This window comes from Psychroflexus sp. MES1-P1E (genome assembly GCF_002836055.1).
In the GTDB taxonomy this organism is placed as follows: domain Bacteria; phylum Bacteroidota; class Bacteroidia; order Flavobacteriales; family Flavobacteriaceae; genus Psychroflexus.
This window is the reverse complement of the sequence record NZ_PJBS01000160.1, coordinates 1-57,671: the sequence shown is the minus strand read 5'-3', so window position 1 is coordinate 57,671 and position 57,671 is coordinate 1. Positions and strand designations below refer to the sequence as shown.

The 57,671-nt window shown below is 36.0% G+C and carries 50 protein-coding genes (1 of these 50 running past the window's edge); 14 read left to right on the top strand and 36 right to left on the bottom strand.

Features of this window, described 5'->3' with window-relative positions:
* Nucleotides 1-693, bottom strand: the 5' portion of a protein-coding gene (locus tag CXF67_RS06985; protein WP_102088101.1) for an NAD(P)/FAD-dependent oxidoreductase. It extends 420 nt beyond the left edge of the window; only the first 693 of its 1,113 coding nucleotides appear in the window; it begins with the start codon at nt 691-693; its stop codon lies beyond the left edge, outside the window.
* A 72-nt stretch (nt 694-765) separates the two neighbouring features.
* Entirely contained in the window at nt 766-3,747 is a 2,982-nt protein-coding gene (locus CXF67_RS06980) for a zinc-dependent metalloprotease (protein ID WP_102088100.1), read from the bottom strand.
* A 69-nt stretch (nt 3,748-3,816) separates the two neighbouring features.
* Between CXF67_RS06980 and CXF67_RS06975 the strand changes: the two genes are divergently transcribed.
* Nucleotides 3,817-4,341 carry a hypothetical protein gene (locus CXF67_RS06975; RefSeq protein ID WP_102088099.1) on the top strand — a complete coding sequence of 175 codons (525 nt, stop codon included), beginning with the start codon at nt 3,817-3,819 and terminating at the stop codon, nt 4,339-4,341.
* Between the two features lie 207 nt (nt 4,342-4,548).
* Here the strand turns inward: CXF67_RS06975 and CXF67_RS06970 are convergent, their stop codons facing one another.
* From CXF67_RS06970 to CXF67_RS06955, 4 genes are all read right to left on the bottom strand, one after another.
* A complete protein-coding gene (locus CXF67_RS06970; RefSeq protein WP_102088098.1) occupies nt 4,549-7,203 on the bottom strand; it encodes a TonB-dependent receptor in 2,655 nt (884 codons plus the stop codon).
* Between the two features lie 8 nt (nt 7,204-7,211).
* Nucleotides 7,212-7,934, bottom strand: a complete 723-nt coding sequence (locus tag CXF67_RS06965) for a GLPGLI family protein (RefSeq protein WP_180957913.1) — start codon at nt 7,932-7,934, stop codon at nt 7,212-7,214.
* An 85-nt stretch (nt 7,935-8,019) separates the two neighbouring features.
* Nucleotides 8,020-8,223, bottom strand: a complete 204-nt coding sequence (locus tag CXF67_RS06960) for a hypothetical protein (RefSeq protein ID WP_102088096.1) — start codon at nt 8,221-8,223, stop codon at nt 8,020-8,022.
* A 288-nt stretch (nt 8,224-8,511) separates the two neighbouring features.
* A complete protein-coding gene (locus CXF67_RS06955) occupies nt 8,512-9,234 on the bottom strand; it encodes a GLPGLI family protein (RefSeq protein WP_102088095.1) in 723 nt (240 codons plus the stop codon).
* Nucleotides 9,235-9,547: 313 nt separating this feature from the next.
* On the opposite strand from CXF67_RS06955, the gene CXF67_RS06950 reads away from it, so the two are divergent.
* Nucleotides 9,548-10,147: a lipoprotein signal peptidase gene (locus tag CXF67_RS06950; protein ID WP_102088094.1), complete on the top strand. Its 600-nt coding sequence runs from the start codon at nt 9,548-9,550 to the stop codon at nt 10,145-10,147.
* A gap of 1 nt (nt 10,148) precedes the next feature.
* Here CXF67_RS06950 and CXF67_RS06945 read toward each other — a convergent pair whose 3' ends face one another.
* From CXF67_RS06945 to CXF67_RS06930, 4 genes are all read right to left on the bottom strand, one after another.
* Entirely contained in the window at nt 10,149-10,583 is a 435-nt protein-coding gene (locus CXF67_RS06945) for a hypothetical protein (RefSeq protein WP_102088093.1), read from the bottom strand.
* Nucleotides 10,584-10,631: 48 nt separating this feature from the next.
* Nucleotides 10,632-11,453: a ZIP family metal transporter gene (locus CXF67_RS06940; protein ID WP_102088092.1), complete on the bottom strand. Its 822-nt coding sequence runs from the start codon at nt 11,451-11,453 to the stop codon at nt 10,632-10,634.
* Between the two features lies 1 nt (nt 11,454).
* Complete coding sequence (locus CXF67_RS06935; RefSeq protein ID WP_102088091.1) at nt 11,455-12,108, bottom strand: metal-dependent transcriptional regulator; 654 nt, start codon at nt 12,106-12,108, stop codon at nt 11,455-11,457.
* 717 nt (nt 12,109-12,825) lie between these two features.
* Nucleotides 12,826-13,869: a ferredoxin--NADP reductase gene (locus tag CXF67_RS06930; RefSeq protein ID WP_102088090.1), complete on the bottom strand. Its 1,044-nt coding sequence runs from the start codon at nt 13,867-13,869 to the stop codon at nt 12,826-12,828.
* Between the two features lie 140 nt (nt 13,870-14,009).
* On the opposite strand from CXF67_RS06930, the gene CXF67_RS06925 reads away from it, so the two are divergent.
* The gene (locus tag CXF67_RS06925; protein WP_102088089.1) at nt 14,010-15,545 is read left to right on the top strand and encodes a lytic transglycosylase domain-containing protein; all 1,536 of its coding nucleotides are present in this window, start codon (nt 14,010-14,012) and stop codon (nt 15,543-15,545) included.
* Here CXF67_RS06925 and CXF67_RS06920 read toward each other — a convergent pair.
* The 4 genes from CXF67_RS06920 to trmB form a co-directional block, all read right to left on the bottom strand.
* Nucleotides 15,542-18,946: a hypothetical protein gene (locus CXF67_RS06920; protein WP_102088088.1), complete on the bottom strand. Its 3,405-nt coding sequence runs from the start codon at nt 18,944-18,946 to the stop codon at nt 15,542-15,544. The genes CXF67_RS06925 and CXF67_RS06920 overlap by 4 nt on opposite strands.
* A gap of 222 nt (nt 18,947-19,168) precedes the next feature.
* Nucleotides 19,169-19,510 carry an MGMT family protein gene (locus CXF67_RS06915; protein WP_102088087.1) on the bottom strand — a complete coding sequence of 114 codons (342 nt, stop codon included), beginning with the start codon at nt 19,508-19,510 and terminating at the stop codon, nt 19,169-19,171.
* On the bottom strand, nt 19,511-20,134 hold the full coding sequence (locus CXF67_RS06910) for a LysE family translocator (protein ID WP_102088086.1): 624 nt from the start codon (nt 20,132-20,134) through the stop codon (nt 19,511-19,513).
* 8 nt (nt 20,135-20,142) lie between these two features.
* On the bottom strand, nt 20,143-20,820 hold the full coding sequence (gene trmB / locus CXF67_RS06905; RefSeq protein ID WP_102088085.1) for a tRNA (guanosine(46)-N7)-methyltransferase TrmB: 678 nt from the start codon (nt 20,818-20,820) through the stop codon (nt 20,143-20,145).
* Between the two features lie 61 nt (nt 20,821-20,881).
* Between trmB and CXF67_RS06900 the strand changes: the two genes are divergently transcribed.
* Nucleotides 20,882-21,943, top strand: coding sequence for a glycosyltransferase (locus CXF67_RS06900; RefSeq protein ID WP_102088084.1), 1,062 nt, complete (start codon nt 20,882-20,884; stop codon nt 21,941-21,943).
* On the opposite strand, the gene CXF67_RS06895 is transcribed toward CXF67_RS06900, so the two are convergent.
* The 4 genes from CXF67_RS06895 to CXF67_RS06880 all read right to left on the bottom strand — a co-directional run bounded on the left by CXF67_RS06895 (nt 21,882) and on the right by CXF67_RS06880 (nt 28,156).
* The gene (locus CXF67_RS06895; protein ID WP_102088083.1) at nt 21,882-22,961 is read right to left on the bottom strand and encodes a sensor histidine kinase; all 1,080 of its coding nucleotides are present in this window, start codon (nt 22,959-22,961) and stop codon (nt 21,882-21,884) included. The two genes, CXF67_RS06900 and CXF67_RS06895, sit on opposite strands and share 62 nt — an antisense overlap.
* A complete protein-coding gene (locus CXF67_RS06890) occupies nt 22,958-23,644 on the bottom strand; it encodes a response regulator transcription factor (protein ID WP_102088082.1) in 687 nt (228 codons plus the stop codon). Before CXF67_RS06890 ends, CXF67_RS06895 begins: the two co-directional genes overlap by 4 nt.
* A 320-nt stretch (nt 23,645-23,964) precedes the next feature.
* The gene (locus CXF67_RS06885; protein WP_102088081.1) at nt 23,965-26,802 is read right to left on the bottom strand and encodes a TonB-dependent receptor; all 2,838 of its coding nucleotides are present in this window, start codon (nt 26,800-26,802) and stop codon (nt 23,965-23,967) included.
* An 85-nt stretch (nt 26,803-26,887) separates the two neighbouring features.
* Nucleotides 26,888-28,156 carry a hypothetical protein gene (locus CXF67_RS06880; protein WP_102088080.1) on the bottom strand — a complete coding sequence of 423 codons (1,269 nt, stop codon included), beginning with the start codon at nt 28,154-28,156 and terminating at the stop codon, nt 26,888-26,890.
* Between the two features lie 302 nt (nt 28,157-28,458).
* On the opposite strand from CXF67_RS06880, the gene CXF67_RS18735 reads away from it, so the two are divergent.
* From CXF67_RS18735 to CXF67_RS06850, 8 genes are all read left to right on the top strand, one after another.
* Nucleotides 28,459-28,743 (top strand): hypothetical protein, encoded by a 285-nt coding sequence (locus CXF67_RS18735; RefSeq protein ID WP_257984618.1) that lies wholly within the window; start codon nt 28,459-28,461, stop codon nt 28,741-28,743.
* Nucleotides 28,744-29,092: 349 nt separating this feature from the next.
* The gene (locus CXF67_RS18730) at nt 29,093-29,305 is read left to right on the top strand and encodes a hypothetical protein (protein ID WP_257984617.1); all 213 of its coding nucleotides are present in this window, start codon (nt 29,093-29,095) and stop codon (nt 29,303-29,305) included.
* A gap of 210 nt (nt 29,306-29,515) precedes the next feature.
* Nucleotides 29,516-29,698, top strand: coding sequence for a T9SS type A sorting domain-containing protein (locus tag CXF67_RS18725; protein ID WP_257984616.1), 183 nt, complete (start codon nt 29,516-29,518; stop codon nt 29,696-29,698).
* 75 nt (nt 29,699-29,773) lie between these two features.
* A complete protein-coding gene (locus CXF67_RS06870) occupies nt 29,774-30,751 on the top strand; it encodes an acyl transferase (protein ID WP_102088079.1) in 978 nt (325 codons plus the stop codon).
* 144 nt (nt 30,752-30,895) lie between these two features.
* Nucleotides 30,896-32,041: an Mrp/NBP35 family ATP-binding protein gene (locus CXF67_RS06865; RefSeq protein WP_102088078.1), complete on the top strand. Its 1,146-nt coding sequence runs from the start codon at nt 30,896-30,898 to the stop codon at nt 32,039-32,041.
* Entirely contained in the window at nt 32,041-32,301 is a 261-nt protein-coding gene (locus CXF67_RS06860; RefSeq protein WP_180957915.1) for a NifU family protein, read from the top strand. The genes CXF67_RS06865 and CXF67_RS06860 overlap by 1 nt, the downstream gene beginning before the upstream one ends.
* 42 nt (nt 32,302-32,343) lie before the next feature.
* Entirely contained in the window at nt 32,344-33,405 is a 1,062-nt protein-coding gene (locus tag CXF67_RS06855) for an NAD(P)/FAD-dependent oxidoreductase (RefSeq protein ID WP_102088076.1), read from the top strand.
* Nucleotides 33,406-33,546: 141 nt separating this feature from the next.
* Nucleotides 33,547-33,876: a 2Fe-2S iron-sulfur cluster-binding family protein gene (locus tag CXF67_RS06850; protein ID WP_102088075.1), complete on the top strand. Its 330-nt coding sequence runs from the start codon at nt 33,547-33,549 to the stop codon at nt 33,874-33,876.
* Between the two features lie 169 nt (nt 33,877-34,045).
* Here CXF67_RS06850 and CXF67_RS06845 read toward each other — a convergent pair whose 3' ends face one another.
* The 12 genes from CXF67_RS06845 to rplM form a co-directional block, all read right to left on the bottom strand.
* Nucleotides 34,046-34,831 (bottom strand): DUF3050 domain-containing protein, encoded by a 786-nt coding sequence (locus tag CXF67_RS06845; protein WP_102088074.1) that lies wholly within the window; start codon nt 34,829-34,831, stop codon nt 34,046-34,048.
* Between the two features lie 89 nt (nt 34,832-34,920).
* Nucleotides 34,921-36,099 (bottom strand): acyl-CoA dehydrogenase family protein, encoded by a 1,179-nt coding sequence (locus tag CXF67_RS06840; protein ID WP_102088073.1) that lies wholly within the window; start codon nt 36,097-36,099, stop codon nt 34,921-34,923.
* 91 nt (nt 36,100-36,190) lie between these two features.
* A complete protein-coding gene (locus CXF67_RS06835) occupies nt 36,191-36,907 on the bottom strand; it encodes a tRNA1(Val) (adenine(37)-N6)-methyltransferase (RefSeq protein WP_102088072.1) in 717 nt (238 codons plus the stop codon).
* A gap of 69 nt (nt 36,908-36,976) precedes the next feature.
* A complete protein-coding gene (locus CXF67_RS06830) occupies nt 36,977-40,222 on the bottom strand; it encodes a T9SS type A sorting domain-containing protein (RefSeq protein ID WP_102088071.1) in 3,246 nt (1,081 codons plus the stop codon).
* Between the two features lie 131 nt (nt 40,223-40,353).
* Nucleotides 40,354-42,768, bottom strand: coding sequence for an efflux RND transporter permease subunit (locus CXF67_RS06825; protein WP_102088070.1), 2,415 nt, complete (start codon nt 42,766-42,768; stop codon nt 40,354-40,356).
* 56 nt (nt 42,769-42,824) lie between these two features.
* Nucleotides 42,825-45,128 (bottom strand): DUF5686 family protein, encoded by a 2,304-nt coding sequence (locus tag CXF67_RS06820; protein WP_102088069.1) that lies wholly within the window; start codon nt 45,126-45,128, stop codon nt 42,825-42,827.
* Nucleotides 45,129-45,162: 34 nt separating this feature from the next.
* Nucleotides 45,163-45,717, bottom strand: a complete 555-nt coding sequence (gene frr / locus CXF67_RS06815; protein ID WP_102088068.1) for a ribosome recycling factor — start codon at nt 45,715-45,717, stop codon at nt 45,163-45,165.
* Nucleotides 45,718-45,728: 11 nt separating this feature from the next.
* On the bottom strand, nt 45,729-46,436 hold the full coding sequence (gene pyrH / locus CXF67_RS06810) for a UMP kinase (protein ID WP_102088067.1): 708 nt from the start codon (nt 46,434-46,436) through the stop codon (nt 45,729-45,731).
* 133 nt (nt 46,437-46,569) lie between these two features.
* Entirely contained in the window at nt 46,570-47,391 is an 822-nt protein-coding gene (gene tsf, locus CXF67_RS06805) for a translation elongation factor Ts (protein WP_102088103.1), read from the bottom strand.
* A gap of 74 nt (nt 47,392-47,465) precedes the next feature.
* Nucleotides 47,466-48,407 (bottom strand): 30S ribosomal protein S2, encoded by a 942-nt coding sequence (gene rpsB, locus CXF67_RS06800; RefSeq protein ID WP_102088066.1) that lies wholly within the window; start codon nt 48,405-48,407, stop codon nt 47,466-47,468.
* Between the two features lie 161 nt (nt 48,408-48,568).
* Nucleotides 48,569-48,955 (bottom strand): 30S ribosomal protein S9, encoded by a 387-nt coding sequence (gene rpsI / locus CXF67_RS06795; protein ID WP_102088065.1) that lies wholly within the window; start codon nt 48,953-48,955, stop codon nt 48,569-48,571.
* Nucleotides 48,956-49,411 (bottom strand): 50S ribosomal protein L13, encoded by a 456-nt coding sequence (rplM, locus tag CXF67_RS06790; protein ID WP_015024665.1) that lies wholly within the window; start codon nt 49,409-49,411, stop codon nt 48,956-48,958.
* Between the two features lie 169 nt (nt 49,412-49,580).
* Here rplM and CXF67_RS06785 point away from each other — a divergent pair, with 169 nt between their 5' ends.
* A complete protein-coding gene (locus CXF67_RS06785) occupies nt 49,581-50,102 on the top strand; it encodes a DUF5004 domain-containing protein (protein WP_102088064.1) in 522 nt (173 codons plus the stop codon).
* Nucleotides 50,103-50,165: 63 nt separating this feature from the next.
* Nucleotides 50,166-50,858, top strand: coding sequence for a zinc metallopeptidase (locus CXF67_RS06780; RefSeq protein WP_102088063.1), 693 nt, complete (start codon nt 50,166-50,168; stop codon nt 50,856-50,858).
* Nucleotides 50,859-50,910: 52 nt separating this feature from the next.
* Here CXF67_RS06780 and CXF67_RS06775 read toward each other — a convergent pair whose 3' ends face one another.
* From CXF67_RS06775 to CXF67_RS06750, 6 genes are all read right to left on the bottom strand, one after another.
* A complete protein-coding gene (locus tag CXF67_RS06775) occupies nt 50,911-51,837 on the bottom strand; it encodes a zinc metalloprotease (protein WP_102088062.1) in 927 nt (308 codons plus the stop codon).
* Nucleotides 51,838-51,938: 101 nt separating this feature from the next.
* Complete coding sequence (locus tag CXF67_RS06770) at nt 51,939-53,477, bottom strand: carbon-nitrogen hydrolase family protein (RefSeq protein ID WP_102088061.1); 1,539 nt, start codon at nt 53,475-53,477, stop codon at nt 51,939-51,941.
* Between the two features lie 239 nt (nt 53,478-53,716).
* Nucleotides 53,717-54,685, bottom strand: coding sequence for a deoxyhypusine synthase family protein (locus CXF67_RS06765; RefSeq protein WP_102088060.1), 969 nt, complete (start codon nt 54,683-54,685; stop codon nt 53,717-53,719).
* Nucleotides 54,686-54,859: 174 nt separating this feature from the next.
* Nucleotides 54,860-55,138 carry a four helix bundle protein gene (locus CXF67_RS06760; protein WP_308302176.1) on the bottom strand — a complete coding sequence of 93 codons (279 nt, stop codon included), beginning with the start codon at nt 55,136-55,138 and terminating at the stop codon, nt 54,860-54,862.
* Between the two features lie 252 nt (nt 55,139-55,390).
* A complete protein-coding gene (gene speB, locus CXF67_RS06755) occupies nt 55,391-56,266 on the bottom strand; it encodes an agmatinase (protein WP_102088059.1) in 876 nt (291 codons plus the stop codon).
* A complete protein-coding gene (locus tag CXF67_RS06750) occupies nt 56,256-57,656 on the bottom strand; it encodes an arginine decarboxylase (RefSeq protein ID WP_102088058.1) in 1,401 nt (466 codons plus the stop codon). The genes speB and CXF67_RS06750 overlap by 11 nt, the downstream gene beginning before the upstream one ends.
* Nucleotides 57,657-57,671 lie beyond the last annotated feature (15 nt).

Genomic DNA, 57,671 nt, shown 5'->3' with positions numbered 1-57,671 from the left:
AGCAGAAGCAAAACCGTTTGTAGCTATGAGTAAATTTGCTGACGTAAATGTAAAGGCATTAGTCTCAATTTTTACAGAATTTTGATCTTCAAAGTACCCTTTAACATCTACCTGATTCAAAATCTTAATGCCGAGTGTCTGAACTTTTTGAAGCAAAGCTTCCATCATCTTGCCCGTATCGATTTGCCCTTCAAACTGATTGAACCCACAAAGGTCTCGAACCTTTTGAAATCCAAAATCATGGGTTTTAAAACTAAACACGTCGGCCCCAAACATAGGCTTAAGCCATCTATTGATCTCAGGCATTTTCAACTGGCACTTCTCAAAGAGATTGCCTTCTTCAGGAAATAGCTCATAACCACCAAGAACTTGATAATCTAGACCAGAGTCTCCTATAGTACTTCTTAAGAGGCTAAGGCCATCTACGCGCTTTTTAACCAGATTAACCACTTCCTCTTCAGTATGAGAGTTTAAATCGGACAGGAGCTCACTAAGACTTCCAAAACAGGCAAAGCCAGCATTTTTGGTACTCGCTCCTTGAGGGAGCATTCCTTTTTCTAAAACAAGAATCTTAGCTTTAGGAAAACGTCGTTTGAGTTGCAGAGCGCAGTTCAATCCTACAATACCACTTCCTACAACGGTGAAGTCTACATTGGTAAGCCAAGATTTATATTCCCAATAAGATAAATTCATATAACAAATAAAACTCTTTTCAAGCAATCACTGCCTAAAAAGAGTTTTAATTGTAATGAAATAAAATTGTATTTACTCGATGATGATTTTTTTAGTCATAGATCTAGAGCCGTCACCCACCTCTAAGAGGTAAACTCCCGACGCTAAATTATGTAAATCTAAAGTTTGATTAAACTGCCCAGAAGTCTCATAGGTTTTCTGAACAAGAGTACGTCCTCGGATATCAAAAACCTTCAGCTGGACTGCTGTACTTGTTGCAGTGCCAAATTGAATAGTAAATTCTCCTTGACTTGGGTTTGGAAAAACAGAAAAGTCTTCTAGAGCAAAAGAGTTCTGGTTTAAAGTAGTTTTTACATTAATCGTGTAATCTTCTACTTCAGCATCGTGCCCATTTTCGCAAGAAAGCGGAAAGTTATTTGCTCCACTTGGGGTATATTTTGTCGTGACCCGCATAGTCGTATTTCCTAAGACAGCACTGGAAGGAACACTAAACAATAAAGGAGACCCTGAGGTAGGTTGATTAAACAAATTAGCTGAGGTACCCAAATCATATTGCTCACCTGCATCATCAAAACTACAGTTTTGATTCCAATCTATCCATACATAAGTAATAATCTGAAAGGCTCCATCACTATTGGCATTTACAGTAAATTCATAGTCAGAATTTATATTCAAATCTGTAATAATATCTGTATAATCGCTGTATCCAGATGGCTTGCCAGTATTCAGATTGCTTAAAATATCTGTATCCCCATCATTAATAATAACTCCCGTTGTACTGGTTTCGTATGTAGTATTGGCTACAGATGCACAACCTCCATTAAGGATGTTAAGATTTACACTCACAGAATTTGTAATAGAAGCAGATTCTCCTGTAACGTCAATTGTATAATTTCCTGGATTTAGTTCTAAAAGATTAGACACTTCTAACGTAAACACTCCATCCGCATCCAAACTGGCTGGGGTAAAATTATAGCTAGCTTGGTTAGGTCCGCTAGCACTAAACGTAGTTGTTTCTGAAAATCCATTGGAAGTAATAAACTCGAACTCGAAACTAGCAAAATCTGAATTACAAATAGTTTGATCACCGTTTAAAGCATTAATATTAAAATCTTGTGTGGTATTGACATCAAAAACATCCGATACAGAATAAAAAATATGGTCTGCAGCTTCTACTAATATTCTAGCCTCAGTTGTATTTTCAATATTTGGTAATGTGATTTCTGCAGATCCTGAGTTAGGAACCCCTTCAGCTAAAATAGTAGAGAAATCTATTCCATCTTCAGAAAAATAAATAGTAACAGCCTCGCAACTGATTGGAGCTATATCAGTTTCGCCAACCGTCCAATTAACAGTTTGGGTAGACCCAGGCGCCCATGTTGGTGGAGTCTGAACTTCGAATGGTGTCGTTTCTACCACACTAATAACCACTTGATCTGAACTTGAGTTCCCTCCTAGTATAGAATTATCTCTTACTGTTAGTAAGAAATCCATAGTCCTAGCTACAGATGGGACGACCTCCCAAGTAGAGGATAGGGAACCCGATAGCACTGTACTAAATTCTGGCATAAATCGATCTGGAGATGTCGTTGGGGATAAGGACCGGAAAGCAGGTCCTGCCGTTGACGTAGATTGAGGAGGCATAGGGGCTGGAGTAGCATCACTTTGTTCCCATGTATAAGTCAAAACATCGTCTGTATCTTCATCGGTAGCCGAGCCCTTCAAAATAAAAGCTGTAGATTTTGGAATAAAATAATTTGGACCAGCGTCAGCAACAGGAGCTACATTTCCTGAGGGAGTTTTTTCTCCACAATTACTTGAATTCCCTTGAGAAATATTAATCCACATTTCTTTAAGGTTATCACCATTAAAGTAGTCATCGCTATTGTTTTGAACATTAGGGGAGCAAATACCGGCATACCCCATAATGGTGGAGGCGCTACCTGGTTCTACAGAAACAGAGGATCGATTACAATTATTATTTTGAGTATGATTTCCACCATATTGATGCCCCATTTCATGGGCAACATAATCCACATCAAAAGTATCACCTACGGGCGACGATTGTCCTGTAACTCCACCAGCTTTAATATTTGTACATGGCGAATTAAGATAAGCAACTCCACCCCCTCCTGTACTAAACACATGACCAATATCATAATTTGCTGTTCCTATATTATCATCACAAACTTGTTGGTTTTGACTTAGCATAGCACCACCACTATTATTGGTGAAAGGATCAGAATTAGTGTCTGGACCAAGAAAAATAATACTTTCATTCCGAACCATCACCATCGTTAAACCTAAATCCCTTTCATAAATTCCGTTCACTCGAGTCATTGTTGTATTCATAGCTGCTATAACCTCTTGCAAAGTACCCCCATGAAATTGAGAATATTCTACCGTACACGCTAAAGCCAACCTATAGGTTCTTAATTGACCATCATCTGCATTCTTTAAAGTATTATACTCTTCATCAGAAATAGTAGACTCAGACATTAGAGATTCTGTATGACATTTGAAATCATCTTCCACTGGATCAGAAGCTGAATTGACATAACTGATGTAAGTCCCCGAATTTTTAATGTAAGGCTCTATGAACACAGTTTTTTTATCGGATAATACCATAGAACTTAACCCCTTTTCCTCAGATAAACTAAACCGAAGCATAGCCGAAGGATTATCAATTCCTTGGCCTACAAAAGATCTGGTCATAGGGAATTGAGATTGGAGCTCTGGCGTCATTACCGAAGCTTCCATGACTTTATATAATTCTATTTCCCCTTCAGCATTTGGAAATCCTAGTATGGTGGTCGACTTTTTTGTAAGGCCGCGTTTAGGTATATTTTCTAAACTTACTTTAAGACCTTGAAGGTCTAGTTTCAATAAACTACTTATCTCTGGAATTGCCTTTGTGAAAACAACCTCTTGAGAGTTATTTGTTTCTTTTTCAGAAGAACTCCAAAAGGACACACCTTCTTGAGAAAATCCAAAATTTGAAATTAATGCCGCAAAAACGACAAATAATATTTTTTTAAAGTTAAATTGTTTCATGATATGTAGCCTATTTTATTTATATTGTTAAATTAGATAGTAAACATAATAATTATTAAATTGGTATTAATGAATTTGAGATTTTTATTTTTAGTGGTTATTAGCACTGTATTACTTGCTTGTCAGTCACAAAAAGGTCTAAACGCTGAAGATGAAAAGGGAGAGACCTTTTCTACCTTCTGCCCCGAAGACGGAAACTGTACTTTCGAGGTTTTAACCAACTCAAGCTTAAGCCTACTTACAGATGGTATTGGTCAACTCTATCCACAGGTTAAAAAAGGAAACAAAACAGTACTAAAATTTGAATACAAGCGCAATGTAGATCCTCGCATTGCCGATGGTGGATATACTGAAATTGTATACGCCGAAATTGACCCTAAAACTGAAGACCTAAGTTTAAGCGATGAGCAACTTTCCTCAGCTAATGTTGTATTTGGACGTTTATGCTTTTGCAAAGGTCAAGCTGGTTATTTTCGAATTGACCAAGGAACTTTGGTGATTTCAACCGCTAAGGATCAATCCAAAACCTATGCGTTTACCTTTACAACAGATAAAGTCCCTCAACGCCTCACTCACTTTTCTGTGACACGATAGTTGATTTACGAAACTAAACTATAAAAATAGATGTACCCGCTTAATCAATTAAAATCAAAACCAGATCTTTATTTTTTGGGGTTGGATTTCAATTTTAGATATAACCTTCAGTTATCATCCCACTCCAGACGCCACATAAAACTAACTCAGACTTAAAGCTAGCCATCTCAAAAGCATCAAGGCTTTACGAGTTAAAATCAGAAGAAATTAAAGATTATATCCTATACTAAACAACACTATCCTTGGTAGAATAAAAGTTCTTAAGTCCGATATAATGTAAGAAGTAAAGGAATTCTGGTTTTTGAATTGGACATCAAAAACATTTTGAGCTTCAATCTTAAAGCTCCAAGCACTGCTTTTTTTTTGATACAGCAAAGAGGCGTTGGCAATTTCATAAGAATTGCTTTGGTCCAAAGTTTCATTTCTGTAGGTGTAAGAGGTAAAGTCGGCTGAAGCGATAAATCCATCTAAAAAATCATAATCAAAATTTATAAAAGCCTCGGTGGTGACAAAATTAGTCGTGTTATTCCCTAATGAGAAGTTTCCAAAATTTTGCCTCCAGCCTACTTCAATAATAGGCCAGTCATCATAAAGCGTTTTTGCTGAAAAGTTATAGGAAGTGTTGCTGTTTTGATTTTCAACCTCGAGATCGTTGACGAACTGTAAGTAAGTGGTATTGGTGTAACGCAGTCCAGTTTGGAGATTGATCTGACTTACCTTTTTGCTCACTCGACCACTCAAACCCCAAGTTTCTGAGGAGTTATCTACAAGAAAAGGAGTTACCACCAGATTGATGCCTTCGTAATTCACATTATCAACTATTCCTTCTACCTGTTTGGAATAATTGGCCGTAGCATAAATCCCAAAACCTCGATAACCTTTGGATTTGGTGAAGCGTAGATTCAAATCGTGCCTCAAGGTATTTTCCAAAGTTGTATTTCCACTAAACACACTGTTATAACTTTGTAAATAAAACCGATTGGCAAATTGAGAAGCATCCGAAAAGGAAGATTTCAATTCATAATTGAGCTGTAAGGTCTCGCTTCTAGTGATTTCTACTTTGGCTGTCAAATTAGGTAAAAGCACAAATTTATCTCGAACGGATGTGTTTTCTTGGTCTGGATTCCAGCGGTAATGGTGCACAAATGCCCCTTGATCGAAAGTAAAAATTCCTGTTCTAAATTTATAGAAAATCCCAGCAAAAGCATCATTCAACCTAAAATTAAAATCATTATTGAATCCTGCTTCTCCAAAATTATTTTGAGCAGCGTCATAAAGCTCTTGAGCATCATCGGTAAAAAACGTCTGATTCAAATTGACATTTCCGATGGTAGAATAGATATGATTATTACGATTAAGTACCCAATAGTGTTTAAAAATAGACTTGATCTGGTTTTTCTCAGTTTGTTTGAACTGATTGATGCTTATACTCGGCTCATCCACAATGGGAATAAGTCCTGCCAAAATATCGTCGTTGGTTTGCCAAAGCGTTCTTGGAGTTAATTTATCGTAGGTGTAATCAATTACTCCAGAAAAGGAATGTGTTCTGGATTCTTTTCTATGCCATTCTACGGTTTGATTGAAGAAAGTTTGGTCTCCAAATCGATTGTTTAGAAATAAATTTGAAACGGTATCGACTTCAGAAGAGATGGAGTTGCTGTACTGGTCATCTGCACTTTTGAATTGAGACCTTAAATGCCACTGGTCTTTATAATTTGGCGTAAAAATAGCATTGAAACTCCCCATGGCGAGTTGATTATTGGTAGCTGTGGCTATAGACCTGTCTTCCGTAAAGGTGTTGTATTCATTGGTTGATTCTACCAAAGTACTTTCTTTGGTTTTAGAAAAAATACCATAACCAGTAATGTTCAATTTATTATTCACTTCTTGAGTGAAATTGATAGCGCCAAATTTGCGATCACTCTCTATGACATCTTCTTTTTCCAAAAAATCTGAAAAATCATCGTAGGAATCGCCAAAGGAAGTACTCCCCTTATCAAAAATAGAGTTCATGCCTTCTTGAAAGCTAAAAAATTGGTCGTAAGTAAACACGCGGTTTCTTACATTATTGAGGTTACCTATGACATTAAGTGTTGTTTTGGGACTGTAGTAAAACAGGTTGCTTTGGGTATTATAAAACTCGTCGTTGCCCACTCCTGCTTCTACATCGCCAAAAACAAAATCTTTTTTATCGTCCTCAAGTTTAATATTCATCGCCATGTCCTCGCTTTCTTGGAAATCTTTGAGCATAGCAATTTCATTATAATTATCCAGGACTTCTACTTGTTTTACAGCATCGGCGGGAATATTATCTACCGCTAACTTGGTTCCACCGCCAAAGAATTTTTTATTCTCTACTAGCATGTGGGTTATCTTTTTCCCATTAACGGTAATGCCACCATTTCTATCTACCTCTACGCCCGGTAATTTTTTAAGAATATCTTTCAGTTTACGTTCTTCTCCTGTTGTTAGTTGATTAACATTGTAAGTAATGGTGTCTTTTTTGACCACCATAGGCATGTCCAGAATCACTTCCTTTAGATTTTCTGCACTTTGCTTTAAGACAATATCTTTGACCTGATCCTCATTAAGTTTTATCTCAAAACTTTGCTTAGCATAGCCTAGATAATTAGCCGTAACGGTATAAAGTATGCTCTTAAGATTTAGACGGTAACGCCCTTTATCATCTGTAATAGCAAACTTAATTTGTTGCAGAGAATCTTTGGGCTCGGCAAGAATAGTGACGTTGACCAAAGGTCGATTAAGACTGTCTTTAACTGTACCTTTTAATGAGTTTTGGGTATAAGAATTGTTAAATGGAAAAAGGACAAAACAGACAAGTAAATTGAAACATATTTTCATTTAAATATCTATCTCTTATTATAGTCTTTCATCTTCTCAGCAATTCTTTTTGTCATTTCTTCATGAGAAATTACTTTTTCATCCTTTCCAACCCTTTTAATTTTCAATTTATCTCCATCAGGATTTAAGTTGATTTTTGTCGCAGTAATTGTAAATTCTTTACGTTCTACTTGAAGCACAAGACCAGGTAAACCAACATAATTTTTGGGTCCATATTTATATGGAATATCAGGTGTAAACCAAGCGACAACCTCTCTATCATAATAATGACCCTGCCTACTATATAGAGTTTCAGTAGTAGTTGCCTTATAGCATTTAAAGTCACCTATCATTTTGGTTTCGTTAGCAATCTCCCAATCTAGCGGTTTGTGAGCAACATATCCAAAACTTCTGCTATCTTCAACAAGTTGTTTAGCTGTTAAATTGTAGTAATATGGCGCTAAGCCTGCTTTACTCCCTAAATTATACTGCTCATTTTCTAGAGACTTATCCTTAAAATAATAAGATTTATCTTCTGTAAAATGTAATTCATAATAGTCGGGTTCTGCGTTTTTATACATTTGAATAACACTCTGTTTGGTATTCATGTCAATATCTTTTTCCTTAATGTCTTCTATAAAGTCTTTTCTGTGTTTTATATTCATCTCAGCAGTGTACTTAATAATACCATTTTCTATTTGAGCTTGACTTGTTAATGAGAATGTTATAATAAAAATTATTAAAAATTTCATGGCTTTAAAATTTAAAGCTGTCATTAATACATGACAGCTTGTTAAACTAATTAACTTATTGTGATAGATTTTGTATTTATTGTGATCAACCTCCACATCCATTTCTAATCATGCAAGTATCGAAGTCCCCGAAATCACTTGGGTTAGCATAATGACATATTGTATGCATAGTGCCACAAGGTACTCTATATGCTTCAGAATCAATTGTACTAGAGGTGCCAGCAAATGTTGCTGAACCTCTAGCCAATAAAAATACTGTTCCTAAAAAGGAATTTTTTAATAATTTCATAATTAAAATTTTAAGAACTCTAAGAATTGAGTTCGATTAAACATTTATTTTAAAAACATTTGACAACTCATAAACCCAATTTATTTTAAGAGCTATCAAATAAAAAACAGTACTGCTAGAGTTGCAACTCTATGTCATTTAACTCTCTAAATTGGAAATGAGAATTAAATAACAATACTAATCTAAAAAAAAAAACATAGCTGGCTTTCGCAAAATGTTAAATATTTAAGTTTTAACATTTTTTTATACTGTTGTTATTTCATTAATATTGCTTTTATAAACTCCATCTTACCTCTTATTATAATCTTTCATCATCTCAGCAATTCGCTCATTCATTTCTTTTTGAGAAATTACTTTTTCATCCTCGCCAACCCGTTTGATTTTCAATTTATCTTTATCAATATTTAAGTTGATTTTAGTAGCTGTGATTGTAAATTCTTTACGTTCTACCTCCAATACTAATCCAGGAAGACCGGTATAATGCTCTGGTCCAAATTTCACTGGTATTTCTGGGGTAAACCAAGCTACTATATCTCTATTGTAATAATAACCTTGACGGCTGTAAAGCGTTTCTGTAGTGGTTGCTTTATAACATTTAAACTCTCCTATCATTTTACTTTCATTATTACTTTTCCAGTCTAATGGTTCGTGAGATATATTACCCATCTTAGAATTGATTTCGATAATTCTATTAATTTTAGAATTATTGTAATAAAGGAACAAACCAGCTTTACTTCTTACAAAATAAATATTCCTTTTTACTAATGCATTTTTTATAAAATAATACGAATCATTTTTTTGAAAATGCAATTCGTAATAATCAGGTACGCGATTATTATAAGACTGAATTACTTTTTGCTTGATATTAATATCAGGATCACTCTTTATGTTTTCAATAAATTCTCTAATATGATTTTTATTTAATTCTGTAGTATAATTGATAATTCCAGAAGAAACTTGAGAGAATGATACAGCACTAAACATTAGAACTACTCCTAGAATAGTCTTCATACCAATAGGTTTTTAATGTAGATTATTGAACCTAATTAAAAAAATAGCAATTAACAACTACATTAGTTAATATTAAAAATGCAGTGGATTTACAATCCTAGATTAAGCCTTTAGATTTTATCTCACTCTGGATGACAGCTTAAGTTTGCAAAAATTTGAAACTGGATATCTCAACGGGTTTAAACATGCTGTGTCAAAATCAGAAGAAATTATAACAGCTATTAATTCGAAAAACCCAATTGCTTAGCAAAAGCACTGAAAATGAAATCCCAAGTCAATAAAAAAACTATTTTTGTGTTTTTAAATTATAGCTATGTCCTTAAAGAAAGCCTCTCTTCTTATCCTACTCATTTTATTGATAGACCAAGTGTCTAAAATATATATAAAGACCCACTTTATGCTGGGGCAAGAAATTGACGTTTTAGGATGGTTCCGTATCCTCTTTGTTGAAAATGACGGGATGGCGTGGGGAGCTAAAATCCCTGGATCTTACGGTAAAATCATCCTTACCTCGTTTAGAATTGTAGCCGTTAGCTTAATTAGCTATTGGTTGTGGGATACCATAAGGAAAAAATCTCCAAAAATTTTAATCATTTCAGTTTCTTTAATCCTTGCTGGCGCGATTGGAAACATTATCGATTCTGTATTTTATGGTGTAATTTTCGATAGCAGCTTAGGTCAAATCGCCACCCTTTTTGCCGATGAACCTTACGGAGAATTGCTAAAAGGAAAAGTGGTTGATATGCTTTACTTCCCTATGTATAGTGACATATTACCCAACTGGGTTCCCATTTGGGGAGGTGAGTATTTTGTATTCTTTGAGCCAGTCTTCAATATCGCCGATACGGCCATTAGTACTGGATTTGGACTTTTGGTGGTGTTCAACAAAAAAGCTTTCCCAAAAGATAAGTAGTCTATAGAGTTTGCGGTTCTATTTTCAACATGAGTTTATAGGCTTCTAGTTTATCCTCTGGCTTAATTGGATAGGGTTCTATATTTTTAAGATACACCTTATGAGAGTCTGTAGAAAGAATTACCCTGTTGAAACCCAGTGCAGGAACGCTTATTCGATACTGCTCGGTGTCTATCGCATTGTTAATTTCTATTACAATATTGACTTCACCAGGCCAGACACATGTCACTTGTTTTGGACAACGCCCATCGCTTTCTACTGCGGTAAACGTTAAGGTATAAGCCCCCACCTCAACGTGATCCAGAAGATTAACCTTAGTCAAAATCTCTGGCACTTCTATTTTTTTTTCAGTTTCTATTGTATTTTTTTCTGAATTTTGAGCATTTAGACTGCAGGTTATAGACAGAACACCTAGAAAAAACAGGTACAATTTCATAAGTCGTATGGGGTTTAGGTTTCTAAAACTAAATATAAGTCAAAAAATTTAGCCTAAGCCTACATCTAAAGTCATCATAACTACAAAACCTCCTATAAAACCGAGGGTGGACAAATCTATATTCCGAGCTTGTTGAGACTCGGGGACGACTTCTTCTATCACCACAAAAATCATAGCTCCAGCTGCAAAACAGAGGGCATAAGGCAAAATAGGTTCAAAAGTCAAAACTGCCCAAGCACCGATGACTGCGGCCACAGGCTCTACAATGGCAGATAAATGACCGTAATTAAAACTTTTCCAACGCGATAATCCAAGTCCGCGCAACGGCATAGCCACCGCAAAGCCTTCAGGAAAATTTTGTAAACCAATACCAATCGCCAAAGCCACAGCACCCCCAATACTAGCCCCTTCTATTCCTGCTGCAGCACCTCCAAACAAGACACCAACCGCAAGCCCTTCTGGGATATTATGTAAGGTAATCGCAAGCGTCAATAAAACAGATTTATGCCATTTGGTTTTTACACCCTCTTTTCTATCTTCCTTAAAGTTTATGTGCAAGTGTGGCAATACTTTATCCAATCCAAAAATAAAAAGGGCGCCGAGTGAAAAACCCACCACAGCGGGAATCACTTTTATAAATCCTTCGCCATCGCTCATTTCTATACCTGGCGCTAAAAGACTCCAAAAGCTCGCAGCTACCATAACCCCTCCAGTAAAGCCTAGCATTCCATCAAATAACTTACGATTCATAGACTTAAAGAAAAATACCAAGGAAGCCCCCAGTCCGGTTACCAACCACGTAAAAGTGGTCGCAACTAAGGCAGCAGTAATAGGATCTATTGATTCAAAATAAGCAATGATTTCTTTCATACTATTGTTTTATATAAATATTGACAGCCACCATAGGTGAAACTCTTAAACTTTTTCCATCTGTCTGTATTAACATGGATTCATCAAACTCTTCTTTATCTAAAACCTGAATGGTTTTCCCTAAAGCAATACTGTTTTTATCTAGATATTTTAAAAATTCGGAAGAGGTATCTTTTACACCGACCAAAGTGCCGTGTTCCCCTTTAGATAGGTTGGAGAGTAAAATTTTATTGGCCACATGAAAATCACCTTTAGCGTCTGGTATGGGATCCCCGTGTGGATCTCTTTTCGGATACTTCAGGAACTTATCGAGTTCGGTGATCAGTTTATCAGATTTGATGTGCTCTAGCTGTTCCGCAACTTCATGGACCTCATCCCAAGAAAAACTTAGTTTATCGACTAAAAACACTTCCCACAATCTATGTTTTCTAACAATCTGCAAAGCTGTTTTTCGTCCACTATCCGACAAATACACTCCTTGGTATTTTTTGTATATAACCAGATTTTTTTCAGAGAGCTTCTTTACCATATCGGTCACAGAAGAGGCTTTGGTTTGCATTTCTTCAGCGAGAGCGTTGGTATTTACTCCAGACTTAGACGTCTTTTGTAAATGTAGAATGGCCTTCAGGTAATTTTCTTCGGATAAGGAAAACATAGTTTAATTATAAGCAGTGCAAAAGTATGGTTTTATTTTTAGTTTTGTCTAAAAATAAATTACAGATACATTAAATTTAAACTTTTAGTCCTAATACCTTTAATTTATTCGCCTGTGTTTTCTCAGTTGGGATCTGTGGAAGGTCGACTTATTTTTGAAGACAACGCAGGACTTTCGGCAACGGTAACCTTATACCAGATTAAACTTATGTCGACCATTTATCCATATTGAGAGCATTGAATATTCCGAATCCTGATCGAAATAGTATACTTAGCCTAAGGTTTTTATTTTATTAGGCAAGAGGCTTATTCTTTATTGAGAAAGAAGTTCCGAGGCTTAGTTATAGGAAGACAAAACTAGGTTTATTTGTTATCTCTGAATGCGCCTGAACTTATCTATCTAGCAGGATTAACGTTTCAAGATCTCCATAAAAGATAAACGATGGGCTTTGAGTTTCCGTTGGCGTGATAAACTAAACAATCCTGATGCTTCCTGACCGCATAACAAGTCTATGAAACGCTCTTGTATAGCAGAAAAGCAAAGTTTATTTAAAACCCTAAACCTGCCTGAGTTTATCTCTTAGGCAGGTTTATTTAGATCTCTATGAAAGTTAACAATAAGTCTCTGTGCAGACCTAGATCATTTATTACTCTGTGTCCCTCGTTTTAGAGATTTAGGGGTCTTATACCAATTGAGCTAAAAACATACAGAGAAAGATTAAATATCGTCGTAATCTACCACCACTTTTGCAGAGGTAGGTTGAGACTGGCAGGTGAGCACAAGCCCTTCCTCTATCTCATCATCGGTTAAGATCTGATTTTTTCTCATCTTCACTGTCCCTTCTTTGATTTTGGCCACACAAGAGCTACAAATTCCACCCTGGCAAGAATACGGTGCATCGATATTCTGTGCTAATACCGCATCCAGAATTAGGTCAGTTCGATCCATAGATAACTCAAATTCTTCATCGTCCACGATAACAGTAATTAAGCTTTTGCCATCGGTAACGGCCTCCACATTTCCCTCTGATTTTGAAAAAAACAATTCATGCTTGATCTGGTCACCTTTTACACCAGTAGCTTTTAGAGTCTCTTCTATAGTTTCAATCATAGCTTCTGGACCACAGAGGTAAAATTCTGAAAACTCGAAACCATCGTATTTATTTTTGATGACATAATTAACGGTAGATTTTTCTATTCTACCAAATTGAGCTTCCCCTTCTTGGGTTTCACTATAAATAAATTCAATGAAAAAACGCTTTGGAAATTCTTTCTGAAGACTGAGGAGTTCTTGTATAAAAATGGTCTGCTCTGGAGATTTGTTTCCGTATACCAATACGAATCGTGCAGAATCAGATTTAGATAGTACCGTTTGAATCATAGACATAACAGGCGTAATCCCACTTCCTGCAGCAAAAGCTGCAAACGTTTTATGATCTAGCTGTTGAGGCAGTAGAAATTTTCCTTCAGCAGGGTGAACCTGTATTGGATCTCCAACCTTTAGTTGAGAATTCACATAGTTGGAAAATTTACCATCCGGAATAGCTTTCACTACAATCCCTAAATCCTTTCCCTCTTCAGAAGAAATTGAATACGATCGTCTTACTTCTTCTCCATTGATATTGGTTTCTAAGGTTAGATATTGCCCTGCTTTAAATTGAAATTCTGAATTTAATTCAGAAGGAACGTCAAACAGAATATGAACCGCTTTATCGGTTTGTCTACTGATTTCCTTTATAGAAAGTTGGTTATAATGTGCCATTAATTTTAATTTTGACTGCGAAAATACAACCTCATAGAAATTAGCTCTAAAAAAGAGCACTATTTTAATGTGGATTTAAGTTTTATCATAGAAATCCAGTTTTTAAAATTAAATTTGAAATACAAAATACATACATTTTTATGACCCACAAATCTTTGATTTCCTTGTTTGCTATTCTTTTATCATGTCTTCTCTCTTCAGCACAAGATGCTAAAGTGAAAGTCGCCAAAAAATGGGCTACTGAAAAGGTAGAATTCCACAAAATTACTGGAGATTCTCTGGAACTTATTCTTGAGGATTATCAAAGAAATATGAATCTAGATTCGGTATGGAGATCTCAACTGATCAATCAATCTTATTCTAAGCGAATGGAAATGCTCATAAAAGATAGTTTAGAGTCCAGTGAGGTCATAAAAGAACTTCCCACAGAACTTCTTAAAGAAAGATTAGCCACTTTGAATGCTAAAACACCATTCAACATAGAATACAACGAAAGCTTGGAAAGTGTTATCAGTTATTTTTTAAAACGAGAAAAAGAAGGTACAGAGCGACTAATGGGATTGAGCAAATTTTACTTTCCTATGTTTGAAGCCACTTTAGATAAATACGATGTGCCTTTGGAAATGAAGTATTTGGCGCTGGTAGAATCTGCCTTAAATCCTAGAGCAAAATCTAGAGCTGGTGCTACTGGCTTATGGCAATTTATGTACAGTACAGGCAAAATGTACGACCTTGATGTAAGTAGTTACGTCGATGAGCGAATGGATCCTGTGGCTTCTACCGAGGCTGCTGCACAATACCTTAAACGCTTATATCTGATGTTTAACGATTGGGATTTGGCGCTAGCGGCCTACAATTCTGGTCCTGGAAATGTGTCTAAAGCCATACGACGCAGTGGTGGCGAAACCAACTATTGGAAACTGAGACGTTATTTGCCTAGAGAGACCGCTGGTTATGTTCCTTCTTTCCAGGCTATGCTTTACATGTATGAATATGCGGAAGAACATGGCTTTAAACCTGAGCGACCAAAAACCATCTATTACGGAACAGATACTATTAGAGTTAAAAAGATGATCACTTTAGACCAAATTGCTGAAGTAACTCAAACAGAAAGGGAGTTTATAGAGTTTTTGAATCCTAGCTACAAGCTAGGAATTGTCCCCTTTGAAGATGATAAGTCATACTACATTAGGCTTCCTTATGCCAAGTCTGGGTTGTTTGTTGCCAACGAAGATAAAATCTATGGGTATGCAGAAGAGCAATTAGCCAAAGCTGAAGACTCTCTTTCACAATTCTATAAAGTGGAAGACAAAATTAACTACTATGTGAAATCTGGAGATTTCCTAGGGCGAATTGCTTCGAAATTTAGAGTGAAAATTAGTGAAATTAGAAGTTGGAATAATCTATATAATAACTCTCTCAGTATTGGTCAACGTTTGGTGATATACCCTAGAAATACCACAGCAATCGGAAAAACAAAATCATCCAGTAAAAAATCAAATACTGAAACTTCTTCCTCAACCGATTCTAAAATTTATAAAGTAAAACCAGGAGATTCGCTTTGGATCATTTCCAAAAAATACCCAAATTTGAGTGTAGAAGATTTGAAAAGCCTTAATCAACTTAAAAGTAACATCCTTAAACCAGGGATGACCCTTAAAGTTTCCAAGGGTTAGAAATAAGCTCTCAGCTGAACACTTCCGGTATGAATGGCATTGGCAGTTTCGCTCTTTCTCCCAAAGTAAGTTAAATTGAGGTCTAGGAAATCTGTGATTTTCTTCTGTAGAAATAGGGACCAAGTGAAATTATCGTTGGGCTGCAACCCCTCTAATAGCTGATAGGCGACAGGCGAAAATGCACTGCCTTCAAATTTATTTTGAATGAAATTCACCTCCCCATTAATACTGTATTTCTGAGCGTTATTAAGCGTAAAAGACAAACCGAAGGTTTGCTGGTCTAAGGATTCCATTTCGCCGAGCTGGTTTTTATTTTTAGACAATTCATAGAAGACATCAAAGCGTTTATCACCTAACAGATAGGACACTTTTGGATTAAGATTAAAGCCCTCAATTATAAAATTTCTATTTTCAAATCGATCCGAAAAACTTTCAGAAGAGTTGATATTCTGAGTTAAGGTAAGCAACCAGCTTTCTTTAAAATTATGAATAAATTTGAGTTCATGTAAGGTATTCGAATTTTCTTGGAGTCCTAAGAGACTTAAATTTTTGGTCGTGTTCTTGGTGAAATTGTAAGAGGTTGTGAACTTTTGTAAGCTTCTATTAAAGAAAATAATATTTCTAAACGTCGTATTTTCTCCTAGCACCTCTTGACTATCATCACCAAATGGATTTAAGCTTAACGCATTGCCCTCTTTTCTCAATTTTTTATCCAAAAGCAAAGAGGTTTGGTTATAAAATTTGGACGCTAACTTCTTAAATCCCCTTTCGTTTTGCCACTTGAGGAAGTTGAGGGTAACCTGCTGGCTTAGGCGAGTTTGATTGGTACTCACAAACACTTGATTGGGCAAAAGAATTCTAACGTACCTCCCCTCATCTTGAAATTGGGCAATTTCAAACTCATTGAGTTCTTGGATGCCATTTTCATTATAATCTATCCACGTATACTGCCCTTGACCAGGTTCCACCTCAACATAAGAGAATTCTTGCTGGGCAATGCTTCCGCTATTGGTTTCGTAAGTAGTATTGAGATTGACAAGTCTATCCCATAAATTTTGAGAAAAGGTGACTCTGGAGTTAATACTTTGCTCATCTTCTCGATCTTCTTCTGCAAATTTTAGATTTCTTAAATTAGCAAAAACTCTAAGGGCTGTAGATTTAGAATTGACTAGTTGCGAACGCATAAAATAATTGCTGGACGTGTTTACACTCTGCAAGACATTGGCACGTAAACTATCATTTTGACGATATCTATGCCCTAATTCTATATACACATCGGTAGAATCTCCAACCCCAGAATAGACCTCGTAACTTGAAAATCGCTGAGTATTAGCAGTAAATTCTTTACTATCCACACTCACTTCTTCATTATCTTCCAGATCATATCGAAATCCAGACCAAAATTTACCAAAATCATAAATCCCAGACAGAGTTGCCCTCGCAAACTTAGAGGTAAGTCGAGAAGATTCACTATCCAAGTAACTTGCCTTGGCATTTATACTGAGCTTATCTAGAACTTGCCTCGTCATTAAAGAATGTTTTAAACCTTTAAACTCATTTGTGTAGTCTAAACGTTGAAAATTATATTGAGTGTGGCTTGAAGCATTGTTTTGAAAATCGAACCCCATATCGACAAAAAGCTGATCTCCTGTAGGATCGAATAAATTCCAATCTCTTATAAATTCAACATTATAAAGTCTTTCCAAACTAGAATAGGAATCTTCAATAAAGTTCAAATTACCAAACACATCAAGCTTTTTGTTAGCCTTAGATTTAAACAAGCTTTGCTTAACTGACACTTGGGCAGCTAAGCCTCTATTATCCTCTTGGTCCAGATCCGAGAATAAATTATCGTCGGTATTGCTCGCCGCCACTTCAAACTGGATATTGGTATTCTCAGAAGGGGAATACTTACCGTTCACCATTGCAATTTGGAGCTTGGTGGGAGCAAACAACCTTACAACAGGTTCAAAATTTCCTTGAGAAATTCCATCAACTGGAGGTATGTATTCATAAATATTGGCAATAGCATTTTGACTAGAAAGCACATAATTTCCTTGATTAGATCCTAGGTTGGTAAACCTTACATTAAACAATTCAGCTTCAGAATCATTGGAAAAAACAAAAATCTCTTCTCCGTTTTGAAGCTCCTTGACGTATAAAATCCTGTTTTCTGAATATTCTGAAGGGACTGCACTTGGTGCAAACATTTCACTTTGATTATCTCCTGCGTCTTCTAAAGCATTCACCTGCTCATCTGTAAGACTTTGTTGTAAGGGCTGATTTTTAAGGTCATTTTCATTATAAAGAAACCCGTTCAGTTGAAGAGATTCAGACCTAAATCTAGAGCCAGTTGTAGCCACAATTCTAGAGAAATTTCGATCGGAAACTTGGTACTCTACCACGATTCTCATTTCTGAAGTTATAGGAAACGTGGAATTAAAAATTATTTCACCGGCATTATAATCAATGAGATAGTCTTCATTCTCTCCTCGAGAGAGTTGTCTGCCATTCACAAAAACCGCTTCACTACCAGAAATAATCAACACAAATAATTCCCCACTTTCGCCGACTAGTTTATAAGGACCTTGATTTCCCTCCTGAGCAGTCAATTCACTTCTTGTAAATACACCTCTCACCAAAGCGCCAGCAGCGTAAACTTCTGTTTGTCGTTTTTCATTGCCTACATCGGCAGATAGTAATAAACCTTGTACTCGTTTGGTGTAGGAGGCGAAAAAAGATTCGTTTTCTATTAAATCAATATCGCCAGCTCGTATTCTCCATTTATCTGACTCCAATTCTATAAAGATTTGATCGAACTCATCCAGCTGTTGAGTATATCCTCCAGATTGTGTGGGGGCATTATCATCTTGAATGGAGGCTCGAAGAGTCACATTCTCAGAAATTTTACCAGAGATCTGCAAGTCAAGCTCCGACCTTACCACTGCATTTTGGTTATTACCCACGCTAATCGCTCTCGAAATACTACCACTCGTATTTAGTCCCGCGAAGGGTACAAAATTACTAGGTTGCCTTTCTTGCTGCAATTCGTATAAATTGTCGACAGGATTACCGATGTCTACAATAAGCTTTTCATCCAAGCCCTTATAGGTTTTGGTGAGAAACTCAGGGTATTTAAAGTAAGTCATTAATAAACTGTCCCGTTCCATTTTCAATTTGTAAGAAGGAATTAATCGGGAGCCTGGAAAATCGATTGTATATAAAGAAGGGTCAATAATAAGGCTATCTGTAGACTGAACTTTAAATTGAAATGGGCTTATACTTACTTCTTCTAGCTGTATGGTGTCTTTTACGGAGAAAGTTTTTACGACTAGTCCCGACTGTCCAAATAAGGAAGAGAAACCTAAACATAAAAACACACCTAAAAGATATCGCCTCATGTCTGTAAAACTAAAGCTTTACTAAAATATTTTAAAGTCTTGTGAAAAAGAAATCGGAAAGCGGAAAAAAGTTTCTAAAAACACAAAGCCTCGGTTTTAAAAAAATCCAAGGCTTTGATAATTAACCAATCTATTATGAAAAACTTCATCCTATATCAAATATAGGATTTAAGTCCTATTATCGAAACAATAAACAAGCTAAAGTTTTACTAAAATCGAGAATTAACTGTCAGAACTCTCATTTACAGCAGGTTGCCAAAAATACTTTTTAAAATTTTTAATTTGATCGTTTTCTATCTCCAATCCTTCTTCTTCCAGTAGCTTTTGCATGACGCCTTGGCCGGGAAAATGATGCTTACCTGTTAATACGCCATTTCTATTTACAACTCTATGCGCTGGTAAATCTCGATCTAACTTTACGCAAGCATTCATGGCATATCCGACTGTACGTGAACTTTTGGCAGCTCCTATCGCTTTAGCTATAGACCCATAACTAGTTACTTTGCCTTCAGGAATCAAAGCTACAACTTCATAGACCTTTTCAAAAAAATCTGATTTTGCCATTTATATATGAGATAAGCGAATCCAAGACACAATAACAAGAATCAACATTAATACCGCCATAAAATAGTTAGAGTACCTCTTAAATAATTCTGTCTTCCCATCTATTTTCATAATAAAAATCACATATAGATAAAGAGTGGATAGCGTTCCTAAGGCCGCTGTTATCGCAAAGAAAATATCGTTCATAAGACTGAACTTTATCTCGAAATTATTGCTTAATAAAGTAGACATAAGGACGAAATAAGGTATGGGGAAAATATTAAGGGATGATACTAAAATCCCAGTAAAAAAACTCTTGGTCCCTGTTCTTTCTTTAATGCTTTGCTTATTTTTCTTACGGTTGGCTGAAAGCAGGAAATAAATGAACATTAAAATTAATATCGCAATACCCGTTTTAAGAAACATACTTTTCACATAAGGATGTGAAAAGATATATTTTGAAATTACAACAGCTAATAAAGCCTGGAATAAAACTACAGAAGAAGCCCCTAAAGCCATCAAGGTTCCATTTCTACGCCCTCTTTCTAAACAGGTTTTAGCTACGCTCATGTTGACTAGACCTGGCGGGACCACACCGACGAAAGCGGCAAGGTAAGTTAATATATAGATTTGAAAATAGTCCAAGATTAAGGTTATGGTTTAAGTCTAAATTTTAAGTAAGTTATCAATTTATTCTTATCCAGATACTGCTGCTCATAAAAAGTCTTGATCCCTACTACTTCTTCTGGAGCTTCATGATTTACATAAATATTATGGTGAGCATATATGATCTCGTGTCCTAAGCCTTCTAAAATTCCTAGCGTATAGCCATGCATAAATTCGCTATCTGTCTTCAGATGTATAATCCCTTCCTTAGTTAAAATATGCTTGTATTTCTTTAAAAACTGAGGATTGGTCATCCTATGCTTGGTGCGTTTCCATTTGATTTGTGGGTCGGGAAAGGTAATCCAAATTCCATCCACTTCACCTTTAGCAAAAACTTGATCGACTAACTCGATTTGAGTTCTTAAAAATCCTACATTGGACAAATCGCCCTCCAAAGCGGTTTTAGCTCCTTTCCAAAATCTAGCCCCTTTTATATCTATACCTAGATAATTACAGTCCTTGTTTCTTTTAGCAAGCCCCAGGGTATATTCCCCTTTACCACAGCCTAATTCTAAAATTAAAGGCTTATCATTTTTGAAAAAATCACGTTTCCATTTCCCTTTAAATTGGAACTCCTCATCTACAATTTCAGATCTCAAAGGTTGAATGACATTATCAAATACCTCATTATCCTGAAATCGCTTTAGTTTATTTTTACTACCCACGTTTTTGCTGAAATTTTCAGGTAAAATTAGTTAAATTTACCGATACACAAAATTAAAACCCTTGGCCTTTCCTACTCATGTTCTTGTTGCCCCTCTCAATTGGGGATTGGGCCACGCCTCAAGATGCATTCCTATTATAAATTACTTTTTGGAACAGGACGCTAACGTTAGTATAGCCTCCGATGGGGCGGCCTTAGAGCTTTTAAAAGGAGAATTCCCAAACCTAAACAGCTTAGAGTTAAATTCCAGCCAAGTCGTTTATTCTAGCTCTGGTTTTTTCTTTTATCTGAAATTGATTCTGCAAGGTCATGGTTTAAAAGAAAGAGCCAAAAAAGATGAGATACTGGTTGAGAGTTATGCTGAAAAAAATCATGTCGATTTGATTATTTCAGATCACAGATTTGGAGCTTTTTCAAAACCGATAAAGTCGGTGATTATTTCTCATCAATTACAGTTTAAAGCTGGACTATTTTCCAGAGCATCATCTTTTATGAATGCAAAGTACCACAATCGTTATGACGAAATCTGGATTCCAGATGCTGAAGTCACTTTTGATTTGAGTGGTGTCTTAAGCCATTCTAAACAAATTGAGGTCCCAACCCAAAGAATTGGTGTTTTAAGTCGGTTTTCTAAAATAGAATCTCCCGAAGATATTGATTACCTAGCCGTAATCTCTGGACCAGAGCCTTTGCGAACCTCTTTGGAAAAATGTTTGATTACAGCTTTCCAAGGTCTCTCCGGTAAAAAAACAGTTATAGTAAGAGGGGTCTATAACATAGAGTCTTTAAAGGACTTCCCCAACATTAGCTTTTACAATCATTTAAAATCTAAAGAACTCAATGCATTAATCTGTAGGAGCAAGCTAGTCGTATGCAGGTCTGGATATTCTTCGGTTATGGACCTCGCTTGTTTGGGTAAGAAAGCCTTTTTTATACCAACACCTCACCAAGGAGAGCAAGAGTATCTGGCTAAGCGGCTTGAAAAACTGGGCATTGCTCCTTATTCAGATCAGGAAAATTTCAAGGTTTCAGATCTCCAAAAGGTAAGTCAGTATTCAGGCTTTAAAGCTGACGAGCATCTTCGATTTCCTCTTCAGACATTTCGTCGGACATTGGAAGGGTAAAGGAGAACTCGCTACCAATACCATAAACGCTTTCTACAAAGATTTGTTCATTGTGAGCCTCAATAATATGTTTCACGATAGATAAGCCTAAGCCAGAACCTCCTTCTCGTCTTGAGCCTGTTTTATCTACCCTAAAAAAACGCTCAAAAAGGCGTGGAATATTTTCCTTCTCGATACCTTCTCCGTTATCGGTAACTCTAAACATGACTTTGCCTCCCTCCAGTTGTTCTAAACTGATTTCAGAAGTGCCTCCTTTTTTTCCATATTTGATAGAATTCACAATGAGATTGGTAATCACTTGTTGAATTCGTTCTTTATCTGCTTTAACAAAAGTGAGCGGGTAGTCTTTATCGAATGTAAGACTGATTTCTCTTTTGTTAGATTTCATTTCTAGCAAATCAAAGGCATTCTGGGTTAGCTCCAAAATATTAAAAGTCTCGATATAAAGATTGAGGTCACCAGTTTCTAGTTTGGTGATCATATCCAAATCTTTCACGATATAAATTAATCGGTCTACCCCTTTACTAGCCCTGCTAAGGTATTTTTTTCTAACTTTTTTATCTTTTATCGCTCCATCAAGGAGGGTGAGAATATAACCTTGAACCGTGAATAAGGGCGTTCTAAGTTCGTGAGAAACATTTCCTATAAATTCCTTTCTGTAGTTTTCTCTTACTTTTAGGGTTTCAATCTCCAATTTTTTACCTTTTGCAAATCGTTCAACTTCCTCGGTAAGAGTCTTTATATCTGATGTGACCCTTTGATTACCAACTGCCGTTTGGTCTAAGATAGAAACACTATCATAAATCGATTTAACTCGTTTATAAATAAAAAATTCGATCCTTAACTGAATAATTAAAAAGGAAAATAAAAGACAAAGCAAAGCAAAAATAAAAATAGAAACCGGATCGATTTCTAATTTGATATACTCGTATAACGCAATAAGGCTGGATAGAAAAATGGTGATATACGAAGAGGTGTTTAGCGCAAACTTATAAGACCTTTTTAATTTTTTACTCATTCATGTACAAACTTATAGCCAACGCCTTTCACTGTTTTGAATTTATCGTCGCCCAATTTTTCTCTCAACTTTCGAATGTGAACATCGATGGTCCTTCCACCAACCACAACTTCACTTCCCCAAACGGTATTCAAAATATCATCTCTTTTGAATACTTTGTTTGGTTCTGAAGTGAGTAAAGATAGCAATTCAAATTCTTTTCTTGGCAAAGTCATTTCTATGCCATCACTGGAAATTTTATACTCATCACGGTTGATCACGATTCCTCCAATTTTATAGATGTTCTTTTCAGAAACATTGGACTTAAATCGCCTAAGCAAAGCTTTTACTTTACTCATCAACACTTTAGGCTTTACAGGTTTGGTTATGTAATCGTCTGCACCCGCATCAAATCCTGCCACTTGAGAATAATCTTCTCCTCTAGCCGTTAAAAAGGTAATAACGGTGTTTTCTAGGCCTTTGGTCTCTCTAATTTGTTCGCAAGCCTCTATCCCATCCATCTCTGGCATCATCACATCCAAAATTACCAAATGAGGCTTTTTCTTTTTAGCTTTTTTTACAGCTTGGACGCCATCTTCCGCAGTAATCACTTTGTAGCCTTCAGCATTGAGATTGTAACTCAATATTTCCAAAATATCCGGATCGTCGTCTACAACAAGGATAGTGATGTCAGATTTCTTCATGTAGTTTAAGTTTTGATAATTACAAATTTAGCAAATTGAATATTAGCATAAAGTTAAGGTTAGTACCTATTTAAATGTGGTGCCACAATAAATCGTTTTTACAAAACAAATTCGACACCTGCCATTTTGCTTGCTTTTTATCAAAAAACAACGCAGCTATCCTAATTAATTCTAGCTTTAATGAATCAAAAAACCTGTGCTGAGCTACGTCGTAGTATAATTCAATTTATTGACACGACATTATAAATTTAAATTGGGGTGAGGAATAAAAAAAGCTGCTCTAAATGGAGCAGCTTTTGGCTAATTAGTAGTAAAAAATATTAAAAACTGAAGGAGTAACCTAAAGAGATTTCTTGACCTGGATCTCTTCTAGAGTAAGTTCTAGAATCAGCCTGAAAAGAATTATAATTGGTTTCAATCACATCCCCTAAGATGTTGCTAAATCCAAAGTTGACAGAAGAATTTTTTTCTTCTCCAAAAGCTTTTGAAAGTCTAAAACTCATATTATGAAATGGCTGCGTAAAAGCATCTGGGACATTTCTAATCCCCACAACTTCTAAGGTTTCCCCTTGAACGTTATAGAAGAGTCCCCCTTGCCATCCCTTATTTACGTCATCATATCGAAGGCCTAAGTTGATAAGATAAGGAGATTGTCCTTGCAAGTCTCGCTCATTATCAATAGTTTCTCCATCTCTAGCAGCGAGACTTCTAGATTCAAATTCTTGTTGAGACATTTTTACAACAGATTCGATAATAGTGAAATTTGCATTCACACTGAAATTTTTCAGGCTTTCAGCTATAAAGCCGAAATTTTTTCTTATTTCTAATTCAGCACCATAAACATCCGCAGAGTTTACATTTTGTGGCTGTAAATTGTTAGGAGCTTCAGGAAAAGCAACCAGTTCGATAGGATCATTAAAAGCTTTGTAAAAACCGCTTATCGCAAAAAGTTGCCCGTTTTCTCCATAGCGCTCATATCTTACATCAAAATTGTTAATATAAGAAGGCTGTATATCAATATTACCTATAAAGGTAATATCACTTAAAGGATCGAATATTTGAGCAATAGAAGCCTCTTTAAAAGAAGGTCTTGCTGTGGTTTCGTAATAAGAAGCTCTTAAATTAGTTTCCTCATTTAATTCATAAATCAAATTTAAAGAAGGAAAAAGATCGGATGCATCTAAAATCTTTTCTTCATTCAAATTTAGAGTTCCTTGATTGTTTTCCCCAGTATAAGTCAACTGATAATTTTCAAACCTAAGACCAAAAACACTTTTTAACTTATCAGTAATTTTAAACTCTTCAGAAACATAAGCAGCGGCAACATTTGAATAGGACTCAAAATTATTGGCTGGTTCGAAATTACCTTGAATATAAGAACCACTATTCGTCTCTGAAACCCAGATATTTTCAAGTAATAATAAGTTATCAGGATTTCCATTTACAGGAGTATTACTGTTCCCTTTCAAAAGAATATTGTAATTATTAATTCTAAAATCTCTTTGCTTAAACGTATTGGCAGCTCCAAACTTTAAGTTGGCCACTCTTCCAAAAAGTTGATGTTTTTTTGTGAGGTCTAATTTACCAGCCAGATTGATTTCTTCAAGATTCCTCCAGAGTCGCTGAGGGGCACCGGCTGTACTAGGGCGTATAGAGAGATTATTGTCTCCAATAACTTCAAATGGAGTAACCCTCACATCCTTGTCATATATTCTTGAGAAACTTGGAGACAAAGCCCATTCGGTTTCCCATGAAGCATCTTCATTGACATGAGACCCGGTCAAACTTAAATTTGTAATAGATTTTTCTGTATATTCAATATTATCTCTTACCACTTCAATATCGTCTTGAATAAATGTAAAGGTTCTAAACTTAGCAGCTCTAGAGACACCATTTTGAAGGTGCAAAACATTAAAACTATATTTTGACTTTTCAGTTTTAAAAGAAAGTCCAACCAAACCACTTAATAAAACATTATTAGTTCCTACATCTCCAGTTTGAGTCCTATTAGGAGTTAATTGGGTATCCGCTAAATCTATAGGTTTAAAAAAGAAATTTTGCTCCAATTGTTCAAAATACTCAGTTGTATTACGGTAAGATACATTGGCTTGGTAGCCAAGTTTATTACCCTCTCCAACATCGTAATTGTTACCTGCAGATAAACTTAGGTTGAAATTTGCTGGGCTTGTTGTTCTATCTGCAGCAAGTTTTTTATCAAATTGATTGGTTATATCCGTAATACTTTCTCCGTTATCGTTTAATCCATCTCCTACTGGTGCAGGAATATCTAAATTTTCTGAAACGGGTAAATCGCGATTACCATTATCAAATCCTAAGAAATCGGTTGGAGATGAACTCCCCTGTAGATAATTTGAGTTGAAATGCATATCAAAATTATAAGAGCCTCCCACGCTTAAGCTGTAGGTTTCTCTAGAGGGGAAGTCCTTAGTTACGATATCTACAACACCCCCAGTGAAGTCTGCAGGCATATCAGCACTAGCTGTTTTTGAAATGATTATGTTTTCAATAATATTGGAAGGAATGACATCCATTTGAAGCGTATTTCTATCAGGATCAAGCCCAGGGATATCCATTCCATTAAGAATAGATTTGGTATAGCGATCTCCAAGTCCTCTTACATAGACATACTTCCCCTCTTGTACTGAAACTCCAGGGATATTTTTAACTGCTGAAGCGACATTGTTTGCCCCCGTTCTTTTGATACCTTCGAAAGACAAACCATCAGTCACTTTTATAGATTTCCTTTGCAAGTTCAATACTGAAGCTTCAGTATTTCGTCTAGCAGAGACGGAAATAACAACTTCCGCTAGACTATCTGCTGCAGAATTAAGAGTGACATCCACGCGGGTGGTTTCATTTGCTATCACTACCACTTCAGTGATTTCTTTGGCTTGATAACCCACAAATGAGAAGGTTACAGTGTAAGTGCCAGGTTCTAAAGATATAGTGTAAAACCCGTCAAAATCTGAGGTACTTCCTTTATTTGTCCCGTTAACAGTAACATTTGAAAAAGGGAGCACATCATCTAATTCACCATCTAATATTTTACCCTCAATCGTTCCATTTTGAGCGGAAATAGTTTGAATTCCGAATCCAAAAATTAAAACAACAACAAAGTTCAAAAAAATTCTATACATATACCTTAAATTATAAATTATAATAATATTGCCCGGTTTTAAAAAAGCCGAGCAATATTTTGTTGGTGAGCTTTAAGTTTTAAAACTAGAATCCTAAAGCAGAAGCTGCTACAGAAACCCATGTCCATCCAAATACTCCTAAATTTGCACCGATAGTAGCGTCGGCTGTACTGCTTCGTTCAGTTACAAATCCATTTTGTCCTACAGCATCGTCTTGAAAAGTAGTTAGTCCAGATGAATCTGTGAATAGTGTTGATATATCAGCTACCCCAGCTGATGGTACAATTTCGATATCTGAAAAAGTTAAATTACCAGCATTATAGTTATCTGCAACACCTTGGTTATCTTGTAGTGTGAAGTTAGACGTAGGAAGACCGCCTACTAATAATATATTTTTGTTAGTTCCCATAGCACTAGATCTGAATTGAGCAAACTCTCTTTTGCCACTAGTCCCATTTTCAGCTGAATCGTCTGAAAATATAGTCACGTTTTCTAGTGTATACATCCCTGTAGCAGAACCCTCAGGTCCATCTATTTCTATACCGTGGTCAGATACATTTGTCATTACAATTGCAACATTACTCACAGTACCGCTATAAGCTTGGTCGATATCTACAGAATCATCTCCTACTCCCCAAACAACAATGTTTGAAACGTCTACAGTTCCCCCGAATAATTCAACACCGTCATCCAAGTTAGCAATCACTTCTATATGATTTATAACTGTACCATTACCAACACCTCCAAGTGTTAAACCATTGATTTCGTTACCTTCTCCAATATTAGCACCACCGTGACGTATTGAAATGTACTCTATATTTCCTGAACTATCAGAGGGGTCGTTACCTCCATATAATCCAAATCCAGATCCAGCAGGAATTCCTTCGATCAATTCTTCAGTAGCATCACCTTCAAAAGAAGAAGGAGCATTTCCTAAAACGATAACTCCACCCCAAAGGCCTCTGTCATTTACACTTAAATTAGGACTTACTGTTTCTCCTGACACTATTTCATCCAGTACAGTAGTGAAAATAATTGGCTCTTCTGCAGTACCATTTGCATTTAAAGTTGCATCTCTGTCAACAATTAATGCAGAGGCTTGAGTTTGTGCTCCTTCAGCTCCCTTAATGACAGTTCCAGCTTCTATAGTTAATGTAGCTCCACCATCTACGACAACTTTACCATCTAATATATAAACGTTCTCTTTGGACCAAGTTTGATCTTCATCAATAGATCCAGAAATTGTTATTTCTTCACCTACAACAGGTGGAACAACAGGTAGTGCATCATCACTTGAACAAGAAGCCATAATGATTGAAGCAATAAACACTGCAGATAAAATTATTTTTTTCATTTTGATAAATTTATTTTTTGTTTAATTATTAATGCAAACTTAGAAGCAAACTGAAGTAACCGTGTTATCTCGATGTTAACAAAAGCTTTCATTTAGATTAATAGATTCTTGGTTTATTAATACTGGCTTAACCTTGTCTATTTTGAATTTTAAAACTCCCTCATATACTGGGTTTAAAGTTTACCGAAGCCTTAATTCATTGATAGTGTGATAAAAAGCTTTTTATTTTTATAAAATTTGTGTTATTTTTAAGTAGACCTTAAAAAAACTAGTATGAAAAAAATTACTTTTTATTTGTTTTAATGTTCTCCTCTTTTGCTTTTGCGCATAATCCTGTTATAACAGGTTATATAGATTCTACCTGTCCTAATACCGAGGGTAGAACTCAGGAATTTTATGTAGAGGGCAGTGTCGATTTTACAAAATGGAACATCGTGAGACAATCTAATGGAGATGGATTTACCACCAATATTGATATCTCGGCTTTAGGAACTGCAAGTGATGATTTTTTTAAATTACGAATGACGAGACTATTCTCCTACAAGAATTTGGTATCTCAGCTAATATTCTTGTCAATGATTCTATAAATAGTAACGGCAATAGTGGTTTCCAAATTATCAATCTAGACGATGTGGTCATCGATAGGTTTGGAGAAGAAGGAATTGACGGATCCAATACTGTCTGGAATCACTTATACCAAATTAAACCTATATAATAAATGGTGCAACTCCAAATGCAAGTAATTTTAATCCTTTAAACTGACTTTTTGGAGGTGTTGACCTTCTGGAGGGGAAAGGCCTTTGTAACGGAGGAGATGAATTCGATACTGCGATGCCCTTTGGTACGTTTAGTTCTACTGGTAGCGGAAATGCTTCTATAGTAGACAGTCCATAGGTTTCTAGCTTATTTTATTTTGAAGGAAATTTTGACCCGTCAATGCTGAAGGATTATTTATTATTCAAGGCAAATCTTACAGAGAACATCACCGTCACCTCCTCTGCAAATTTTGTACTATCGCTAACGTCTCAAATCACATTCTCAAACTCCCTAAGCTTAACACCAACTAGTGAAGAAGTTCCCGCTACTGAAATTTTTTCAAGATTACAGACCGTCTGTGGAGTTTTATCATGGGGGTATAAGGATGGCTGATCCTATAAGCAAGACAATTCAGGGCCATATGGAGGAACCTTTGTCCTTAACAATTGGGAGTTTAGTGGTACTGGTGAAAATGATGATGACACTTCACAAGGTGCTGCTACAAATCCATGGCCGATCGGACCCTTTACGACAACTTTAGGTCTAAATAATTTTGACTCTGCCAGCATTATAATTTATCCAAACCCAGTATCTAACGGAGTATTGACTGTAGAATCTTCAACATCAGATGATTTTGAAGCTCAGCTCTTTAATATTCTTGGACAACGCGTGTTAACTTCAAAAGCTTCGGGATCTATAAATATATCAAACTTCAATGCAGGAGTTTACCTTATAAGAGTGATTTCAGGAGCCTCTTTTGTTACGAAAAAGATTGTTATAGACTAAACTGAAATACTTTTAAAACTAAAGTACCCTTTCTACAGGGTGTTTTTTTATTACTTTTGAAGTCAATTGATATATATGACTTCTGTCTTTCCTTTTTCAATACAATCAGAAAAAGATTTTCAAACTATAGCTCTAAAGCTTTTTAAAGAACAAATTCAGTATAATTCTGTCTATAAGGAATTTTGCAGTTATTTAAACATCAGAGAACAAGAGGTTCAAACCTTGAAGGAAATCCCTTTTTTACCCATCGAATTCTTCAAAACTCACCAAGTCAAAACGAAAGAGTTCACTCCTGAAATGACTTTTTTGAGCAGTGGAACCACTGGGCAACAGCAAAGTCGACATTACGTTAAGGACCTTAGAGTTTATGAGGATAGCTTTATTCATACTTTTGAGGAAGCTTATGGTTCTATCGAAGACTATGTCATTTTAGGCTTACTACCTTCCTACTTAGAAAGAGAGGGATCTTCGTTGGTATATATGGTAGATCATTTTATAAAAAGAAGCACATTTAAAGAGAGTGGCTTTTATTTAGATGAAATAGAACAGCTTTCGGAAACACTTCAAAAAATAGACGATGCAGGGCATAAGGTATTACTTATAGGAGTTTCGTTTGCTCTATTAGATTTAGTTGAAAATAAAAAATTTCAGTTGAAGCACAGCATTGTGATGGAAACAGGAGGTATGAAAGGCAGACGTAAAGAAATGATTCGTAAAGAACTTCATGCCGTTCTATCCAAAGGTTTTGGTGTAAAGAACATTCACAGCGAATATGGTATGACAGAGCTCCTGTCTCAGGCCTATTCTCAAGGACAAAGCAAATTCCAGTGTCCTGACCACATGAAAATTATGATCAGAGATACAGAAGATCCCTTTCACTATCTTAGCTTAGGCAGTACAGGTGGTATTAATGTGATTGATCTGGCCAATTTCAACTCATGCCCTTTTATCGCCACTCAAGATCTTGGCAAGCAAATCAACGACACAGAATTTGAAATCTTAGGACGCTTCGATCAAAGTGATATTCGAGGTTGTAATTTGCTGGTTCTCTAATGAAATAAGATTTAGCCCTAAACTTTTCAACACGTTAATTTATCCCTAAGAAATCCTGTAAAATAGCATATAGAATAAATAAATAGATCGTAAACTTGTATATTTGCATTTAGATTAAATCTTAATTAGAATTTTTATAAGTGTATGAAACTCAATAAAGACGACATAAAAAAAGCTCTTGAAACTATAACTGTTGCAGGAGAAGGGCAAAATATAGTAGAAAGCGGAGCTTTACAAAATATTGTCACTTTTGGCGATGAGGTTGTTGTAGATCTAAAACTATCTACTCCTGCCTTACATATTAAGAAACGTGCAGAGGTAGATGTAATGAAAGCTATCCACAAACACGTTTACGCAAAAGCTAAAGTCGAAGTAAAAATAAGTGTGGAGGCTAAAGAGAAAAAAGCCACTAATGAAATAAAAGGTAAACCCATCCCTGGGATCCAAAATATTATTGCCGTAGCCTCTGGTAAAGGAGGTGTAGGAAAATCTACAGTCACTGCAAATCTAGCGGTAACTCTAACTAAGATGGGATTTAAAGTAGGACTTTTAGATGCTGATATTTACGGCCCATCTGGTCCAATAATGTTTGACGTCGCTAATGAAAAGCCACTTTCGGTAACTAAGAACGGTAAATCCAAAATGAAGCCTATTGAGAATTATGGTGTCAAAATATTATCGATAGGGTTTTTTACCAAACCCGATGAAGCCGTGATTTGGAGAGGACCTATGGCAGCGAAGGCTCTCAACCAAATGATTTTTGATTCAGATTGGGGAGAACTTGACTTCTTATTAGTTGACCTCCCCCCAGGAACTGGAGATATTCATTTATCGATTATGCAGTCCATGCCCATTACAGGAGCTTTAATTGTAAGCACCCCACAAAATGTGGCTTTGGCAGACGCAAAAAAAGCAGTGTCTATGTTTCAACAGGAAAGCATAAACGTTCCAGTTTTAGGTATCTGCGAAAATATGGCCTATTTTACTCCAGAGGAATTACCTGATAACAAATACTATATCTTTGGAGAAAAAGGAGCTAGATATCTTGCTGAAGATATCGGAGTGCCTTTTTTAGGTGAAATTCCATTGGTACAAAGTTTAAGAGAATCAGGTGATATCGGTCGACCTGCAGCCTTGCAAGATGGAACACCACTTAGTGAGTCTTTTAAGGAATTGACAAAAAACACGGTGCAAGAAGTAGTGAATAGAAATAAGAACTTACCGCCTACAGATGCCATTAAGATAACAACCATGGCGGGTTGTAGTGCAATTAAAAATAAGAAAATATGATGACTGGTCAAGAATTAAGAAAAACAGTAGAGATTGCTTTAGATGAAATTCGTCCTTTTTTGAAAAGTGATGGTGGAGATATCGAGCTTTTATCTATTGAAGACGACTCACTGGTTAAAGTTCAACTTTTAGGAACTTGCGTAGACTGCACAGTCAACCAAATGACCTTAAAGTCTGGAGTAGAGATGACGATAAAAAAATATGCTCCTCAAATAAAAGAGGTTATAAATGTGACGGTAGGTCAATTTGCTAACAAATAAAGGTGAAATTCTTTAATTTTTATTCAACTGTTACTTTAAAGTATGATTAAAACTGATATTCTAATTATAGGCGCCGGTCCAACAGGACTTTTTGCAGTCTTTGAAGCCGGTTTATTAAAGCTGAAGTGTCATATCATAGATGCCCTACCACAACCTGGTGGACAATTATCCGAGCTTTATCCAAAGAAACCTATTTATGACATTCCAGGATTTCCTGAGGTGAAAGCTGGGCAACTAGTCGATAATTTGATGGAGCAAATCAAATCTTTCCAGCCAGGATTTACTTTGGGCGAAAAGGCTCAAGATATAGAAAAGCAGGAAGATGGAAGCTTTATTGTGACTACAGACCAAGGAACACAACACCATGCCCCTATCATTGCCATTGCTGGAGGTTTAGGGAGCTTTGTACCTAGAAAGCCACCTATTGCTAATCTTTCTCTGTTTGAAAATAAAGGAGTTCACTACATGGTAAAAGATCCTGAGAAGTTCAGAGATAAGTCTGTGGTTATTTCTGGCGGTGGAGATTCCGCTTTAGATTGGAGTATTTACTTGGCAGATATTGCCTCTGAAGTTACTTTAGTCCATAGGCGAAATGAATTCAGAGGGGCTCTAGAGTCTGTAGACCGTGTGAAAGAACTAAAAGACATTGGTAAAATAAAATTGATTACCCCAGCAGAGATTGTTAATGTATATGGAAACGAGCAATTAGAGTCCGTGACTATAAGGATGAACAATAATCCTGAAGAGGATTTCGAATTAGATACAGATTATTTTATTCCATTATTTGGTTTATCTCCTAAATTAGGTCCTATAGCCAACTGGGGGTTAGAAATTGAAAAGAATGCTATAAAAGTCGATAACACCTTAGATTATCAAACCAATATCCCTGGAATATACGCTATTGGAGATGTGAATATTTATCCTGGAAAATTGAAGTTAATTTTATGTGGTTTTCATGAAGCTACGCTTATGTGTCAAAGTGCTTTTCGAAGAATCCATCCTGATAAACGCTATGTGATGAAATACACAACAGTAGGTGGTGTGACTGGATTTGATGGGACCAAAAAAGAAGCCCCTAAAGCCGTAGTTAGAAGTATTGATTAATGGTATGTCATAAATAATCTCACCTTGCTAGGAACAATCTTAGCAAGGTGTTTTGTTTAAAATCATCATAGAAGTACTCAACATGTATCTACAGACACAGTGCTTTTGTTTACCAAATTAACCTTTGATTGGAGATTTCTTATGGATGTAAAAATTACAATAGTCGATCGGGAAGGAACATCCCACTTAGTTGATGCTCCCACAGATATGGCTATGAATCTCATGGAGGTTATTCGTTCTTATGAACTTGCTCCTGAGGGCTCTATTGGCATCTGTGGTGGCATGGCAATGTGCGCCTCTTGCCAGTGCTATATACAATCTATCACTCCACTTCCAGAAAAAGGAGATGAAGAAGAAGCTATGCTAGCTGAAGCTTTCTATGTTGAAGATAATAGTAGATTAAGCTGCCAGCTCCCTATTACTGAAGATTTAGAAGGCCTTAAAGTGGAATTAGCTCCTAGTGAGGAGTAAAAATCATCCCTCTAGCTCCCTCCAAAGGAGGGAGAAATTCACCTATCCCCCAAAGGGAAAATAATTTTCACTCAGTTTCTTTTCTCCTCACCTTTGGGGGTAGGGTGGGGATTTTCCCCTTTCCTTGGGGAAGGGTTAGGGATGGGATTTGGGATGATGAGGCTTTTTTTTAGGCAATAGCCTTGTAGTAATTTATTTCTTTAGCGATCCCGTTCCATAAGCCTAACCTCTTTTCTAAAGCTTCTCGTGAGCAAACCTCTACTTCTTTCCACTTCTGCTTATCTGAACCACACAACTCTGTGATTAATTCTAAGGCCATAGGACCGTGTTCGTCTGCATCCAATTCAATATGCCTATCGAAATAGTATTTAAACAAACTTAAATCCTCTTTTGGAAAGTTCTTTTGTATTTCACCTATGATAGAGGTAAACATATCTGGAATCAATTCTTCTCTACCAAATGTAAAACAAGCAGCAATCTCATGAGGTTTGTTTCTTTTGATAACATTAAATGTAAACAACATAAATTCTTTGACTGAAATCGGTAAATCGCTAGTAGAGATTACCGAAAAAATGTCAGTCCCTTCTTGTATTTGGTTAACAAACTCATGAATGACTTTAGTTGAGGATTCAGCCTTTTTCATGGCATCCAAATACATCTCAAAGTGACTTTGGCGCTCACCATAAGAATTGAGGTCTGTTTCTTCTGCCAAGACAATTTCATTTATAAGATATCTATGCTTTGGATTTCCTATAGGAACCCATGGTGAAGTCGTACAGGTGAGTTGTGTTTGAAGCGACTTTAATAAGGACATAAAATCCCAAACTGCAAAAACATGGTGCTCCATAAAGATTTTTAAATCCTGTGGGCTCTCAACATCTTTATATAACATGTGACCCATAAGTTGGTCTCTTAACTCTTTTAAACTTACTTGTACTTCATCAACCTGATTCATCTTTGTGTAATTTATACAAAAATAAAAAAACCAGTTAAAACAAGTTCAACTGGCTGCAATTTTTATATTTTCTTTAAAAGATATTCTACTTATTTGAAAGCAGATAGACCTGTAATGTCAAGTCCTGTAATCAATAAGTGAATATCGTGAGTTCCTTCGTAAGTAATTACACTCTCGAGATTCATCATATGGCGCATGATGCTATAGTCTCCTGTAATTCCCATTCCACCAAGAATTTGCCGCGATTCTCTGGCAATATGAATAGCCATTTCTACATTATTTCGTTTAGCCATAGAAATTTGAGCAGTAGAGGCTTTTCCTTCGTTTTTCAACTGACCTAATCTCAACGCCAAAAGCTGTGCTTTTGTAATTTCAGTAATCATTTCAGCTAGTTTCTTTTGTTGTAATTGAAAACCAGCAATAGGTTTTCCAAATTGAATACGTTCTTTGGCATACCGCAGAGCAGTATCGTAACAATCCATAGCCGCTCCAATAGCACCCCAGGCTATACCATATCGAGCTGAATCTAAACATAACAATGGCGCTCCTAAGCCACTTTTACCTGGAAGCAAATTTTCTTTAGGAACTTTTACATCTTGGAAAATCAATTCACCAGTTGCAGAAGCTCTAAGGGACCATTTGTTATGAGTTTCAGGAGTGGAAAACCCTTCCATACCACGCTCTACAATAAGTCCATGAATTCTACCTTCTTCGTTTTTAGCCCAAACCACAGCAATATCACAAAATGGGGAGTTGGAAATCCACATTTTCGCTCCATTAAGTAAATAATGATCTCCTTTATCTACAAAATGAGTTGTCATACCACTTGGATTAGAACCATGATCAGGTTCGGTTAACCCAAACGATCCCATAAACTCTCCTGAAGCTAATTTTGGTAAGAATTTCTTCCGCTGCTCTTCAGTTCCGAATTCATAAATAGGAAACATAACCAAAGAAGATTGAACAGAAGCTGTAGACCTTACGCCACTATCACCACGCTCTATTTCTTGCATGATTAAACCGTAAGAAATCTGATCTAGTCCAGCACCGCCATACTCTTCTGGAATGTAGGGACCAAAAGCACCAATATTTGATAACCCTTTGATGATTGACTTTGGAAATTCTGCTTTTTGTGCAGCCTCTTCTATAATTGGACTTACATCGCGCTTTACCCAGTCACGAGCAGCTTGACGAATCATCCGGTGTTCTTCGGTGAGCAAATCGTCGATTTCATAGTAATCTGGAGCTTGGAACGTATCTTGTCTCATAATTTTTTTTCAAATGTTGTTCACAAATTTAATGAATAGAATTATGAACATCTGTGAAGCTTTGTTATTATTTTGATTAAATCGTAAATAATCACATCTTTAAATAGAAATCTTTAACTAAATCTATATAATCTCGGGTATAGACATGTCTTTCCAGCTCAATAACCAATTCGTTTTGAATAATATTCTCTTCTTTATTTCTTCTGAAATTAATAAGCGATCGCTTAAGCGGTGAAGATGAATGGCCTCTTACATTTAAAATTTGATTTGGATACAAATCAAATCTAGCTGCTATTTTTATAAAACCTTCACTAGCAGCGTAAGGCACTATTACAGATAAGGTTCCCTCTTGGTGTAATAGGTGGTTAACACCCAACAGTAGAGTTTCAAAATTTAAGTCAGTTTGACTTCTGGCTGTTGACCTTCCTTTCGTTGAAAGATTCTTAGAAACTTCAAAAAAAGGCGGATTGCTAATAATGAGGTCGTATGTTTCTTCCATTTCTTCGGTAAAACTATAAAAATCTGAATGGTAACAATACAATCTATCTCCCCAAGGACTATTTTCAAAGTTATCAACACATTCTTCAAAAGCATCCGGATCAATCTCAACAGCATCGATGGTTTCAGCAAAACTTCTTTGAGCCATCTGCAGGGCTAATATTCCTGTACCAGCTCCAACATCTAATATACTTTGGACCGTTTCAGGTATTTTTGTCCATGCTCCTAAAAGCACTGCATCCGTCCCTATTTTCATAGAGGATTGAGATTGGCGAACTTCAAAATCTTTGAATTTAAAGATATTTGTCACTGTATGGGTTTTAAATAAAAAAGCACGCTTTTTTACAAAACGTGCTTTTGGTGTTAATAATAAATAACCTTATTTAATGATCAGCTTTTTAGTAGCTTGAAGATCTTCCGAAGAAAGTTTAACTAAATAGATACCAGAAGTCAAAGCTTTGGCATAAACATCGATCCGTCCCGAATCTGTTTTATAGTTTTCTGAAAAAACATTTCTACCCAACATATCGTAGACTTCAACACTTACTTCTTGACTCATAAACTTAGGTAAAGAAATAGTAAAGCGATTATCTGCACTTGGGTTGGGGTACAATTTGAAACTTTCCAACTCTATGGGATTGTTAACCGAAAGCGTTGTTTTTCCAAAGACTAATTTAAATCTATTGAAATCATAACTATTCGGGATAGCACTATAAATTTCGAAACTATAATCAGTTGTTTCATCATTTTGTGCAAGCTCGATAATTTGCTCGGTGTAATTGTCCACAAGACTAACTATCTGGTTGAGTTGACTTGCTTTTATACTTAAAGTATAGCTCGTGGATCTTAAAGTATTGTTTGGGGTAAAATAATTCCAAATACTTAATTGAACAACTTCACCTTCTATAGGCGTCGCTCTTTTTTCTACAGACAAGTAGTCCTCAATCCCATCTAGAGAATTTAATAATGCAATGGACTCTTCATAATTGGAAAACTTGAGCGCATCTTTATCATTCACTTCATTGGAATAATAATCGTGCATTACAAGTCTAGCCCCATCTACTAAGAAACTCTCGAGATCTACATTCCTTTTCAAATTAATATTTAGCTCTGTGTTCAAAGAACCATTAGACGTAGGTGCTCTGAAAACAGCATTTCCTACGGATGCCAAAGCACCTGTCTTTTTGTAAATCTCACCAAAAGTCACTGATGGATTAGTCGCTTTAGTCTCAGCAAAAAATGCTTGATGGGGTTGCAAATATTTATCAGCGGCAGACGCAACGTTGGGCGTACCGTTGTTTGTTGATAAGTCCACCGTAACATAGCTACCAGATTCTCCTAAAGTTGGATCATAAACATAAATATAATCTGTTTTTAGACCACTTACGTTATTGCCCTCCAAGAACGCTTTTAAGTCAATTTGGGCTTGATAAGGATTTCCTATAAAACTAAAATCTTCTAGATCTGGACCAAGATCACTGGACTCTACACTCCAATCTCCTGTGGCTAATACTCCTGTAAATCTCAATCTTGTATCTGGTCCAAATTGGATGTTATCAACAGTGAGGTCTAAGGCTCTACTTCCCCTTATAAGAGATAAAAAGGACTGTCCAGAGGAAAGTCCGTCTATATCTGTATTGGGAATATTTACCCAAGCTTGTGTTGATTCAGCGAATGTAAACATAGATGTATTTCCTGTATTAGTGGCATCAAATCCATTTGCGCCAGTTGTTGATCCCGTAATATGGATTCCGTAACCTGGATTTGGATCAACAACAGGAGTATTTTCAATATCAGTTATTTGGCCACCTTCCTGCAAGTTGTCTTGTATCGTTGGCTTTCCACAAGAAACAGTGGTAGTGACTGGTGAAGATATAAATCTAAACGCTCTAGTTCCACTTGGTATAAACCGCTCTATCACGACACAGCCACTTATACTAGAACCAGACGACACTATACCAAGCACAGCTGTTTTGGCAGCTGAACTCCTGAAGGTAAATGTTGATGATGAAGGAATTGTAAAATTACCCTGTATTAGGCTAAACACCTCTAACAGAGATATATCTGAGTCTGTAGTGACACCATCTGGGTTTTCTACAGTTAAGTTGGATAAATCTCCAGAAATAAAACCTGATGGTATTATTTGGGCGGCATCCTGATTTGAAAAAAACAAGGTTGAGCCTGCTGCAGATCCGTCCACAAAGGCTCCCGAAGCTATATTTGCCATAGAACCGTTAATGGCAAAAAGTTGTCCATTTAAGGTAATGGACGTTGCATCTGCCATCTCTAAATCATTGGCACCAGCATCTGAGTCTAAAACTGGGTATCTAGGGCGTCCATTAGGAATGATAACATCAAAATTGGCATTAGGAATTTCTCCACCTACCCAGTTATTGACGTTATTCCAAGCAGTGCTAACATCTCCCGACCACTCTACGGGATCTCCTGAACAAGATGCCGGAAAAGAAATTGCAGTTGTTATTGCTGTCTCTAAACTAGAATATGAAAATTCTATGGTATGTGTACCACCTACGCTAAATTGTAAATCATCAAAGCTTACTGTACCATTTCCAATAGTTAATTTTACAAGAGTTCCCAATAAATCACCAGGGCCTGTTGCCAAAGTAGCTGTGATTTCAATATTATCTTGTGGTACAGCAAAACCATCAGAGTCTTCTACTTGAACTACAATTGGGTCAGCAAGAGTACCGTCGCACTCTTGCTCTGTAGGTTGAGAGTTGACCGCGAGTTGACTCGCCACCCCAAGCGAAGGCTCGTTAAAGGCAATAAAAGCAGGATCTGATCGTCCTCCTGGTTCATAAATTAAAGCCACGGCATTAACTGCATTTGCAATAGTTATCCCAAAACTATTTAAATCTACTGCAAAAAATCGTAAATTCCTATCTGTATTTACACGACCAGTTTTGTTTTGTGTACTGTCGAATTTATATAAATCAGAAGTCCAACCACCAACTGCAGGAAAAGATGTACTATTATCTAAATTAATACCAACAGAATTTCCTACAGTATCTCCGTTAGAGTCTACAAATTTTAATATATCTGTGCCACTAGGCTCTGCAATTTGACTTACTAATATATCAGGACTACCATCATTAAGCTGTGATGTTTTAATACCTCCGCTACTCAAGTTAAATCTTGAACTAGTCCCTGACGGAATATTTGTTAGAGAAGAACCTAAATCTAAGCCTTGTAGCCCTCGTGTTAAAAAACTAGCAACTTCCGAACCTTGGGTAATGGCAGGAAATGGGCTTGTAGAACTATTATCTACGCCGTTATCAATCCCATCTGCCAATTGCCCTAAACCAACAAAATAAGCACCTGCTACTGTTGTTGGCAGTGTAGCAATTGGCAATGCTCTTATTGTTAGTGGTGTATAAGTAATATTATTATTATCCAACTTCGCATCATCTACCCCCGTAGAATAAATAGTCCCAGGATTCCCAACCCTAAACGCCAATAAGTTGTGAGAGTTATCAGGTCGGACAGTATTAAAATTGGTGGATGACGAATTCCAAAACCCACCGTAGTCTGTCCAGATTTCTGTGACTTGGGCTTGGATAGATACAGAGAGGATTAGTGCTAGGAATAGAGTAATTTTTTTCATAATTCAAGCAATTATACATTATACAAATCATAACATAATTGAAAACAAATATAATATAAATGAAAATTAGAATTGTTTTGATTAATTGCTATTCAAGAAATAAAGTTTTATTAGGCAATACTTAAAACTATTTAATCAATGTTATCGCTAGGTTTACAGTCATCTACATCATTATCAATGATTTGCATCTGTGGCTCTTTCATTGTTTTTTGGTTGGCAATACTCCGTTCCAATGACAATAATAGTGAAGGTAGAAGCAATAAATTGGCTAGCATAGCAAAAAGGAGCGTTGCAGAAACCAAGCCTCCTAGGGCAACGGTTCCTCCAAAACTTGAGATCATAAACACTGAAAAACCAAAAAATAAAACGATAGAGGTATAAAACATACTTACAGTAGTTTCCCTTAAAGCTAAATAAACAGACCGCTTAATCTTCCAGTGGTTGGCCTTTAACTCTTGCCTGTATTTTGCCAGGAAATGTATGGTATCATCTACGCTTATCCCAAACGCTATACTGAAGACAAGAATTGTAGACGGCTTTATAGGGACACCCAGAAAACCCATCATACCAGCGGTCATTAATAAAGGGAGTAAATTAGGAATAAGTGAAATCAAAATCATGCGAAAAGAACGAAAAATCCAGGCCATAAATAGAGCAATAAGCAAAATCGCTAAGGAAAGAGATAACACTAAATTGTCTACTAAATAATGTGTCCCCTTTTGATAAATCAGAGCTTTTCCTGTCATAGTCACTTCATAACGGTCTTCTGGAAATATCTTTTGAATTTCGGGTAAGAGCTGATCTTCAATTTTTTTGATTTCCTCTGTCGTGACATCCTTCATAAACATAGTCATCCTCGCAAATTGCCCTGTTGAATCCACATATGAACTGATTCCAGTTCCTTTCATATTTTCCATACTTCTGATGTAGGGTGACATAAAAGTTTGCTCCTGAGAGGTTGGTAATTGGTAGTACTTGGGGTTGTTATTGTAAAAGGCTTGCTTGGAATATTTAGCCAGATTAACAACCGATAATGGAGCAGAAAGTTCTTTTATATCATCAATTTCAGAGGCTAATTGATCCATCTTTTTCAAAGTTGATAACTTAATTACACTCTTAGGCCTTTTGGTATTGATCATTATTTCTAATGGTAAGACCCCATCAAACTTATCTTCAAAGAATTTAATATCCTTAAAGAATTCAGAATTTTGTGGCATATCCTCCAGTAAACTACCAGAAATTTTAATATTGAAAATACCTATAATGCTTATCCCTAAAACGGCTACGGAAGTAAAGTAAATAGTAATTCTCTTATCCCTTACCATTTTCACAATCCATTCTACAAAGCGTTCTATCCATTGTTTACCAAGATGTCTTAAGTGCTTATCATTGGGCAGTGGCATGTAACTATAGATAATAGGTATAATAAGAAGACTCAAAATAAAAATGGCAACAATGTTGATGGACGCTAATATCCCAAACTCCTTTAATAATTCACTTTGAGTAAAAATGAAGGTTGCAAATCCCGAAGCCGTAGTCACATTGGTCATCAGTGTAGCATTTCCAATTTTAGTGATTACACGCTGAAGAGACTTTGCCTGGTTACCATGTTTTTTGATTTCATGCTGGTATTTATTGATCAAGAAAATGCAGTTAGGAATCCCTATAATGATAATAAGTGGAGGGATAACGGCCGTTAAAACCGTAATTTCGAAACCAAGAATACCCATAAATCCAAAAGCCCACATCACACCAATGATGACGGTTAACATTGAAATTAATGTGGCGCGAAATGACCTAAAAAAGAAGAAAAATATAAAGGAGGTTACCAGTAAAGCCGCTAATACGAACCATTGGATTTCATCTACAATATTTTGCGAATTGAGAGTTCGTATGTAGGGCATCCCAGAAACATGAAGCTCGATATTGTGGTTTTTCTTAAACGACTCTATCAAGGGAACAAACTTCTCCATGATAAACACCTTACGTCCTTGAGCGTTGACTATGCTATCTTGCATATACGCTACAGTTTGCACTGTTTTGTTTTTAGAATTGAAAATCAATCCATCATAAAAAGGATAATCTGTAAAAAGAGACTTGCTGTAAGCTTCCAGTTGTTGTTTTGAAATATCAGTACTTTTGCTTAAAATCCGTTGCATTTCAAAACGCTTAGGATTTTCAAGTTTTATCAATTCTTCAAGATTATGAATCCCAATAACAGATTTTATCTCAGGAAAGCTAGCAAGAGTATCTGATAGTATTTTCCAAGCTTTAAACTTTTCCAACGTAAATAAATCCTCGTCATCTGTGGCTAGCATAATCACATTACCATCAGATCCAAATTTCTCTTCAAAATCTGCGTACTGTTGATTGATAGGAGCATCATCTGGAAGCAAATTAGCTTCAGAATAAGAAAACTGAATATGTTGCCACTGCATACTTAGAAATACAGTTAATCCTAGTAGAATAAGAATAATGACAATCCTATTCCTAAGAATCCTACTAGCGATAAAATTCCAAAATCCAAAGCTAAACACCTTATGCATAAGTTATAATCTGAGTTTGCAAATGTAAAAAATCAAATGTGTAAACCGCTTCAAAATTAGAGCTTTAGATAGAAAGTGAATTTAAGCGAAAGATTATCTTCAAATTCTGGCAAATGGTAAGCACCATAGCGATAGGCGAAACTCAAACCAAACCCAAAAAACAATTTATTAATTTCTAGTCCCGCCTCATTATACCCTTGGGACAAGGTGTTGAAAGCAATATTTTGGTGAAGTTCTGGATTTTGGAAATCACCAATAGCATGTCGAGAAATTAAAACTAATTCTGGTTGGATCGTATTCGAAAGTTTAAAAGGAGCGAGTCTATGTTTAAGATGAAGCGTTGCTAATTTGGTACTGAAAAACTCGTTGAAATACATAGTTTCAAAACTTTTCACACCAGCTACTGAAAATCTATTCAACACTGTCGGCTTATTTGGACTATTAGGGAAGGCGTGAAACGTATGCATTAAAGGGATATCGCCAAATCCCAGATCACCTCCAAGTTCTATGCTAGATAGACTCCCCCAACTGTGTTGAAAATCATAATCTATTTTTGCACTAAGCTTTGTAAAACTAAAGTCACCGTCCAAAACCCCTTCAATACTTTGGCTTAGCTGTGCCGTAATTTCTGGGGTGAATTCATCATCGATATAGATTCTTTCACCAACTTTAGAATAGGTAGTGTTGGGCGTCCACCTCAACCCAAAAGTCGCTGTGGTTAAATTATAATTCTCAAATAAATTCCCATCGTTTTCAAAAGCATATGCTCGTGTTTGAGAGATATTATTTTTATCGACTTTTAACTCCGACATCAATTGTGGTGTAAAGTTGTGCTGCAAACTTAGCCCGTATTTTTTATACTTATAAAAAAAAGTGATATTAACGAGTCTCGGTTCAAAGAGGGAATAGACGCGTTGGTCTGTAAGATAACTATTAGCACCGACTTCTTCAATATCGTTATCGTAAAAAGCATTTAGCCATGTGCTTGTATCAGCATTGAGTAATTTCCCCACATTGAGTCCATATTTAAAATTACCATCTTGAGTTCCATAGGCTGTAAACCCACCTACCCTATACTTTTCAGAAAAAGATTGATTGGTCTGTAAACCTAACCCAAGACGCAAGCCTTCGTAATTATTTAGCTTAATTAAGCGTGTTAGATCCACATCGACACTACCTATAGGAAAATAGCCTGCATCAAATGCTGAAATTCTCTTAACTCGATTCTTTACATTTTCCTTGCTGACATATAGCCTTAAAGCTGATGTATCAAGAGCTTTTCCTTTTATGAAGTCATAATTCAATTCCTCCCAATACGCATATGGAACAGTATAATCTCGATCCTCAAGGATTTTACTTAGTTGCTTAGGGAAAGGAGTTATAGTATCTCCGCTTTTATAATCAAAGTAAATCTGCTGGTGGACTAATTCAGCCTTATCTTGTTTAGGATTTTTCTTTTGGATACGTCCAAAATCTAAACCTCCTTCAAAAAATGATACTTTTTTCCCTCCATCTCCTGTCGAAATGGATAGCTCTGTGGATACTGGTAATCCTAATTTATCATCAAATTCTGTCGACAGCGTCAACTTGTAATCTGCATCGAGAGTAACTTGAATTTTTTTGAATTTCAAGGAGGATTTATCTAAAACCAGCACTCCTTTAAACGATCTTTGAAATCCTTTTAATAGGGGCTCAACGCTAATGATTTCTACTTGAGTATCTTCATAAATCGAATAAAATTTATAATTGGCTTTGCTCAAGGTATTAAAGGGAGAGACAAATTGCTCTTCGAAAATTTTAATATAAGTTTGAAACCAATTAAAAAAATAGATGTCTTTATTTACCATTTGTGGAACTACCCCTTCAAGACCTTCTACTCCTATTGCATTTATTTTTTGCTGAAGACCTCTACTCTGAGTTAATCTAAAATCCAAGTCTTTTCTTAATACAAAATCTGGAGCTCCGTTACTGATTACCGTCTTACTAAAACTCTTGAACTTAAAGTTCATAGAAGCCACCTGCCGTTTGGTTACTTCAGCTATTTTTGACCCTTTAAGAAGTGTTCCTGTTGAGGCTTCTGAAGGTTGCATTTTGATAAGGGAAGAGAGATTTTCCTGATTATAAGCCAAAAAGCCTTTCGCCAAGATTTGGTCGACATGCTCACTGGGATTCAATTTAAATCTAAACTCTCCCGCATGGTTGGAAAAAAAATAACGCTGTTGATTGGTCATCAAAACAGCGTTAGAGATGGGGGACTCTTTTTTTGTGTTTTCAACAATTTTTCCTGAAACTATAGATTGAGCATTGGAGCTCAACACAAAGATGAATAGTGAAAACGTGAAGAAATATTGAATTTTCAAATGCTGAACTTATAAAACGAATTGTCCGTTGAGATTAAACGGTCATGATTTCTTTTTCTTTACTGACGTAGATTTTATCAATCTCTTCAATAAAAGAATCGGTTAATTTCTGTATATCGTCTTCAGTATCTTTTTGAACATCTTCTGGAAAGTCTGCTTTTTTAATCTCATTCATAGCATTTCTCCTGTCGTTTCTAACACCAATTTTTGCCTCCTCAGCTTCAGCTTTGGCTTTTTTAGAAAGTTGAAGACGCCTTTCTTCTGTTAGTGGAGGTACGTTTATGATAACACTTTCCCCATTGTTCATTGGGTTAAATCCTAAATTAGCATTCATGATACCCTTTTCAATATCTTTAATAATACTTTTTTCAAAGGGTTGGATGGTCAACGTCCTGGCATCTGGAGTATTGATATTACTCACTTGACTTATAGGTGTTTTAGCCCCATAGTATTGAACCATTACCGAAGATAGCATCGAAGGATTTGCTTTCCCTGCTCTAATGCTTGCCAACTGTTTTCTTAAATGTTGTATAGCTTGCTCCATGGATTCTTTGGTGCTATCTATAATAAATTCTATTTCTTCATTCATAACATTTAATTCTATAAATTAACTTTAGTTCCAATATTTTCTCCAGAGATAATTCTCAATAAATTTCCTGGGGTGTTCATATCAAACACTATGATGGGTAATTTATTTTCTTGGCTCAAGGTAAATGCAGTGGTATCCATCACTTTCAAGCCTTTTTTTAATACATCATCAAAACTGATAAAATCAAATTTTGTAGCATCAGTATTGCTTTCTGGATCTGATGTGTAAATACCGTCTACTCGAGTTCCTTTCAAAATCACATCCGCTTCCATTTCTATAGCCCTGAGCACAGCAGCAGAATCTGTTGTAAAATATGGATTGCCCGTTCCTCCACCAAAAATAACTACTCTTCCTTTTTCTAGGTGTCTTATCGCTTTACGTCTTATAAAAGGTTCTGCAACTTCATTGATTTTAATGGCAGACTGTAACCTAGTTTGCATTCCATTATCTTCACAAGAGCTTTGTAAAGCAAGGCCGTTAATTACAGTAGCAAGCATGCCCATATTGTCCCCTTGAACCCGATCCATACCTTTGCTAGCTCCAGCTATACCCCTAAAAATATTACCACCACCTATTACAATCGCAACTTCCACCCCTTTATTGATTATACTTTTAATCTCCTTAGCGTAATCGTCTAATCGCTTAGGATCAATTCCATAGTTACGATTGCCCATAAGAGCTTCTCCAGAGAGTTTGAGTAAAACACGTTTATAATGCATAATAAATTTTTAAATAAAGTTTTGCAAATATAGGGATTATCTTATTCTGATAAATGAGTTATGTTCTTCATTTTTACACACAAAAAGCCCTTCCGTAAATACGAAAGGGCTTTTTTGTGAATGTTCTATAAGATTATCCTAAAGCAACTCTTTCAAAAGCTACAATTTCAACATCACCCAATGTTTTAACGTGTTGGGCAACAGACGTTTTATTGTCCTTGATAAAATCTTGATTTACAAGAGTATTGTCTTTAAAGAAACGCTTGATTTTTCCTTCAGCAATTTTGTCTAGCATATTTTCAGGTTTCCCTTCTTGCCTCAATTGATCTTTTGCAATTTCAATCTCTTTATCTATTGTAGTTTGATCGACACCTGCCTCGTTTAGTGCTACTGGATTCATGGCAGCAGCTTGCATAGAAACTTCTTTAGCAACCTCTCCTGCACCTTCAACAGACTTAGAGAGACCTGTTAAAACTGCGATTTTATTACCAGCATGGATATAAGACCCAACAAACGCTGCTTTTAAAATTCTAAAATCTCCAATTTCAATTTTCTCCCCAATGACTCCGGTTTGTTCAGTTAATTTTTCTTCAACTGTAATTCCGTTGTAATCTAGTTTAAGCAACTCTTCTTTCGTCTCAACACCAAGTGCTAAGCTTGCGAAATCATTAGCCATTTTTGTAAATGAATCGTTTTTTGCAACGAAATCAGTTTCACAGTTTAAAGAAACGATTGCACCTTTAGTAGCATCATCGTTTACAGAAGCAATAACAGCACCTTCAGAAGAATCTCGATCGGCTCTTTTTGCTGCTACTTTTTGACCTCTTTTTCTTAAAATTTCGATAGCCTTGTCAAAATCACCCTCGCTTTCTACAAGAGCTTTTTTACAATCCATCATTCCAGCACCAGTGCTTTTTCTTAGCTTATTGACTTCAGCAGCCGTAATTTTTGCCATGATATATGTATTTTGTGTTAACATGAAAGTCGCTTAAGCATAAACCTAAGCGACTTTTTATAGTTTAGTCTATTTTATTCTGAAGCTTTATTCTCTTCTCCAGCTGGTTTTTTGGGCTCAGCTTTCTCAGTTGGAACTTCTTCTACTACTGCCGCTTTTTCTTCAGCGTTTGCTGGTTGGGCTTCAGTATTAGTTTCTTCTTTAGCTTTATTTTCAGGAGCTTTTTCTACTGCTGTTGCTTTTTTCTCAGCTTTAGCTGGCTTCTCATCAGCATTAGCTTCTTTTTTAGCTTTAGCAGGTTTGTCTTCTCCACTGTCTTTACCGTCTTTACGTTCGTTTAAACCTTCAAGAATAGAGTCTGTCATATAAGACATAACTTTATGGATAGATTTTGAAGCATCGTCATTAGCAGGGATAGCATAATCTACATCTCTAGGATTAGAGTTAGTATCTACCAATGCAAAAACAGGAATGTTTAATTTTTGTGCTTCTTTTACCGCAATATGTTCTCTTAAAGTATCTACAACGAATATTGCTGCAGGTAATCTAGACATTTCTGAAATAGACCCCAAGTTTTTCTCAAGTTTAGCTCTCATCCTGTCAACTTGCAATCTTTCCTTTTTAGAAAGAGAATTGAAAGTTCCGTCTTTTTTCATACGGTCTACAGTTGCCATTTTTTTGACTGATTTTCTAATGGTGACAAAATTTGTCAACATCCCACCAGGCCACCTTTCAGTGATGTAAGGCATCTGAGCTCTTTGAGATTCTTGAGCTACAATTTCTTTAGCTTGTTTTTTGGTAGCGACGAAAAGTATTTTTCTTCCGCTTGCTGCAATTTTAGAAAGAGCTTCTCCAGCTTCTTCCATTTTAGCAACTGTTTTGTAAAGGTTGATGATGTGAATACCATTACGCTCCATGTATACATAGGGAGCCATGTTTGGATTCCATCGTCTGGTAAGGTGTCCGAAATGTACACCAGCGTCAAGTAAATCTTTGACTACTATTGGGTTTGCCATTTTTGTTTTAGTTTACGTTCTTCTGTTGGGATAGCAATAAATAAGTTACGATTAATAATGACCTTATTCATTTAGATGCTAAACTAACTCTGGGTTTGCAATCCAGATAACAACAAAAAATTGAACTGTTAATAATTTCAATTTGTGAAGGAAATTCTCGATTAACGTTTTGAGAATTGGAATTTCTTTCTTGCCTTTTTCTGACCGAATTTTTTACGCTCAACCATTCTAGGATCTCTAGTTAGTAATCCTTCTGGTTTTAGAGTAGTTCTATTTTCTGGGTCTAGCTCGCACATTGCTCTGGATAAGGCAAGTCTGATAGCTTCTGCTTGTCCGGTGATACCTCCACCAAAGACATTTACATTGATATCAAATCTATCCTCATTCCCTGTCAATATAAGGGCTTGATTTATTTTATAAAGCAAAGGTCCTGTTGTAAAATACTCGCTAACTTTTTTCTTGTTAACTGTAATTTCACCTTTACCCTCAGAAAGATAAACTCTAGCTACGGCTGTTTTTCTACGGCCAATTTTGTGAATTGTCTCCATTTACACTAGTTCGTTTATATTAATTTCTTTTGGTTTTTGAGCACTTAAACTGTGCTCCTCGCCTGTAAAGACTCGAAGATTTCTAAACAATGCTGAACCTAATTTGTTTTTAGGCAGCATTCCCTTTACAGATTTTTCAACAAGACGCTCTGGGCTCTTGTCAAATACTTCTTGAGCTGTTAAACTTCTTTGTCCACCTGGATATCCTGTATATCGGATATAATTTTTTGAGTCCCACTTTTTACCTGTCAAGTTGACTTTTTCAGCGTTAACAACAATTACGTTGTCTCCACAGTCTACATGAGGGCTAAAACTAGGTTTGTACTTACCTCTCAAAAATTTGGCAACAATAGAAGATACACGTCCAAGAGATTGTCCGGCGGCGTCTACAACAACCCATTGCTTATCTGCAGTTGATTTGTTGGTAGAAACCGTTTTGTAACTTAATGTATCCACACTTAAATTTTTAAATAATTAAACATTCCTTTTACTTTCAATGTCATGAAAATAAGTTTGCAAATTTACGATTATAAATTTATATAGCAAGGTATGCTCTAGAATATTTTGTTAAGTGTATTTATTTTCAAGTATTTAGATAGTACTTTAGCTCATAAGAAATTGACTTATGAAATTATTAAAGTGTGTTTCCACCTTTTTAGTAAGCTTTATTCTTTTGGGATGTAGCAAGGACGATAACCCTCCTCAAGCATTATCCCAAAGTGATATTCAAGGGGATTGGTTTTTAGTTGAACTAAATGCAAATGAACCTACAGACCTAAATAACGATGGAATTTCAAATACAAATCTAAGGCTTGAAACCGATTGCTTTTCAAGTATGGCACTTAATTTTGAAAATGACACCTATACTTTTATTTATCCAAAACTTGATTTTAGAGGAGAAAATAACGATGAGTTAAGCTGCATAGACACTCTTAACACAGGTAGTTATAGTTTAGAAAATGGGACTTTGACAGCCACTACCACCATCGATAATTCTACAACAACAGAACGTGTTTCTGTCCAGCTTGACAACGACCTTTTAAAATTTACTATTACTAGAGCTCAGGTGAACGAATATCTTGATCTTGGGACTAGTGATAATGAAAATGCAGATCTAGAAACTTTGGAATTTATATTTGAAAAATAGACATGACAAATGAGGTTTTGGTCAAACTTTTGATAAAATATTTATTATAAAAACTATAACAAAATGATGGGATACTATATATTAATTGGAGCCATATTACTTATGAGCTGGTACGTGAGTAACACACTAAAGAAAAAATTTAAAAAATATTCTAAAATTCAACTTCAGAATGGAATGAGTGGTGCAGAAATCGCCAAGAAAATGCTAGAAGATCATCATATCTATGATGTGAAAGTCATTTCAACACCAGGACAATTAACCGATCATTATCATCCCACCAAAAAAACAATCAACCTCAGCGAAAGCGTTTACAACGAAAGAAATGCAGCAGCAGCAGCTGTTGCTGCTCACGAAGTAGGTCATGCTGTACAACATGCTAAAGCTTACTCTTGGCTGGAAATGAGAAGCCAACTTGTTCCCCTTGTGAGTGTAGCTTCACAGTGGAGCCAATGGGTCATTTTTGGAGGTCTTATATTAATGACTATGGTTTCTGCAGGTGTTGGCCAAATGGTTTTACTAGCTGGAATTATCATGTTTGGACTGGGAACTCTTTTTAGTTTTATTACATTACCTGTAGAATATGATGCTAGCAATAGAGCGCTTGCTTGGCTGAAAGATCACAATATAGTGAATCAAGAAGAGTACAAAATGTCTGAAGATTCTTTAAAATGGGCTGCTAGAACTTATGTAGTTGCAGCAATAGGTTCGTTAGCTACTTTATTATATTTCATAAGTGTTTATCTAGGAAGAGACTAGAGTTATCTTACTATTGCTAGAATAGGCGTATTGAAAACTCAACACGCCTGTTTTATTTATCGCTCACAAACTCCAACTTTTTTAAAGCTCTTTTGTTTTTTATAAACTCCCTTACTCTTATACCTTGACCAACCGTGAATAGGGATCTGCAGGAATGCTGAGTGTAAGCCATAAAGTTGCGTACGTCTTGTTCTGAAATCGTATAAGGTGTTCCTTTACAGTCCACTAGATTTCCAATGTAACCACATTGGGTGTCTATTAAGTGAAACTTACCATAAAGACTTGGTATGGCGTTAGTATCTGTTACCCTATCTCCAGAGCATCTAGCATTGTAATCTGGATCTTCTTCATTTCTAGTTACATGCTCACAGTTAACTGCTTTTGCTCCAGCATGTGTATGTGATAACCCAAAAATATGACCCACTTCGTGAGGAAGAATACCTGTATTATAATTTAGCATATTAACTGAAAATTGATTTGTGGACCATTTCCCTCCCCTTAAGCTATTATTGTTATTAGTAAATCTGTAGGGGATATAAACATTTAAAGCTGCAGGTTTGGAATAGTCGTTTTCACGGATATATTTATTAAACTTGTAATAATCTGTCCAATAGATTTCAGAGTCATTGACATACTTCAATTCTTGAAGTATAAAACAAATCTTCATGTCTGCGAAAGCAGAATTTAAAAGATCTACCGACTCTCGAACTTTAGATTCGGTCAAAAAATCATCATTGCTTCCATCATCTTGATTAATTCCCCAAAACACTAAAGGCACAATTAATTCTGAAAAGTTGTTTAAGTAGTCTGGATCTGTGGAATAACTGTAATTCGGATCTGGCTTGCAAGTCATTTGAGAAAACCCTACAATTTCACTCAAATCGTATAAACAATCTCCATCTGTATTCTCTTCAGAAGCAGGAGACCCGAGAATGAGACTCAGTAAAAGAAACCCTAAATTCTTCAATGTCCAATGCATAATTCATCGTTTAATAATGACTAAAATACAGAAAAGAGATCAATCTATAAAACCCAACGTTATACCCTTTATCAAATTGAAAATAACAAGAAATTAAAACCCTACTCCTTTCTAGTCAACGTATACATGTCGTTTCTAATATCCATTAGATTTCTGACACTCCCAAAGTTATGGAGTTCTCTTAAAGCCAATAGGTCTACATCGGCAATCAATATCATTTCTGTATTTGGCGTAGTCTGAGCTTTGATCCCATCACTAGGAAACGCAAAATCTGAAGGGGTGAAGACTGCGGACTGAGCGTATTGAATATCCATATTATGGACCTTAGGTAAATTACCTACACTTCCTGCTATAGCCACATAGCATTCATTTTCTACTGCTCTAGCTTGAGCGCAAAGTTTAACTCGAGAAAATCCATTTTGAGTGTCCGTGAGGAAAGGAACAAAAAGAATATCCATCCCTTCTTTAGCCAAAATCCTAGAAAGCTCGGGAAACTCGACATCATAACAAATCAAGATCCCTATTTTACCGCAATCGGTATCAAAAACCTTAAACTCACTTCCTTTTTGCATACCCCAAATCTTGGCTTCGTCTGGAGTAACATGTATCTTCTCATAGCGCTCTGTACTGCCATCTCTCTTACACAAATAGCCAACATTATATAGCTTGTGGCTAATCACTTCAGGCATACTCCCTGAAATAATATTAATATTATAAGCAATAGATAATTCGGACATTTTATTTTTAATAGGCTCGGTGTACTTAGCCAATTCTCTAATCGCCTCAGGCTCGCTCAAGTGATTATACTTCGACATCAAAGGCGCATTAAAAAACTCCGGAAACAAAGCAAAATCCGATCGGTAACCCGAAAGCGATTCTACAAAATACTCAACCTGATGAAGTAATTCTTCCAAGCTGCTGTAGGAGCGCATCTGCCATTGCACCAACCCAAGTCTTACTTCGCTTTTTTGGTTGGTAGGAACTTTGGTTTGTTTCTCATAATAGATATTGTCCCACTGCATAAGAACTGCATATTCCTTAGAGTCTTTGTCTCCATCTAGATAGTTAGATAAGATCCGGACAGGCCTAAAGTCGTTGGACAATTGGAAATTCAAAACGGGATCGTCTATTTCCTTAGTTCTCACTTTTTGAATGTACTCTTTGGGAGTGATTTCATGAGAAACCTTATAATAATTAGGGATTCGCCCACCAAAGACAATTCCCTTGAGGTTAAGCTGCTCCGTCAATTCTTTCCTGTAATCGTAAAGACGTCTTCCAAGCTTTAAACCTCGATATTCTTTTTTTATGATAACATCAATTCCATAAAGCATATCCCCAAATTCCGTGTGGTTTTTAAATTTTCTATCCCCAGCAATATCATCGTAAGTATGGTGATCAGACAACTTTCCATAGTCTACTATTATCGAAAAAGCACAACCAGCTAAATCTCCATTGATTAAAATCACCACTTGGCCTTCAGGAAAAACATCGATCAAACCCCTCAACTCATCCTTTTTCCAATACGCATCTGGAGCATCACCATAAATTTCAATAAAGACTTCTTTTAAGGCTTCAAAATCTTTTAAGGAGAGATATTTTAACTCAATTTGTTCAATTTTGGGAGAATTCTCTGTGGACATATACAAGTAATTTGGGTTAATACCAATCAATTTCAGAAGAAAATCTTAACAAAAAAAATTAAATAGATTTAGTGCAAAGTTAATTATAAGCCCTCAGGAAATAAACATCAAAATAACCTTCCATTTAAAACCGAGATCAATAGTGAAGATGAGTTCTGAAGGTCTTGTACCAAATTAAATATATAATGTCACATAAATAAATTGGCATTAAGCAGGGTTAGCAAGGAGGATAACTAAAATTACATCTCTAGAAGGTAAGCAAAAATTAATGGCGCTACTATAGTAGCGTCACTTTCAATAATAAATTTCGGAGTATTCATATCCAGTTTTCCCCAAGTGATTTTCTCATTAGGAACTGCTCCAGAATACGACCCATAACTTGTGGTTGAATCTGATATTTGACAGAAATAGCTCCAAAAAGGAGTATCGGTTCTTTCCATGTCTTGGTAAAGCATTGGGACTACACAAATCGGAAAATCACCAGCAATACCGCCACCAATCTGGAAAAACCCTATACCTTGTTTAGAATTTTCGGTATACCAATCGGCTAGGAACGTCATATACTCAATCCCAGATTTAACCGTAGACGCTTTAAGCTCTCCTTTCATAACATAGCTCGCAAATATATTCCCCATCGTACTATCTTCCCATCCTGGAACTACAATAGGCAGGTTCTTTTCCGCAGCTGCATACATCCAAGAATCTTTAAGATCGATTTCGTAGTGCTCCTCCAAAACATCAGAAAGCAGAAGTTTATACAAATACTCATGAGGCAAATAGCGTTCTCCTTTAGCTTCAGCCTCTTTCCAAATTTTTACAATATGCTTCTCTATACGTCTAAAGGCCTCTTCTTCTGGAATACAGGTGTCGGTAACTCTATTTAAACCTTTTTCTAATAAATTCCACTCATCTTGAGGGGTTAGGTCTCTGTATTCTGGAACACGCTTATAATGAGAATGAGCCACCAAGTTCATGACGTCTTCTTCTAAATTAGCCCCAGTACAAGAAATGATATGCACCTTGTCCTGACGAATCATCTCAGCAAATATTTTGCCAAGTTCAGCTGTACTCATTGCCCCAGCTAAAGAAACCAACATCTTTGACCCTCCCTCCAATTGCTTTTCGTATGCTTTAGCAGCATCTACTAGGCTTGCCGCATTAAAATGGAGAAAGTACTTTTCAATAAAGTCTGTAATAGGTTTACCCATAGTATTTGATTTTGTTATATTTTAAATTTAGAAAAAAGAACATTGACTCTAAGAGAATAGACTTTTCTATGATGGTTAAAACATGTTTTTAAATTACCTATAATCTCTCTGATCTATTCTCCATTTTCTTTGTTCTAAGACTCTATGCCCTCTTCTCTATATTCTTCTACCGCCTCAAAGCTGATTCTGAAAACCTGAAGCCATTCTTTGAAAATGCTCAATTTTGTTTTCTATGGCTTCAAATTCTGTTTCAGTAATATATAATCTATGCTTTGCAATGATAAGTTGAGTAATAAGTTCAAAAGAAGACCCGATTGAAATATTGATATAATGCTTAAAACTTTTTTGACTTCCAGCAGAACCTTCTGCGATATTACTGGGTATGGAAATAGAACACCGATTTATCTGATCGGACAAAGCAAATCTTTCTGTAGGAGGAAACTTTTTTATCATATCGGATACTTCAAAAGCAATCTCAAGACCTAACTTCCAAATATTTAAATTTTATAGTTATGCCTTTTAGCCATTTTAAAAAAATTTACTATTCAATATTTATTGCTTATTTAAAAATCTATGCTCTTTTTTCTTCACCATCCGGGTAAACTCCTTATTCTATATTCTAACGTCTCTGTTCTACCGTCTTTATTCTCATCTATTTGTTCTTCTTTGCTCTAAAAATCTTTATTCTTCTACATCCGAGTAAAATCAATCCTCATCCTCTTTATATCCATCTTCATATTTAAACTTATAGCTCAACATTTTATAATAAAGTTTCGCAGCAAGAAAGTCTGAAGATTTATCCTTTTCATTGGGACAGAGCTCGACAATATCAAATCCGACCACATTTTTCTTTTTGAAAATTTCTTTTAAGAATTCTAAAGTCTCATACCAAAAAAGTCCACCTGGCTCGGGAGTTCCTGTAGAAGGCATAATAGAAGGATCAAAAGCGTCTAGATCTATCGTGATAAAAACATTAGGGGTCATTTGCCCAATGGCATCTTCAGTCCAATCCTCATATAAGTCATGAGCAAAGTAAACGCGATTTTCGTCCATATGTTCTACTTCAGAAACATCCATAGACCGAATACCTACTTGAAGAAGGTTCCCTTTTTTGCTAGCTTCATGAAGAGCACAAGCATGATTAAAGGTGCTCCCTTCGTAAGAGGGCCTCAAGTCTGCATGAGCATCTAATTGAAGAACAGTAAGGTCTGGAAAATGTTCATGAAAAGCCCTTATGGTTCCTATTGAAACCGAATGTTCACCTCCAAAAATAGTGACGAATTTATCTTGATTGATATAATTCTTAGTGGTTTTATGCACAGCCTCAACCATTTTTTCAGGAGAGCTATTCTCTGAAACTGCTGGCGCAAGATAAATGCCCTTTTTATAAACTTCAGTACGGGTTTCAATATCGTACAACTCCATATTTTCCGAAGCTTTTAAAAAAGCCTCAGGGCCTTTATCTGCTCCTTTTTGCCAAGAGCTTGTTCCATCATAAGGAACTGGAATTAAAATAACTTTCGCCTCGTCGATACGGGCATACTTGTCTGGAATTCCTGCATAATTTGTTTTAAACGCCATGATAACCTAAAATTTTGAGTAAATCTTCACTTTTTTGTTGTTCACTAAATAGTTTCGTTGACAGACTTCCGTCATCGTTCTTTTGAATTAAAATATGTTTTGGACTTGGAATCAGACAATGCTGTAATCCGCCAAAACCACCTATGGTTTCTTGATAGGCTCCAGTGTTGAAAAAGCCTATATATAGGGGGTTTCCCTTTTCATACTTAGGTAAATAAATAGCATTTACATGTTGTTCCGAATTGTAATAATCATCACTGTCACAGGTTAGGCCGCCCAGTAGGACTCTTTCGTATTTATCGTTCCAACGGTTTAAAGCTAGCATAATAAAACGCTTACTAATCGCCCAAGAATCCGGTAAAGTTGTGATAAAAGAAGAATTAATAATATTCCATTTTTCACGATCATTTTGTTGTTTTTGATAAAGGACTTCATAAATGGCACCTCCACTTTCACCTACCGTAAAACTTCCAAATTCCGTAAAAATATGAGGGACGGGCACTTCCTCTTCTTCGCAAGTTAATTTAATTTGACCAACGACCTCTTCAATAATATATTGGTAATCATATTCAAAGGCCAGTGAGTTTTTTATAGGAAAACCACCACCAATATTGAGACTATCTAAACTTGGGCATACCTTTTTTAGGCGAGTATATACACGTAAACACTTCTGAAGTTCATTCCAATAATACGCATTATCCCTTATTCCTGTATTGATAAAGAAATGAAGCATTTTCAACTCCACTTGATCATTGTTTTTGATTTGATCTTCGTAAAACGGAATAATATTTTTATAGCCTATTCCTAACCTTGAGGTATAAAACTCAAACTTTGGTTCTTCCTCTGATGCAATTCGAATACCTATTTTAAAATCTTTATCAATCGCCTTGGTTAACAAATCGATTTCCTCATAGTTATCAATCACTGGAATACAATTCTGATGTCCATTATTGATGAGATTAGCAATATTAGCGACATATTGATCTCTCTTAAAGCCATTGCAAATGACATAAGTGTCTTTGGTGATTTTACCCCTTTCCTTTAAACTATTGACAATATCTATATCAAATGCTGATGATGTTTCTATATGAATATCATTTTTAAGGGCTTCATCTAGAACATGTTTAAAATGAGAACTTTTGGTGCAATAGCAATAATTGTAAGTTGCCTTGTAATTGTGCTTTTCTATAGCATCTTTAAACCACTTTTGAGCCCTGTGAATGTTTTCAGAAATCTTTGGTAAGTACGTAAATTTTAGGGGAGCTCCGTATTTTTCTACCAATTCCATCAAATCGATGTCGTGAAAGGTCAGGTGATCGTTTTTAAGTTGAAATTCTTCTTGAGGAAATTGATAAGTTTGACTTATGAGGTCAATGTACTTTGTATTCATTTATAGCAGGTAAAT

Coding starts and splice junctions, on each gene's coding strand:
- CXF67_RS06980 (WP_102088100.1), bottom strand. CDS start 3,747: ATGAAACAATTTAACTTTAAAAAAATATTATTTGTCGTTTTTGCGGCA.
- CXF67_RS06975 (WP_102088099.1), top strand. CDS start 3,817: ATGAATTTGAGATTTTTATTTTTAGTGGTTATTAGCACTGTATTACTT.
- CXF67_RS06970 (WP_102088098.1), bottom strand. CDS start 7,203: ATGAAAATATGTTTCAATTTACTTGTCTGTTTTGTCCTTTTTCCATTT.
- CXF67_RS06965 (WP_180957913.1), bottom strand. CDS start 7,934: ATGAAATTTTTAATAATTTTTATTATAACATTCTCATTAACAAGTCAA.
- CXF67_RS06960 (WP_102088096.1), bottom strand. CDS start 8,223: ATGAAATTATTAAAAAATTCCTTTTTAGGAACAGTATTTTTATTGGCT.
- CXF67_RS06955 (WP_102088095.1), bottom strand. CDS start 9,234: ATGAAGACTATTCTAGGAGTAGTTCTAATGTTTAGTGCTGTATCATTC.
- CXF67_RS06950 (WP_102088094.1), top strand. CDS start 9,548: ATGTCCTTAAAGAAAGCCTCTCTTCTTATCCTACTCATTTTATTGATA.
- CXF67_RS06945 (WP_102088093.1), bottom strand. CDS start 10,583: ATGAAATTGTACCTGTTTTTTCTAGGTGTTCTGTCTATAACCTGCAGT.
- CXF67_RS06940 (WP_102088092.1), bottom strand. CDS start 11,453: ATGAAAGAAATCATTGCTTATTTTGAATCAATAGATCCTATTACTGCT.
- CXF67_RS06935 (WP_102088091.1), bottom strand. CDS start 12,108: ATGTTTTCCTTATCCGAAGAAAATTACCTGAAGGCCATTCTACATTTA.
- CXF67_RS06930 (WP_102088090.1), bottom strand. CDS start 13,869: ATGGCACATTATAACCAACTTTCTATAAAGGAAATCAGTAGACAAACC.
- CXF67_RS06925 (WP_102088089.1), top strand. CDS start 14,010: ATGACCCACAAATCTTTGATTTCCTTGTTTGCTATTCTTTTATCATGT.
- CXF67_RS06920 (WP_102088088.1), bottom strand. CDS start 18,946: ATGAGGCGATATCTTTTAGGTGTGTTTTTATGTTTAGGTTTCTCTTCC.
- CXF67_RS06915 (WP_102088087.1), bottom strand. CDS start 19,510: ATGGCAAAATCAGATTTTTTTGAAAAGGTCTATGAAGTTGTAGCTTTG.
- CXF67_RS06895 (WP_102088083.1), bottom strand. CDS start 22,961: ATGAGTAAAAAATTAAAAAGGTCTTATAAGTTTGCGCTAAACACCTCT.
- CXF67_RS06890 (WP_102088082.1), bottom strand. CDS start 23,644: ATGAAGAAATCTGACATCACTATCCTTGTTGTAGACGACGATCCGGAT.
- CXF67_RS06885 (WP_102088081.1), bottom strand. CDS start 26,802: ATGTATAGAATTTTTTTGAACTTTGTTGTTGTTTTAATTTTTGGATTC.
- CXF67_RS06880 (WP_102088080.1), bottom strand. CDS start 28,156: ATGAAAAAAATAATTTTATCTGCAGTGTTTATTGCTTCAATCATTATG.
- CXF67_RS18735 (WP_257984618.1), top strand. CDS start 28,459: ATGTTCTCCTCTTTTGCTTTTGCGCATAATCCTGTTATAACAGGTTAT.
- CXF67_RS18730 (WP_257984617.1), top strand. CDS start 29,093: ATGCTGAAGGATTATTTATTATTCAAGGCAAATCTTACAGAGAACATC.
- CXF67_RS06870 (WP_102088079.1), top strand. CDS start 29,774: ATGACTTCTGTCTTTCCTTTTTCAATACAATCAGAAAAAGATTTTCAA.
- CXF67_RS06865 (WP_102088078.1), top strand. CDS start 30,896: ATGAAACTCAATAAAGACGACATAAAAAAAGCTCTTGAAACTATAACT.
- CXF67_RS06860 (WP_180957915.1), top strand. CDS start 32,041: ATGACTGGTCAAGAATTAAGAAAAACAGTAGAGATTGCTTTAGATGAA.
- CXF67_RS06855 (WP_102088076.1), top strand. CDS start 32,344: ATGATTAAAACTGATATTCTAATTATAGGCGCCGGTCCAACAGGACTT.
- CXF67_RS06850 (WP_102088075.1), top strand. CDS start 33,547: ATGGATGTAAAAATTACAATAGTCGATCGGGAAGGAACATCCCACTTA.
- CXF67_RS06845 (WP_102088074.1), bottom strand. CDS start 34,831: ATGAATCAGGTTGATGAAGTACAAGTAAGTTTAAAAGAGTTAAGAGAC.
- CXF67_RS06840 (WP_102088073.1), bottom strand. CDS start 36,099: ATGAGACAAGATACGTTCCAAGCTCCAGATTACTATGAAATCGACGAT.
- CXF67_RS06830 (WP_102088071.1), bottom strand. CDS start 40,222: ATGAAAAAAATTACTCTATTCCTAGCACTAATCCTCTCTGTATCTATC.
- CXF67_RS06825 (WP_102088070.1), bottom strand. CDS start 42,768: ATGCATAAGGTGTTTAGCTTTGGATTTTGGAATTTTATCGCTAGTAGG.
- frr (WP_102088068.1), bottom strand. CDS start 45,717: ATGAATGAAGAAATAGAATTTATTATAGATAGCACCAAAGAATCCATG.
- pyrH (WP_102088067.1), bottom strand. CDS start 46,436: ATGCATTATAAACGTGTTTTACTCAAACTCTCTGGAGAAGCTCTTATG.
- tsf (WP_102088103.1), bottom strand. CDS start 47,391: ATGGCAAAAATTACGGCTGCTGAAGTCAATAAGCTAAGAAAAAGCACT.
- rpsB (WP_102088066.1), bottom strand. CDS start 48,407: ATGGCAAACCCAATAGTAGTCAAAGATTTACTTGACGCTGGTGTACAT.
- rpsI (WP_102088065.1), bottom strand. CDS start 48,955: ATGGAGACAATTCACAAAATTGGCCGTAGAAAAACAGCCGTAGCTAGA.
- CXF67_RS06785 (WP_102088064.1), top strand. CDS start 49,581: ATGAAATTATTAAAGTGTGTTTCCACCTTTTTAGTAAGCTTTATTCTT.
- CXF67_RS06780 (WP_102088063.1), top strand. CDS start 50,166: ATGATGGGATACTATATATTAATTGGAGCCATATTACTTATGAGCTGG.
- CXF67_RS06775 (WP_102088062.1), bottom strand. CDS start 51,837: ATGCATTGGACATTGAAGAATTTAGGGTTTCTTTTACTGAGTCTCATT.
- CXF67_RS06770 (WP_102088061.1), bottom strand. CDS start 53,477: ATGTCCACAGAGAATTCTCCCAAAATTGAACAAATTGAGTTAAAATAT.
- CXF67_RS06765 (WP_102088060.1), bottom strand. CDS start 54,685: ATGGGTAAACCTATTACAGACTTTATTGAAAAGTACTTTCTCCATTTT.
- CXF67_RS06760 (WP_308302176.1), bottom strand. CDS start 55,138: ATGATAAAAAAGTTTCCTCCTACAGAAAGATTTGCTTTGTCCGATCAG.
- speB (WP_102088059.1), bottom strand. CDS start 56,266: ATGGCGTTTAAAACAAATTATGCAGGAATTCCAGACAAGTATGCCCGT.
- CXF67_RS06750 (WP_102088058.1), bottom strand. CDS start 57,656: ATGAATACAAAGTACATTGACCTCATAAGTCAAACTTATCAATTTCCT.